Annotated in this window: 47 protein-coding genes, 1 tRNA gene and 2 pseudogenes (1 of these 50 running past the window's edge); 30 read left to right on the top strand and 20 right to left on the bottom strand. The window is 66.4% G+C overall.

What is annotated here, in order from left to right; genetic code table 11:
- Positions 1-98 precede the first annotated feature (98 nt).
- Entirely contained in the window at positions 99-410 is a 312-nt protein-coding gene (locus ACLMAL_RS23750) for a hypothetical protein (RefSeq protein ID WP_328410228.1), read from the top strand.
- Positions 411-416: 6 nt separating this feature from the next.
- On the opposite strand, the gene ACLMAL_RS23745 is transcribed toward ACLMAL_RS23750, so the two are convergent.
- Entirely contained in the window at positions 417-881 is a 465-nt protein-coding gene (locus tag ACLMAL_RS23745; RefSeq protein ID WP_412001088.1) for a MarR family winged helix-turn-helix transcriptional regulator, read from the bottom strand.
- Between the two features lie 59 nt (positions 882-940).
- Here ACLMAL_RS23745 and ACLMAL_RS23740 point away from each other — a divergent pair, with 59 nt between their 5' ends.
- Together ACLMAL_RS23740 and ACLMAL_RS23735 are read left to right on the top strand one after the other, a co-directional pair.
- Complete coding sequence (locus ACLMAL_RS23740; protein ID WP_412001087.1) at positions 941-1,918, top strand: pirin family protein; 978 nt, start codon at positions 941-943, stop codon at positions 1,916-1,918.
- Positions 1,919-2,044: 126 nt separating this feature from the next.
- Positions 2,045-2,338, top strand: a complete 294-nt coding sequence (locus ACLMAL_RS23735) for an excalibur calcium-binding domain-containing protein (protein ID WP_328410226.1) — start codon at positions 2,045-2,047, stop codon at positions 2,336-2,338.
- 57 nt (positions 2,339-2,395) lie between these two features.
- On the opposite strand, the gene ACLMAL_RS23730 is transcribed toward ACLMAL_RS23735, so the two are convergent.
- Complete coding sequence (locus ACLMAL_RS23730; RefSeq protein ID WP_328410224.1) at positions 2,396-2,617, bottom strand: DUF3618 domain-containing protein; 222 nt, start codon at positions 2,615-2,617, stop codon at positions 2,396-2,398.
- A gap of 79 nt (positions 2,618-2,696) precedes the next feature.
- Here ACLMAL_RS23730 and bcp point away from each other — a divergent pair, with 79 nt between their 5' ends.
- A complete protein-coding gene (gene bcp / locus ACLMAL_RS23725) occupies positions 2,697-3,176 on the top strand; it encodes a thioredoxin-dependent thiol peroxidase (RefSeq protein ID WP_412001086.1) in 480 nt (159 codons plus the stop codon).
- A gap of 276 nt (positions 3,177-3,452) precedes the next feature.
- Here the strand turns inward: bcp and ACLMAL_RS23720 are convergent, their stop codons facing one another.
- From ACLMAL_RS23720 to ACLMAL_RS23710, 3 genes are all read right to left on the bottom strand, one after another.
- Positions 3,453-4,394, bottom strand: coding sequence for a helix-turn-helix transcriptional regulator (locus tag ACLMAL_RS23720; RefSeq protein ID WP_412001085.1), 942 nt, complete (start codon positions 4,392-4,394; stop codon positions 3,453-3,455).
- Between the two features lie 96 nt (positions 4,395-4,490).
- The gene (locus tag ACLMAL_RS23715; RefSeq protein ID WP_412001084.1) at positions 4,491-5,696 is read right to left on the bottom strand and encodes a cytochrome P450 family protein; all 1,206 of its coding nucleotides are present in this window, start codon (positions 5,694-5,696) and stop codon (positions 4,491-4,493) included.
- Between the two features lie 305 nt (positions 5,697-6,001).
- Positions 6,002-7,186 (bottom strand): hypothetical protein, encoded by a 1,185-nt coding sequence (locus tag ACLMAL_RS23710; protein WP_412001083.1) that lies wholly within the window; start codon positions 7,184-7,186, stop codon positions 6,002-6,004.
- Positions 7,187-7,580: 394 nt separating this feature from the next.
- Between ACLMAL_RS23710 and ACLMAL_RS23705 the strand changes: the two genes are divergently transcribed.
- Positions 7,581-8,201 (top strand): TetR/AcrR family transcriptional regulator, encoded by a 621-nt coding sequence (locus ACLMAL_RS23705; RefSeq protein WP_328412790.1) that lies wholly within the window; start codon positions 7,581-7,583, stop codon positions 8,199-8,201.
- 18 nt (positions 8,202-8,219) lie between these two features.
- Here ACLMAL_RS23705 and ACLMAL_RS23700 read toward each other — a convergent pair whose 3' ends face one another.
- Together ACLMAL_RS23700 and ACLMAL_RS23695 are read right to left on the bottom strand one after the other, a co-directional pair.
- Entirely contained in the window at positions 8,220-8,657 is a 438-nt protein-coding gene (locus ACLMAL_RS23700; protein WP_412001082.1) for a holo-ACP synthase, read from the bottom strand.
- A gap of 11 nt (positions 8,658-8,668) precedes the next feature.
- A complete protein-coding gene (locus ACLMAL_RS23695) occupies positions 8,669-18,025 on the bottom strand; it encodes a fatty acid synthase subunit beta domain-containing protein (RefSeq protein ID WP_412001081.1) in 9,357 nt (3,118 codons plus the stop codon).
- 388 nt (positions 18,026-18,413) lie between these two features.
- On the opposite strand from ACLMAL_RS23695, the gene ACLMAL_RS23690 reads away from it, so the two are divergent.
- From ACLMAL_RS23690 to ACLMAL_RS23660, 7 genes are all read left to right on the top strand, one after another.
- Positions 18,414-18,498, top strand: a tRNA-Leu gene (locus tag ACLMAL_RS23690).
- Positions 18,499-19,535: 1,037 nt separating this feature from the next.
- On the top strand, positions 19,536-19,994 hold the full coding sequence (locus tag ACLMAL_RS23685; protein WP_412001080.1) for a hypothetical protein: 459 nt from the start codon (positions 19,536-19,538) through the stop codon (positions 19,992-19,994).
- Positions 19,991-21,571 (top strand): hypothetical protein, encoded by a 1,581-nt coding sequence (locus ACLMAL_RS23680; protein ID WP_412001079.1) that lies wholly within the window; start codon positions 19,991-19,993, stop codon positions 21,569-21,571. The genes ACLMAL_RS23685 and ACLMAL_RS23680 overlap by 4 nt, the downstream gene beginning before the upstream one ends.
- The gene (locus tag ACLMAL_RS23675; RefSeq protein WP_412001078.1) at positions 21,568-22,002 is read left to right on the top strand and encodes a hypothetical protein; all 435 of its coding nucleotides are present in this window, start codon (positions 21,568-21,570) and stop codon (positions 22,000-22,002) included. Before ACLMAL_RS23680 ends, ACLMAL_RS23675 begins: the two co-directional genes overlap by 4 nt.
- 612 nt (positions 22,003-22,614) lie before the next feature.
- Positions 22,615-23,073 carry a DoxX family protein gene (locus ACLMAL_RS23670; protein ID WP_412001077.1) on the top strand — a complete coding sequence of 153 codons (459 nt, stop codon included), beginning with the start codon at positions 22,615-22,617 and terminating at the stop codon, positions 23,071-23,073.
- 287 nt (positions 23,074-23,360) lie between these two features.
- A complete protein-coding gene (locus tag ACLMAL_RS23665; RefSeq protein ID WP_412001076.1) occupies positions 23,361-25,559 on the top strand; it encodes a hypothetical protein in 2,199 nt (732 codons plus the stop codon).
- A 298-nt stretch (positions 25,560-25,857) separates the two neighbouring features.
- Positions 25,858-27,216, top strand: a complete 1,359-nt coding sequence (locus ACLMAL_RS23660) for a DUF5933 domain-containing protein (RefSeq protein ID WP_412001075.1) — start codon at positions 25,858-25,860, stop codon at positions 27,214-27,216.
- A gap of 338 nt (positions 27,217-27,554) precedes the next feature.
- On the opposite strand, the gene ACLMAL_RS23655 is transcribed toward ACLMAL_RS23660, so the two are convergent.
- Positions 27,555-28,202, bottom strand: a complete 648-nt coding sequence (locus ACLMAL_RS23655) for a sigma-70 family RNA polymerase sigma factor (protein ID WP_412001074.1) — start codon at positions 28,200-28,202, stop codon at positions 27,555-27,557.
- 224 nt (positions 28,203-28,426) lie between these two features.
- Between ACLMAL_RS23655 and bla the strand changes: the two genes are divergently transcribed.
- Entirely contained in the window at positions 28,427-29,347 is a 921-nt protein-coding gene (gene bla, locus ACLMAL_RS23650; protein ID WP_412001073.1) for a class A beta-lactamase, read from the top strand.
- 373 nt (positions 29,348-29,720) lie between these two features.
- Here the strand turns inward: bla and ACLMAL_RS23645 are convergent, their stop codons facing one another.
- Positions 29,721-30,086: a MerR family transcriptional regulator gene (locus ACLMAL_RS23645; protein WP_412001072.1), complete on the bottom strand. Its 366-nt coding sequence runs from the start codon at positions 30,084-30,086 to the stop codon at positions 29,721-29,723.
- Between the two features lie 234 nt (positions 30,087-30,320).
- On the opposite strand from ACLMAL_RS23645, the gene ACLMAL_RS23640 reads away from it, so the two are divergent.
- Together ACLMAL_RS23640 and ACLMAL_RS23635 are read left to right on the top strand one after the other, a co-directional pair.
- A complete protein-coding gene (locus ACLMAL_RS23640) occupies positions 30,321-31,025 on the top strand; it encodes a flavodoxin family protein (RefSeq protein ID WP_412001071.1) in 705 nt (234 codons plus the stop codon).
- Between the two features lie 129 nt (positions 31,026-31,154).
- Positions 31,155-31,610: a lytic transglycosylase domain-containing protein gene (locus tag ACLMAL_RS23635; RefSeq protein WP_412001070.1), complete on the top strand. Its 456-nt coding sequence runs from the start codon at positions 31,155-31,157 to the stop codon at positions 31,608-31,610.
- A 104-nt stretch (positions 31,611-31,714) separates the two neighbouring features.
- Here ACLMAL_RS23635 and ACLMAL_RS23630 read toward each other — a convergent pair whose 3' ends face one another.
- Positions 31,715-32,041 carry a TetR/AcrR family transcriptional regulator C-terminal domain-containing protein gene (locus ACLMAL_RS23630; RefSeq protein WP_412001069.1) on the bottom strand — a complete coding sequence of 109 codons (327 nt, stop codon included), beginning with the start codon at positions 32,039-32,041 and terminating at the stop codon, positions 31,715-31,717.
- Complete coding sequence (locus ACLMAL_RS23625) at positions 32,020-32,283, bottom strand: hypothetical protein (RefSeq protein WP_412001068.1); 264 nt, start codon at positions 32,281-32,283, stop codon at positions 32,020-32,022. The genes ACLMAL_RS23630 and ACLMAL_RS23625 overlap by 22 nt, the downstream gene beginning before the upstream one ends.
- Between ACLMAL_RS23625 and ACLMAL_RS23620 the strand changes: the two genes are divergently transcribed.
- On the top strand, positions 32,266-33,573 hold the full coding sequence (locus tag ACLMAL_RS23620; protein ID WP_412001067.1) for an FAD-dependent monooxygenase: 1,308 nt from the start codon (positions 32,266-32,268) through the stop codon (positions 33,571-33,573). The two genes, ACLMAL_RS23625 and ACLMAL_RS23620, sit on opposite strands and share 18 nt — an antisense overlap.
- A gap of 74 nt (positions 33,574-33,647) precedes the next feature.
- On the opposite strand, the gene ACLMAL_RS23615 is transcribed toward ACLMAL_RS23620, so the two are convergent.
- The gene (locus ACLMAL_RS23615) at positions 33,648-34,157 is read right to left on the bottom strand and encodes a mycothiol transferase (RefSeq protein ID WP_412001066.1); all 510 of its coding nucleotides are present in this window, start codon (positions 34,155-34,157) and stop codon (positions 33,648-33,650) included.
- A gap of 25 nt (positions 34,158-34,182) precedes the next feature.
- On the opposite strand from ACLMAL_RS23615, the gene ACLMAL_RS23610 reads away from it, so the two are divergent.
- The 5 genes and pseudogenes from ACLMAL_RS23610 (at position 34,183) to ACLMAL_RS23590 (ending at position 37,722) form a co-directional block, all read left to right on the top strand.
- Complete coding sequence (locus tag ACLMAL_RS23610) at positions 34,183-34,629, top strand: hypothetical protein (protein WP_412001065.1); 447 nt, start codon at positions 34,183-34,185, stop codon at positions 34,627-34,629.
- Between the two features lie 193 nt (positions 34,630-34,822).
- A pseudogene (locus tag ACLMAL_RS23605) lies at positions 34,823-35,999 on the top strand (lipid-transfer protein).
- Positions 36,000-36,002: 3 nt separating this feature from the next.
- A complete protein-coding gene (locus ACLMAL_RS23600; RefSeq protein ID WP_412001064.1) occupies positions 36,003-36,461 on the top strand; it encodes a MaoC family dehydratase N-terminal domain-containing protein in 459 nt (152 codons plus the stop codon).
- Positions 36,458-36,868: a MaoC family dehydratase gene (locus ACLMAL_RS23595; protein ID WP_412001063.1), complete on the top strand. Its 411-nt coding sequence runs from the start codon at positions 36,458-36,460 to the stop codon at positions 36,866-36,868. The genes ACLMAL_RS23600 and ACLMAL_RS23595 overlap by 4 nt, the downstream gene beginning before the upstream one ends.
- A 23-nt stretch (positions 36,869-36,891) precedes the next feature.
- A complete protein-coding gene (locus tag ACLMAL_RS23590; protein WP_412001062.1) occupies positions 36,892-37,722 on the top strand; it encodes an SDR family NAD(P)-dependent oxidoreductase in 831 nt (276 codons plus the stop codon).
- Positions 37,723-37,998: 276 nt separating this feature from the next.
- Here the strand turns inward: ACLMAL_RS23590 and ACLMAL_RS23585 are convergent, their stop codons facing one another.
- Positions 37,999-39,381, bottom strand: coding sequence for a serine hydrolase domain-containing protein (locus ACLMAL_RS23585; protein ID WP_412001061.1), 1,383 nt, complete (start codon positions 39,379-39,381; stop codon positions 37,999-38,001).
- Between the two features lie 271 nt (positions 39,382-39,652).
- On the opposite strand from ACLMAL_RS23585, the gene ACLMAL_RS23580 reads away from it, so the two are divergent.
- The 4 genes from ACLMAL_RS23580 to ACLMAL_RS23565 all read left to right on the top strand — a co-directional run bounded on the left by ACLMAL_RS23580 (position 39,653) and on the right by ACLMAL_RS23565 (position 42,424).
- A complete protein-coding gene (locus tag ACLMAL_RS23580; protein ID WP_412001060.1) occupies positions 39,653-40,846 on the top strand; it encodes a TetR/AcrR family transcriptional regulator in 1,194 nt (397 codons plus the stop codon).
- A gap of 78 nt (positions 40,847-40,924) precedes the next feature.
- Positions 40,925-41,329 carry a hypothetical protein gene (locus ACLMAL_RS23575; RefSeq protein ID WP_412001059.1) on the top strand — a complete coding sequence of 135 codons (405 nt, stop codon included), beginning with the start codon at positions 40,925-40,927 and terminating at the stop codon, positions 41,327-41,329.
- A gap of 94 nt (positions 41,330-41,423) precedes the next feature.
- Positions 41,424-41,555, top strand: a complete 132-nt coding sequence (locus ACLMAL_RS23570) for a hypothetical protein (protein ID WP_406236854.1) — start codon at positions 41,424-41,426, stop codon at positions 41,553-41,555.
- A 14-nt stretch (positions 41,556-41,569) separates the two neighbouring features.
- Positions 41,570-42,424 carry a class II glutamine amidotransferase gene (locus ACLMAL_RS23565; RefSeq protein WP_412001058.1) on the top strand — a complete coding sequence of 285 codons (855 nt, stop codon included), beginning with the start codon at positions 41,570-41,572 and terminating at the stop codon, positions 42,422-42,424.
- Between the two features lie 207 nt (positions 42,425-42,631).
- Here the strand turns inward: ACLMAL_RS23565 and ACLMAL_RS23560 are convergent, their stop codons facing one another.
- From ACLMAL_RS23560 to ACLMAL_RS23550, 3 genes are all read right to left on the bottom strand, one after another.
- Positions 42,632-43,615, bottom strand: coding sequence for an aldo/keto reductase (locus ACLMAL_RS23560; protein WP_412001057.1), 984 nt, complete (start codon positions 43,613-43,615; stop codon positions 42,632-42,634).
- 259 nt (positions 43,616-43,874) lie between these two features.
- A complete protein-coding gene (locus ACLMAL_RS23555; RefSeq protein WP_412001056.1) occupies positions 43,875-44,453 on the bottom strand; it encodes a flavodoxin family protein in 579 nt (192 codons plus the stop codon).
- 76 nt (positions 44,454-44,529) lie between these two features.
- Positions 44,530-44,994 carry a MarR family winged helix-turn-helix transcriptional regulator gene (locus ACLMAL_RS23550; RefSeq protein ID WP_412001055.1) on the bottom strand — a complete coding sequence of 155 codons (465 nt, stop codon included), beginning with the start codon at positions 44,992-44,994 and terminating at the stop codon, positions 44,530-44,532.
- A gap of 124 nt (positions 44,995-45,118) precedes the next feature.
- Between ACLMAL_RS23550 and ACLMAL_RS23545 the strand changes: the two genes are divergently transcribed.
- From ACLMAL_RS23545 to ACLMAL_RS23535, 3 genes are all read left to right on the top strand, one after another.
- Positions 45,119-46,579: an MFS transporter gene (locus ACLMAL_RS23545; RefSeq protein WP_412001054.1), complete on the top strand. Its 1,461-nt coding sequence runs from the start codon at positions 45,119-45,121 to the stop codon at positions 46,577-46,579.
- 79 nt (positions 46,580-46,658) lie between these two features.
- Positions 46,659-47,510 (top strand): alpha/beta fold hydrolase, encoded by an 852-nt coding sequence (locus ACLMAL_RS23540; RefSeq protein WP_412001053.1) that lies wholly within the window; start codon positions 46,659-46,661, stop codon positions 47,508-47,510.
- A complete protein-coding gene (locus ACLMAL_RS23535) occupies positions 47,503-48,066 on the top strand; it encodes a TetR/AcrR family transcriptional regulator (protein WP_412001052.1) in 564 nt (187 codons plus the stop codon). The genes ACLMAL_RS23540 and ACLMAL_RS23535 overlap by 8 nt, the downstream gene beginning before the upstream one ends.
- Positions 48,067-48,177: 111 nt before the next feature.
- Here the strand turns inward: ACLMAL_RS23535 and ACLMAL_RS23530 are convergent.
- Together ACLMAL_RS23530 and ACLMAL_RS23525 are read right to left on the bottom strand one after the other, a co-directional pair.
- Positions 48,178-48,681 (bottom strand): annotated as a pseudogene (locus ACLMAL_RS23530) (alpha/beta hydrolase family esterase); the annotation flags it as partial.
- Positions 48,682-48,729: 48 nt separating this feature from the next.
- Positions 48,730-49,086, bottom strand: coding sequence for a hypothetical protein (locus tag ACLMAL_RS23525; protein ID WP_412001051.1), 357 nt, complete (start codon positions 49,084-49,086; stop codon positions 48,730-48,732).
- A gap of 507 nt (positions 49,087-49,593) precedes the next feature.
- Between ACLMAL_RS23525 and ACLMAL_RS23520 the strand changes: the two genes are divergently transcribed.
- A complete protein-coding gene (locus ACLMAL_RS23520; RefSeq protein ID WP_412001050.1) occupies positions 49,594-55,776 on the top strand; it encodes an amino acid adenylation domain-containing protein in 6,183 nt (2,060 codons plus the stop codon).
- A gap of 96 nt (positions 55,777-55,872) precedes the next feature.
- On the opposite strand, the gene ACLMAL_RS23515 is transcribed toward ACLMAL_RS23520, so the two are convergent.
- Positions 55,873-56,754, bottom strand: a complete 882-nt coding sequence (locus ACLMAL_RS23515; protein ID WP_412001049.1) for an Lrp/AsnC family transcriptional regulator — start codon at positions 56,752-56,754, stop codon at positions 55,873-55,875.
- A 29-nt stretch (positions 56,755-56,783) separates the two neighbouring features.
- On the opposite strand from ACLMAL_RS23515, the gene ACLMAL_RS23510 reads away from it, so the two are divergent.
- Positions 56,784-57,470: an isopenicillin N synthase family dioxygenase gene (locus ACLMAL_RS23510; protein WP_412001048.1), complete on the top strand. Its 687-nt coding sequence runs from the start codon at positions 56,784-56,786 to the stop codon at positions 57,468-57,470.
- 108 nt (positions 57,471-57,578) lie between these two features.
- On the opposite strand, the gene ACLMAL_RS23505 is transcribed toward ACLMAL_RS23510, so the two are convergent.
- On the bottom strand, positions 57,579-57,671 hold the 3' end of the coding sequence (locus ACLMAL_RS23505; RefSeq protein WP_412001123.1) for an NAD-dependent succinate-semialdehyde dehydrogenase. It continues 1,362 nt past the right edge of the window; only the last 93 of its 1,455 coding nucleotides appear in the window; its start codon lies off the right edge, out of view — the gene reads right to left on this strand; it ends in the stop codon at positions 57,579-57,581.

Raw genomic sequence — 57,671 nt, 5'->3', positions numbered from 1 at the left:
ACAGCACGCAAGAACAACGCCTCCCCGGCGATCGCCGGGGAGGCGTTGTCGTCCGCTAGGGTCGACCGGGACCAACCACCACCGATGCGGAATGCGCCATGACCGATTACGCCCACTCCGACTCCGCGTCGAAGAGTCGCGCCGAGAAGGCGCGACGGCTCGCGGGCTACATCTGGGATCGCGGAATCACCGGAGCCGAACTGCTGGCCATGCCTGCGGCGCTGCGGCGCAAGCTCGCGCGTGCCGCGGCAACGAATCCGCCGAGCACCGACGAGACCTGGGCGGCCGTCGCCCGACTCCTCGACGACAAGGACGCCTGGGCCGGGCACCATCCGAATCATGCTGCGGCACAGCGCAACCACACCGACGAGAAGCTGATGTGGGTGAAACCGCCGATCACACCGTGGTGACGGCGCTCAGAGGTTGAGGCCGGTGCTGCACTCCGCCTCGGCCACCACCTTGTCCGCGAGCGCCCGCAGCGCCCTCGCCTCCGCGGGCGTCAGCACGTCGATGAACAGGCGACGGACCAGATCGACATGGTTCGGTGCGGCGCGTTCGAGCGCTTCCCGCCCGGCCGCGGTGAGTTCCACCAGGATGCCGCGGGCGTCTTCCTGCGCGGGGCGGCGTTCGACGAGCCCGCGGGCGGCCATGCGAGCCAGATGCTTGGAGAGCCTGCTCTTCTCCCAGCAGATCTCCGCGCCGAGCTCCTTGGCGCGTAGGCAGCCGTCCGGCGCGGCCGACAGCGGCACCAAGATTTCGTAGTCGGCCGGCGACAAGCCGTCCTGGGCGAAGCCCGCGGCCAGCGCCGCGTCCATTCGCTGGCGCAGCCGGATGAAGGCTTGCCAGGTCGTTTGCTCGTCATCGCTCAACCATCGGACCACGGGAATTATCCTAGCCAGCCTTTGGTTGACATGGACACCAAGCCTGCCAGGAGGTGCCCGTGCCCGCCATCACCGTCCCCGACATCATGGTTCTGCCCCGCCTGCCCAGGCCGACCGAGCCGACGCGCGAGCGTCCAGTGCGCAGCATCAGCACCGCGCAAAAGCAGCGCGAAGGCGCGGGCTTCGAAGTCCGGCGGCCGTTCCCGAGCATGGATCTGCGCTCGGCCGACCCGTTCATCCTGCTCGACCAGATGGGTCCGGTTGCTTATGAGCCGCACGAGGCCAAAGGCGCGCCGTGGCATCCACACCGCGGCTTCGAGACCGTCACCTACATGCTCGACGGCACCATGGTGCACCACGACTCCAACGGCGGAGGCGGCGTCATCAGCGAGGGCGACACCCAGTGGATGACCGCGGGTTCCGGCATCCTGCACGACGAGGTGCCGCCGGAAGAGCTGGTCGCCTCCGGCGGCTGGTTCCACGGCGTCCAACTGTGGGTGAACCTGCCACGTCCGCTGAAGATGGCCGCACCGCGCTACCAGGATCTGCGCGGTTCCGAGCTGACATTGGTGAGCTCCCACGACGGCGGCGCGCTCGTACGACTGATCGCCGGCGAGATCGGCGGATTCGCGGGCCCCGGCTCGACCTACACCCCCATCGCGTACGCGCACGCCTCCATCAGCGCCGGCGGGCAGCTGGAAACACGATGGCCACAACAATTTACGGCGATGGCATACGTGTTGTCCGGCAGCGGCACCGTCGGCGCGGAACGCAGGCCGATCGGCGAGGGCCAGCTCGCGGTCTTCGGTCGCGGCGACTCGATCACTGTCTCGGCCGATGCCCGACAGCACGATCGGACCGGCGATCTCGAGGTGTTGCTACTCGGCGGCCGGCCCATCAATGAGCCCGTCGTCCAATACGGCCCCTTCGTGATGAACAGCCGCGCCGAAATCATCCGAGCCGTCGAGGATTTCCAAGCCGGACGAATGGGAAATATCCCGGCCGAACACGTGGCGGGAAAGCACCTCGGCGCGTAATTGCGGCATTGCGCGCACAACATTCGCATGCAGCCCGGTTGACAACCGAGCGGCCCGTCACAACAGTGGATGCGGCGCCTCCCTCCTTTGGCGCCAATCCACCGCAGCAAACACACAGAGGAATACATGAACGTTCGCCGGCTCACCGTCAGCGCTGCCGTCGCGGGTCTGACCTTCCTTGCGGCGCCCGCCGCCATGGCCGCTCCCACCGGTTCCGCAGGAACAGGATCGTCCGCCATCGACACCGGCTCGGCCGCGACCGGCTCGGCAGGCATGTCGCAGACCGGCTCGGCGGGTGGCGCCTTCGCCAACTGCGACGCGGCCCGTGCGGCCGGCCGGGCGCCGATCTTCCGTGGCGAACCCGGTTATGGCCCGCATCTGGACCCCGACGGCGATGGATTCGCCTGCCCGACGGTCTAAAGCCCGAAACAACGAAACACCCGGTGTGGCAGTGCACACCGGGTGTTTCGTTTTCCGTCAGCGAAAGATCTTGAGCAGCACCAGCCCGACGACGACAACGCCCGCACCGATCAGGCTGTACTTCACCTTCGGCTCGTTCAGCTTGGCAAGCACGATGTGCTTGGTCTCGTCTGCGATCCGCTGCGGATCCGCCCGCACGGCAAGTTCGTCGAGCGTGCTCGCGAGCTGTGTTCGCGCGGCCTCGATCTCCCGCTCGATCTGCTCGGTATCCCTAGCCACGTATCTCCTCCTGTGTCTGATTGCCACGAGTCTAGCCATCATCTACGCACTGTCATGGCCTTCGGTTACCGTGCAAGGCGTGACCGACAACCAACGACTCTCCCCCGGTGATACCGCCCCCGACTTCACACTCCCCGATGCCGACGGCAAAGACGTGGCGCTGTCGGATTACCGCGGCCGCAAGGTGATCGTCTACTTCTACCCCGCCGCGAGCACACCCGGCTGCACCAAGCAGGCCTGCGATTTCCGCGACAACCTCGCCGAACTGGCGGGTGCTGGCATCGAGGTCATCGGCATCTCACCGGACAAGCCCGCGAAGCTGGTCAAGTTCCGCGACGCCGAAAAGCTCACCTTCCCGTTGCTTTCGGATCCCGACCGCACCGTGCTCACCGCTTGGGGCGCGTTCGGCGAGAAGATGATGTACGGCAAGACGGTGACCGGGGTCATCCGCTCCACCTTCCTGGTGGACGAGGCGGGCAAGATCGAGGTCGCCCAGTACAACGTCAAGGCTGCACATACGACATCAAAGATCGAAAGAATCTTGGGAAAACGAAAGTAGTGGCCTCGGCGACCACGACGGAGCGCTCCACATCCATGCTGACCTGCGACTTCCGGTATCTCCCGCACGACAGGTGGCTCAGAAACGAATCAGGCCCCGCACCTCACCTTGGGGTCACACGGTCGCCGCGACCCCTCACATCGAGAGTGTTGCGACGACCGCGTGAACCCGAGATCCAAGCACCAGCTGCGGGGCTTTTTCTTGGTGGGTCCTCAGTTGCCGTGTCATCGTCGGCATCGACGAAGTCGCGAACGGTGTCGGCCACGGCACGACGGATCAGGAACCGGGTGGTGTCACGGCAAGTTGATCGGACCTGCGGCGGCGCCGAAAATCTCTCGGCGTTTCGCCGTATTCGGATTTGAACGCCGTCGAGAATCCGGCGCTGGTGAATCCGGAGCGTGCGGCCACCTCCCCGATGGAAAGCGGGCCAGAGCACGCCAGCAGATCGCGTGCGGTGCGCAGTGCTTCGGTCCGCCGGAGCTCCCGATAGGTGATGCCGGTCTGGTGCAATACCGACCGCAGTTGGCGGGGTGACCAGCCGAGCGCACGAGCCACCGCGGGCAGCCGCACGTCACCAGACCCGATGTTCGCACGCACGAATGCTCTGATGGCATCGACGGTTTCGGCCACATGGGCCTGCTGTGGCCCGACGTCGCCGATGAACATCAGGCACAACAGTTCGGTGATGCGGTCACAGACGGCGTCGAATTCCAGCGTCGTCAGGTTCGATTGCCCGGCATGTGTGGTGGCGAGCATGCTCGCCACGACCCGGCCGAGACCCGATGACATATCGAGCACCGTCTGCGATACGTCGCGGGTGGGCAGCCGTTGATTGAACTGCGCGCGGGGGAGCCGTAGTGCGTAGGCCGTCGATCCGGGTAGCAGCACTCGGCAGATTCGGTCCAGCTCGAGGACGAACCCACGATGTGGCGGTACCTTGGTGAGCCGGTCCGGCTCCTGGATGACGTATTCGCCCCGTTTCGGGAACACGATCCAGCAGTGATCGGTCGGACCACGCCGGATATGTGAGCGGCTGCGGTTCATCAGGTGGTCGCCACGTTGCTGTGTGCGCAGCAGGGTGTAGCCCGAGGATTCCTGAGCCGTGATCCGGGCCCACCAGTTAGCCGGATCACGGTAGCGGTGGTCCGCTGTCAGGAAATGGTCGGTGACCTCGGTCCACACCGCTGCGCTAGCGACGGTCAGCTCGGAATACTGCATGACGGTTGCTCTGTCGGTCTGATGCTCATCTCCACTATTCACTCGGTGGGGTTCCGGCATAAGTCTGACAGCTTCCCGCCCGGAGGGCGTGCCCGATCAGTCGAGGGTTTGGAGCTGCACCGGCACAGAGAGTGGGCCGTTGGTCATGAACTGCGGCGCGTAAGGGATCTCGGCCGGATCACATGCGAGCCGCAACTGCGGGAACCGGCCGAACAGGGTGGCCAGTGCGATGCGAGATTCCAGCCGGGCCAGATGCGCGCCGAGGCAGAAGTGCGGACCGCGACCGAATGCCAGCTGATCAGAATGATCACGGTCGATATCGAAGACGTCAGCATCCGTATGCTTCCGCGGATCGCGTCCGACGCCCGCGTACCAGCCCACGATCGCACCCGCGGGGATATCGACGCCGGCGATCTGGACATCACTCAAGGCGTACCGGTTGAACATGGCGCAGGCCGCGTTCCGGTAGCGCAAGGTCTCCTCGACGACGTCGGCCCACCGGTCCCCGTCCTTGGCCGCTGCGAGCTGGTCGGGATTGGCGGACAGAGCCACCACCGCATTGCCGAGCAGATGCATCGTGGTCTCGTGTCCGGCCACGATGATGATCCACAGCAGTTCGACCAGCTCGGCGTCGGCGAGTCCGTGTTCGGTCTGGGCTCGCACCAGGTCCGAGGTCAGGTCGTCACCGGGATTGGCGTGCTTGTCGCTGACCAGCCCTGTCAGGTAGCCGGCCATTTCCTGCATGGCGGCCTGGGTCTGCTCACCGGTGCTGGTGTGCGATACCAGCGTGGCGGTCCATCCGCGGAACTTCGACTGATCACCCGCCGGTACGCCGAACAACTCGCAGATCACCCCGACGGGCAGCGGCATTGTGAAGTGCTCGACGAGATCGACCTCCGGCAGGTCGGCGAATCTGTCGATCAGGTCGTCGGTGAGCCGCTGGATGCGCGGTTGGAGTTGGGCCACCCGGACAGGGGTGAATGCGCGGGCGATGGCCCGCCGCATCCGCATGTGGTCGGCGCCATCCTTGTTGAGCAGGTGATCGGCGTCGGTCAGGACACGTAACGGCCAGTCTGCCGGGACGGTCCCGTCGTGCATCACGGGGCAGTTCTTCGCGTTCTTGCTGAAAAGCGTGCCGTCACCGGCAAGGACCTCGCCGACCGCCTGATGGCTGACCGCCATCCAGGCCCGAACTCCGCCCGGCAGCTCGTAGGGAACGATGGGCCCGGTCCGGATCATCCGGTCGAAGGTGTCGATAACAGATTCTCCAGCGGTGGGCAGCTGAATGAGTGACTCGGTCATGCAGGTCTCCGATGGCGTAATCGGCCTCTGACGGCGCGTTTCGATGCGTGCTCGACGATTGTGCGGCCGGACAGGTGACCGCATCGACTCGAGCGGAATTCTCTGCCTCGCAGCGAAATTCGCTGGCGCTGATCCAAAATGTCAGCGCACCCTTGGGCGCGAACCTGACTAGAAGGCATCGCGCCGGCCGGGTTCATTGCGGCAGGCGTCTTGTTCCGGCCGCCGCACCGCGGACTGAACAAGCGAAAGGTCCGACGCTGGCAGCGCCGGACCTTTCGTGGTTTCCGCTTGTGGTGCAGTGCCGCCTAGGTGGACAGCAGCCGCTGCGACGCCCACTGCAGCATCAAACGGAAGTGGTTGTCCCACCAGTGATAGGACTCGGGTGTGAACGCCGCGGGCGGCGGACTCTCACCCGGGAACAACATCGTGGCGTCCGGTGCGCTGAGCTTCGTGGTGGAGGCCGGAATGCCCGTCCCGGGCAACAACTGCGTCGCGGACTCGGTCTCGGCGACCGGCCCCGACGGTGTGAGCGACAGCGGACGATCCTGCTGACCGCTGCCCCAACGCTGTGCCGAGTACTGCACTGTCGCGGTCGGCTCCGAGCCGCGGTCGCCGGTCATGGATCCCCGGCCTCTGCCCACCGAATCACGAAAGTCGTACACGCCGGGCGCTACCGACGAGCCCGCAGTCGATCCACTCGTCGATCCGGTCTCGCCGCCGACCACACGCGCATCCGCGGCTACCCGCGCATCCGCGACGACAGCGCCGGTGGCCGACCGCGAGAAACCGCCCGCCGTGTAGACGCCGCCGACGGCCAGTCCACCCACAAGCACACTGGCCGCCGCGAACAGCGCCATGCTGGCACGGCCCTTGCGCACCCGCTCGACCGTTGTGCCGGACTCCTCCACGTCGACTACCGCGGACAGTGCCGCACCCACCGCGGACGCGGATGTCGCGATCTTGCACGGAATCACCGGCGCACCGAATCCGTCCGCCGCGGCGACGACCGCCGCCGCACGCGCACCCGATCCGATCAGCACCACCGCATCCGGTTGTATCTCGGCCGCTTCGAATTGATCCCAGGCCGCTGTCACAGCCGCGCCCATCGACTCGGCTGTCGCAGAGCCTCCGGTTTGGCTGTTGGCCGCAAGGACCCTGGTGCGCTTGCGATCGATCAGCGTGAACGCCTGATGGCCGGGAACTACATCGCAGATCAGCAGATCGTCGAATTCGTTCAGCCACGTCATGGCGCCTGCCACGTTGAGGTGCGCGGCCTTCGCCGACACCAACGAGGCCGAGTGCCACTGCCCGGACGCCAGCCTGGTGACGATGGCCCGGCGTTCGGCGGCATCGCGGTAAGTGACAGCCGCACCGCCGATCTCCTGCTCCGGGCCGAGTTCGGCGGCCAGTACATCCATTGCTATCTCGACGGCGTCGGCCAATTCCGCCTTGCTGTCGCCGCCTGTCTTTACCACCCGATGAAGCAGCACGCGCTCAGGTAGTCTCTCGCTGGAATCGGCAAGAGCTACCGCGTGAACAGCGCCGCGTTCGGTGGAAACGCCTAGGGTTACCACAGATCGAGCTACCACAGACCACGCCTTCCCATTGTTTTGCCGAGCTCACGAACGGGTCCTTCCCCGCCTGCGCGGGGGACGCACTGCGCAGTAACGCGGTGAAGATGCACGCAGGCTCGCTTATGTGTTCGCGGCCACATCCGGCTTTGGATGGGTGGTGAAATGTGACAGTCCTCAACACACAGACGCCGTGCGCGTGTCGCGCGTGTGTCCCTACCGCTAGCCTGGATACGTGGATGTACGCACGGAGGCCAGGTCTAAGCGACGTCTGGACCCTGCGCTGGACCTGCAGGACGACCCACAGGAGCTCATGCCGCGGCGTCGACCGACGCAGGAACGCAGCAAACGCAAGTTCGACGCGCTGTTGCAGGCGTCTCGTGAACTGCTCGTCGAGGTCGGGTTCGAGTCGTTCACCTGTGAAGAGGTGGCGGCGCGGGCAGAGGTGCCGATCGGCACGCTGTATCAGTTCTTCGCCAACAAATATGTCATCGTCTGCGAGCTGAATCGCCAAGACCTCGTTGCCGTTTCCCAGGAACTAGCCGATTTCCACGGCGAGATTCCGTCGCTGGACTGGTTGCGGCACATGAACCAGTTCGTCGACCATTTGGCCAACCTGTGGATGACCGACCCGTCGCGGCGCGAGGTCTGGCTCGCCATGCAGTCGACACCGTCGACGCGGGCCACCGGTGCGATTCACGAGAAGGAATTCGCCGAAGTCATCTCCCGGATGCTGCGGCCATTGACCCCGCGCACCCCGCGGTCGCGGCGTTCCATGATGGCCGAGGTGCTCGTGCACGTCGTGTACTCGATGCTGAACTTCTCCGTTCAGGACGAGCAAAGCCATGCCGAGGCCGTCTCCGAGCTCAAGCGGCTGATGGTCGCCTACCTGCTCGTCGCCGAAAAAGAATCCCGCTCCGCCAGCGAACGCTAGCGGAGCGGGTTATCGCGACTAGCCGCTCGCTTCGCGGCCATCGATGAGATCGGCCAGTTCACCCGGGTCTTCCAGGACGACCATGGCGGCGGCGGTGTCGCCGTCGTGGGTCAACGACAGGTGAACCCTTACCCGGGGCAGGAATTCGGCGGCGAGGCCGTGCAGCTTGATGCTCGGCCTGCCCCACGCGTCGTTGACCACTTCGATCAGGGGGTACGGGTTGTCCCCGATCTGCGGGCGGCGGGCGAACCGAGACGATGCCCATGCCTTGAGCACCGCCTCTTTCGCCGCCCACCGTGCTGCGTAACTGCGAGCGGGGTCGGTTCCCTTGCTCTGGCAGTAGCGCCGCTCACCCGTGGTGAAACTCTCCCGGAGCATGGTGGTTCCGGACTTTTGCAGCTGTTCGGAGAACTCGGAGATGGTTACCAAGTCCAGGCCGATACCGAGGATCGTCACAGGGGCGAAGCCTACGACTCCGCGCGCCCGGCCGCGCGCGAATCATCCGCGCTCCGGCCGGTATTGCAGCCCCAGCCGTCGGCACGGTACGTGCCGTCGGCCGCGAGGCGTGCCTCCGCGGACAGCAGCACATCGGCCTCCAGCTGCCGAATCTGCTTGGCGGGCGTGCCATCTGCGCCGAGGCGCCGATCGGCGGGCCGCTCGTACAGCGCGGCGCCACCGCACATGGCCTCGGTGATCCGCTGCCGTCCCGCGAGCTGCCGCTCCTGCGCCCGACGCTGGTACTCCGCACGCTGTTTCGGCTCGATCGCCTGGACGAAGGCCTCGGGATGCACCACCGCGAGCAGACCCGACACATGCCCGAAGCCGAGCGAGGTGACCAGACCGGCCTTGAGCGGGTACCGGTCGCCGAAGCGCAGCGGTTCGCGCGCCCACACCAGGTGCGGGTAAGCCTGCATCTTGTCGTCGACGCAGTCCAGGCTGCGGTTCGGCGGAATGACACCCTGCTCGAGCACCTGGCACAGGCCGATGAGCTGGAAGGCCGCCGCGCCACCCTTGGCGTGCCCGGTCAGGCTCTTCTGCGAGACGACGAACAGCGGTGCGCCCGCCGAACGACCGATCGCATCGGCAAGCCGCTCGTGCAACTCGGACTCGTTGGGATCGTTGGCCGCGGTCGAGGTGTCGTGCTTGGAGATCACCGCGATGTCGTCCGGACCGACGCCGAGCTTGCGCAGCTCGGTGGCGAACCGGGATTCCCGGCCACCGCGGCCCGCGCCGAGCGCGCCGAGGCCAGGTGCCGGAATCGAGGTGTGCACACCGTCGCCGAAGGACTGTGCCCAGGCCACCACGCCGAGGACCGGAAGGCCCATTTCCACCGCCACGTCACCGCGGGCGAGCAGCACGGTGCCACCACCCTGCGATTCCACGAACCCGCCGCGACGGCGGTCGTTGGCGCGGGAGAAGTACCGGTCGCTGATGCCCTTGGCGCTCATGGCCGCCGAGTCGGCGGTCGCGGACATGTCACCGAAGCCCTTGATGCCCTCGATGCCGAGATCGTCGAACCCGCCGGCCACCACCAGTTCGGCCTTCCCGAGCCGGATCTTGTCGACGCCTTCCTCGACCGACACCGCGGCGGTCGCGCAGGCCGCCACCGGGTGCACCATCGCGCCGTAGCTGCCGACGTAGGACTGAACCACGTGTGCCAGCGCCACATTCGGCAGGGCTTCCTGCAGGATGTCGTTCGGCGTCGGCTCCCCGAGCAGCGAGTCGATGTACAGCGAGCGCATCGCGGACATGCCACCCATACCGGTGCCCTGGGTGTTGGCCACCATCGACGGGTGCACCCAGCGCATCAGTTCGACCGGGCTGAACCCCGAGCTGATGAACGCATCGACGGTGGTGACGATGTTCCACAGCGCCACCCGGTCCACCGAGCTCGCCATATCGGCCGAGATGCCCCAGATGGTCGGGTCCCAGCCGGTGGGGATCTGACCGCCGACGGTCCGCGAGATCTTCGCCCGGCGCGGCACCCGGATCTCGGTGCCTGCCTTGCGGGTAACCGTCCAGTCGCCGGATTCCGGCGCCGGCACGATCACGGTGTGCTCGGGGTCCGCGGCATGGAAGGAGCGGGCCTCGGCCTCGCTGCCGACGGTGAACGACAGGTCCTGGTCGAGGAACACCGATGTCATCAACGGCGAGGTGTTGTCGATCATGGCGCCGTCGTCGCCGTAGCGGCGCACGCCGCAGCGCGCGACCACCGCGTCGTGATACTTCTCGGCCAGCTCGGATTCGGGCACGTAGTCACCGGATTCGGCGTCGTACCAGCCGGGCTTGGGATCGTTCTCCCAGCTGACCATGCCGGTGGTCCAGGCCAGCTCCAGCACGCCCGCGGCCGAGAGCTCGTCTTCGACCTCCATCTCGAACCGGGTGCGCGAAGACCCGTACGGGCCGAGCTCACCGGCGCCGACGATGACCACCATGTCGGCGAGATCGGCGGTGACAGTTCCCCATTCGGGCACCGGCAAGGCCGAGGTTATAGTCGGCGGCGCAGGCAAGGCGGCGATGGAAGTCGAATGTGGTTGTTCAGTTTCGGGGGAAGATTCGGTTTGTGCCTGCTTGGCCAGCGCGGGCAGGTCGAGCTTCGCCCGCGCGAGTCCGCCGGTCAGGTCGATCTGCTGGGGGCCGGTAGCAGTCACCTGACGAGCCCGCGAGGTGCACCACTTGAGCAGTTCGTCGGCCATCTCCGCGGTGGACCAGGTTTGCACGCCGGCCTTTTCGACCGCCTCGACCATCGGATCGTTGTGGCCCATCAGCCCGGTGCCGCGCACCCAGCCGATCAGCGCATGCACCAGGGTGACCCGCGCCGACCAGGACTTCTCGGCCCGCCACTTGGCGACAACCGCGTCGAGCGCCGCCTTGGACTCGCCGTAGGCGCCGTCGCCGCCGAACATGCCGCGGTTGGGCGAACCCGGAAGCACCACATGCAGTTTCGCGTCGACGTCGTGGTCGGCGCCGAGCTTGGACAGCCCGCCGATGAGCTTCTCTACCGACCAGAGCAGGACACGCATTTCCAGTTCGGCGCGGGCGCCCGCGTCGGCGAGGTCACCGGCCACCCGCGGCGCCGCGAACGGCAGCAGCAGGGTCGGCGTCATGGCGTCCTTGGTCTTGATCTTCGCGCCGCCCGCGTTGTCGACCTGCTCGGTGCCGACCCAGTCGATCAGTGCGTCGATGTCCTGGTAGGAGGCCATGTTCGCCGGGACGACCCACAGAGCTGCGCCGTGCCTGGCGTTCTCGCGGTAGAGCTTCCGGTAGAAGCCGAGCCGCTCGTCGTTCAGGCCGGAGGTGGTGACGACGACGGTCGCGCCGCCACCGAGCAGCCGTCCCGCGACCGAGGCCGCGATGGATCCCTTGCTCGCACCGGTGATCACGGCGATGTCCGACGACCACAGGCCGGCCTCTTCGGTGCTCAGCGCGGCCTCGGCGATGCGCTCGTAGAGCCGGGCGAGCACCGAGCGCGCCTCGTGCTTGGCCCGCTCACGCCACCAGTTCGCCTGTGCGGCAACAGCTTCGCCCGCGCCGAGGAATCCGACGACCGGACCCTCGCCCGAGCCGGCGTCATCGAGCAGCCACAGCTTCGCCAGGTCCTCGCGTGCGGTGGCCCAGCGGTCGTCGATCAGCACCGCCTTGCGCGCGTCGAAGGCCGGGGCGACCAGTCGCGGCCAGTCCGAACCGAGTTCTGCCGAGACCAGGTCGACCAGCGAATCGTCGCTCGCCTCCGGTGCCGAGACCTGCTCGGTCAGGCCGAGCTGCTCGAGCACCACCCGAGCGGCCGTCGCCAGCACGCCGTCGCGCCCGGTGATCTGCTCGGTGAACTCGCCGAGTGCGGCCGCGTCGACCGTGGCACCGCCACCGCCGCCCGCGCTGGGCAGCGACACCGCGACACCGCGCCGGGCCGCGACGGCCTGGACCGCGGAGTCGATCGCCGCGTCGACCGACGCCGCGTCGCTCAGCGCGCCGGACACCAGCCCGCCGAGCTCACCGCCGCGCACGCTGGCACCCTCACGGGTGCCGAGCGACACCTCGGCGGTCACATGGCTGGCCCAGCCGTCGCCGAGCTCCCAGACCTTCTTGACGCGCTCGGCGATCGCGGCGGGCCGCTTGCCGGACGGGCCGAACACCTTGCGCAGGTGGTCGCCGATGGAATCCGACAGCACCGAGCCGAACGGCTTGTAGGTGCGGGCCAGGCGCTCGACGGTCGCAGACAGCGCACCCATATCGGCGTCCGCCGCGCCGTCGATGGCGCCGAGCGACAGCTCCGAGCCGAGGTCGACGAGCAGCTGGTTACGCCGGGAGGAGACACCATCGCACAGACCCTCGATAGTGTCGACCGGGCCGATCTGGTCCAGCCGCAGCTTCGTCCACAGCGCGATGAGCACCCGAGTCGCGTCGGCCGCGCTGAAGGCGATGTCGTCCGGACGCGGGCCACCCGAGCTCGGCGTGGGCGCGGCGACCGGCGCGGCGGCGGCAGCAGTGGCCACCGACGCGGATGCGGTCGGCTCTTCGGCGGGTTCGTCGACGGGCGCGGGATCGGTGTCGGTCGAGTAGACGACGCCGGCCTCGCGCTCGATGTTGAGCACCTCCACCGTCGCGGTGGCGAAGGCGGGCAGCTTCAGTGTCTGACTGGCCAGGTTCGCCACCGTCGGGGTGGCGCCGAGGCCGATCTCGACGAAGCGCTGCACACCGAGACCACCGTGTGCGGCGTCGGTGAACAGCAGGTCCTGGGTTTCGATCCAGCGGACCGGGCTGGCGAACTGCCACGCGAGCAGCTCGACCAGCACCACTCGGCAGAGCTCGGTCGGCCGCGCAGCCCAGCTGTCGAAGTCGGCGAGCACCGCGGCGAGCGGCTCGGAGGGCACCAGATCCGCGATCTCCTGGATGAAGGCCTGCTCCAGCGAGAAGGGCTTGGGCACCAGGTTCGGAATGTAGCGCCCGAGCAGGATTTCCGGGTGCAGATCCTCCGGCAGCAGCTGCTCGAGCTTCTGCCGGAACTCGGGAACGCCCTCGCGCAGCACGGTGGAGTGGAACGGCACATCGATGCCGGGCACCAGGATGAACGCGCGCTTTCCACCGAATTCCGCACGGCGCCGGTCGATCTCGGTCTCGAGGGCTTCGAGACCTGCGACGGTGCCCGCGATCGCGTACTGCGAGCCGCGCAGATTCAGGTTGACGACCTCGAGGAACTCACCGGTCTGTGCACCGATGCCGGAGACGAAACCGACGACCTCGTCGTCGGGCAGCCCGATCTGCGAGGGCCGGATGGCGGCCATCCGGTAGTCGCTGCGGCCCTGCGCATCACGCGGCACCAGTTCGTGCATGGCGGAACCGCGCTGGAAGACAACCTCCAGCACGGCCTCCAGCGGCAGCACGCCCGCGACCGCCGCGAGGGCGTTGTACTCGCCGACCGAATGTCCGGCCAGCATGGCGCCTTCGACGTAGGCCCCCGCCTCGCGCAGCTCGGCGACCTGGGCGACACCGAGCACCGCCATCGCGACCTGCGTGAACTGGGTCAGGTGCAGCACACCGTCCGGGTGGCGGTGTTCGACACCGCGCGCCTTGAGGTAGGTCGGGTTGTCGCGCACGACCGCGAGGATCGAGAAGCCGAGCGCCGCACGGGTGTGCTTGTCGGCGCGCTCCCAGATGTCCTTGGCGGCCTTGGAGCGGGCGCGGGCATCCAGGCCCATGCCCTTGCGCTGAATGCCCTGGCCCGGGAAGGCATAGACGGTCTTGGGCGCCACGGTGCGACCGGTCGCGGTCATCACCAGGTCGCCGTCGGTCCGGCAGGACACCTCGACGATCTCGCTGCCCGCGTCGACCGCGATCCGCTCGACCCGCACGTCGATCTCCGCACCGGGACGCACCATGCCGAGGAACCGGGTGGTCCACGCCGTCAGCGTCCTGGCAGGCACGGTGGCCGACGGGTCGAGCGCCGACACCGCGTGCTGCGCGGCAGCCGAGAGCCACATGCCGTGCACGATCGGGCTGCCGAGGCCGGCGAGCTTGGCGGCGGCGACGCTGGTGTGGATGGGGTTGTGGTCGCCGGAGACCGCCGCGAAGGCGTGCATGGCGCGCGGCGCGACCATCGTGACGTCGCGGCGGCGCCTGCGCGGAGTGTCGGTGGCCGCGTCGGACAACGTGCCCGCGGCGCGCGGCGGGTCGGTCAGCTCGCCCGCACCGTTGCGGCCGCGGATGGCGAAGCGTTCGGTGAGCGTCGCGAGGGTCGGCATGGACATCCCGGTTTCGGGCTTGTCGAGCATGCCGGTGATCTTCACGTGCACCTCGACCACGCGGCCGAGGTCGGTGTCGATGGTCTCGCCCGCCTCGGCGCGGACCACGAGAACGCTGGTTTCGGTGGGCAATTCACCGATCAGCGCGACCTGATGGTCGAGATGGACTAGGTCGAGCATGCCCTCGATAACGCTGTCGCCGGACGCGCTGCGCGCCGCGCCGAGCACCGCGAACACGGCGGGCCAGCAGGCGCCGACGAGGACGTCGGGAACGGTACGGCCGAGCGTGCTCAGCGTTGCGGGTAGGCCGGAGCCGGTGACACCCGCATGATCGGCGATGAGGTCGGGGGTCCACGCCACATTCAGGTGTGCAACCTTGCTCTTCACCTCCGGCAGCGACTGCCCCGCAGCGACCGCGAGCAACGCGGACATGGCGGCGTCGGCGTCGGCCTCGGTGACGACAGGAGCGCCGCCGTTGAAGGTGGTGACCGGCACGGTGATCCGGATGCGCACAGCGTCACGCCCCAGCAGCGGCACGCTGAGCTCCAGGTAGGAGTCCTCGACATCCGGCCCTGTCGTCTCGACGAGGGTCGCGCCGGTCGGCGGGTGCAGCGCGCCCTGGCCGTCGACGGTCCACTCGGCGATATCGCCGAGCCGGTGCACCGGGTTGATGGTGGTGCGGCCGGACCATTCGACATCCGGAGCCGCGAGCACCGTGTCGATGGCCCCGGAGGTCACGCCTGCGGTACGGCGGCCGTCGATCGCGACCGGCACCACACCCGCACGGACGAGCGAGTAGGCGGCGTCCTTCTCGAATCGGTCGAGCAGCTCGCCGACCGGCTCATCGACCCGGGTAATACCCGCGACGGCCACCGTGCCGGGGATGACGCAGACCTGGTCGGCCGAGTAGCGCGGATCATGCGCCTGCCACAGCGAATCCGAGCGCCACCAGCGACGCACGTCGCCGTCGACGACCGGGACGAAGTTGACCGGCTTGCCCGGCGTCTTGCACAGCGAGATGAAGAACGGCACATCGGCCGGGTGCAGCAGGGTCTGCTCGGCGGCGGGGTAGCGCTGCTTCAGCGTGCACAGCGCCTCGACCGGGCTCTCGAAGGCGTCGTCGCCGGCGAACAGCGTCTCGATCTCGCCGCGATCTGCCGGGTTGAGCCGAGATTCGGTGCGGCGCACCATGTCCGCGAACCGATCACGCCAGGTGATATCCAGCCACACCGAGCGGGTGGCCTCGAGGAAGGCGTCACCGAGGTCGCTGCCGCAGTCGAAGTCCTTGCGCCGGTCGAGGCCGACGGCGAGCTCTACGTAGCGCTCGAGCCATTCGAGGTAGGTCATCGTGGTCAGGTCGCCGAAGTACGGCTTGGCCGTCGCGTTCAGTGCCGCGATGATCTCGTCGCGGCGCTCGGCGACCGCGTCGGCATCGCCCGCGACCTCGTCGAGCAGGCGGCCGGTGCGCGAGGCCGCATTGTCGATCTCGTGGATGTCGGCACCCAGTTGGCTACGGCCCGAGGCCATGCCACCGTTGGCGGTGCCCGCACCGACCCAGTCCGGGGTGCCGGGGGTGTCGACCAGCAGCTGCTTCACCTCGGGCGCGGTGGTGGCCTCCAGTGTTGCCATCGCCGCGGTGCCGACGAGCACGCCGTCCAGCGGCATCACCGGATAGCCGTGCGGCACCGCCCATTCGCCGGTGAGGTACTCGGTGGCGCGCTCCGGCGTACCGATGCCGCCGCCGACACAGATCACCACATTGTCGCGGTTGCGCAGCTCGGCGTAGGTGGCGAGCAGCAGGTCGTCCAGGTCTTCCCAGGAGTGGTGTCCGCCGGCGCGGCCACCCTCGATGTGCATGATCACCGGGTAGTTCGGCACCTCGTCGGCGATGCGGAGGACGGCGCGGATCTGGGCCACCGTGCCCGGCTTGAAGGCCACGTGGGAGATGCCGACCTCGGTCAGCTCCTCGATGAGCGCGACGGCTTCCTCGAGCTCGGGGATGCCTGCGGTGACGATGACGCCGTCGAAGGGCGCACCCGCCACGCGGGCCTTCTGCACCAGGCGCTTGCCACCCAGCTGCAGCTTCCACAGGTACGGGTCGAGGAACAGCGAGTTGAACTGCACCGACCGCCCCGGGTGCAGCAGCGTCTTCAGCTCGGCCACCCGGTCGGCGAAGATCTGCTCGGTCACCTGGCCGCCACCGGCGAGCTCCGCCCAGTGGCCTGCATTCGCCGCCGCCGCAACGATTTTGGCGTCGACCGTGGTCGGTGTCATGCCGGCAAGCAGGATCGGCGAGCGGCCGGTCAGCTTGGTGAACGCGGTCTCGACGACGATGCGCCCGTTGGGCAGTCGCACCGGCCGTGGTGCGAACGACGCCCACGGCGCGGCCACCTCGGGTGCGGCGCCGGGCGTCAGCAGTTCACGCTGACCCGCGCGCGTCGCGGCCGCGACGGTGCCGACACCGGTGCCCTTGAGCGAGCCGCCGGTGAGCCTGCTGAGCAGATCGCCGGGGCCGAGGTCCAGAATCCATTGCGCGCCCGCGGCTACCACGCCGTCCACGGTCTCGACCCAATCGATCGGGTCGACCAGGATCTGCTGTGCCAGTGCACCGGCAAGTTCCGCGTCGATGCCGCACTGGGTTGCCCAGCCTGCCACCAGATCCACCGTGTCGGCGAGCGCCGGGTGATGGAACGCAACGTCGACGGCGATATCCTCGAAGACCGGCGCGAACACCGCGCCACCGCGTGTCTTCGCGTCACGCTCGCGGGACTGTTCATCGTGGATCTGCGCGCAACGCTGCCGCACCCGCTCCAGTTGGGTCGGGGTACCGGACAGCACCGCCCTGCGCCGTCCGTTGCGGATCGAAACCACCGCTGCCGCAGCAGGATCCACGCCTTCGGACACCTCGGCAACCACGGCGCGCAGCTGCTCGGGGTCCACATTCGACACCGCGACCATGGGTGAGCGCTCACCTACCGGCATCAGCCCACGCCGCCGTGCGACCAAACCTGCTGCGGCGCCGATCAATTGCGCCATCGCCAGCAGTTCGGCGTCGCGCTGCCCGCCGGTCTCCACCGCCGTCGCGGCGAGGCGACCCTGCGAATGGCCGATGACCGCCACCGGAGCATTCTCGACCGGATCGAGCCCCTGGAGGCGCAGCGCCCGCATCGCCGCGAGCTGCGTCAGCAACACGCCCGGCATCGACACCACGGCCGAGCGCAACACCTGTTCGGAGGGCGCTGCGGAGGCCTCTCCCTCGTCACCGTCGGCGAGTTCCTCCTCGAGCATCCAGCCGACCGGATCGAAACCGACCGGTCGCACCACGAGCAGTTGTGCCGCAACCGGTTCCAGCAGCGCGGCCGCCTCGTTGACCAACGCGGTCAGCTCCGGCTCCAGCGCGCTGTCGCGCCCGATCTCCTCCAGCTCACGCAGCCACTGTGCGCCCTGGCCGCCGAAGGCCAAAGCGTAGGGGGTGCCGCCGAGCAAACGATCCAGCAGCGGGGACCGCGCCCCACCCGCCTTGGTCGGGGCGGCCACCTTCGCGCTCCGTGCAGTCCCGGCTTCGGTGCTCTCGTTGATCGTCAAGGCGCTTCGACTTCCTTCTCCTGGCGACATGCCCTAGGCGGACACGCCGCTCCCTCCGGTGCGCAGGTGTTCCTCAACCAATGGGCTTGATATGGGCGAGCTTGGCACAAAATCATGAGGAAATCCTCACGTTTGCTGCGCGCGCCCTCCTGTACCACCGAGTATTTATGCACTCCCGTACCAGAATGCTCAGGAACATGACCCACCCTCATGTTTGAACCCGCTGGTCCACTCGGTTACTAACGCGTAGGAAACATGAGCGCTCCTCATGTTGTCCGTTACTTAATCGTTATAATCCCAGGTGGGGTTACCGACGAGTACGCCACGCCCGGGCAGAGCTTCGCGATCGCGGTCAAGCCCGGTAGTCTTTGGACGGTCGTACCATCACGCGCGAGTGGCGAAATTGGCAGACGCGCCAGATTTAGGTTCTGGTGTCCACGGACGTAGGGGTTCAAGTCCCCTCTCGCGCACCACCCACCGCCCCGGTGTCCACACGGACATCGGGGTACATCCCTCGGCGAGACCGCTCATCTAGGCGTGACGCACGCTAGAGCAATCCCGCACCCCGCACCCTGCGTTCGCCGAAATGCGTTCCGACACTCCGTGCGAATCCGCCGGATCCCGATTCCGGCCGTGTTGCGCCGGCCGCGCTTCTCGCGGCCCGCATGTGCGCCACGAGGTGGAGCCGGCCCACCACGGTCGGCTACAGGCCGACGCGGGCGTGCAGCCCAAATCGGGCGCGACCCGATCAGCGGCTTCCGGTTGTGCACACGACCCGGCGCAGGACAGTGGGCAGACGCGATCCGCCCGGTCGGGATGCCTGCTCACCCAGGCCGCGATCCGGCTGCGGTTGGCAGAGCCGTGCTTGTTCAGGATGTGTCGCACGGACTCGACCAGCCGCCGCCAGCACCGAGGGTCGTGGCCGCCGCCCGTCTGCTGATGTCCCAGATGGGATCTCCCCCGCCGACCTCGTCGACGCCGGCCCGGCAGTACCCACCTTCGAAATGATGGCGCCGAAGGTCCGAGCCCGGTCCGCCCCGGGCACGCGGCGCTACCGCCTCGGCAAACAATCACCCCATGTCGCTTACTGCATCTGGACAAGGGAAGCGCTGCCCTGGTTCGCCGACCAGGGCATCAGCGTGCACTGGCCGCGCCACACCACCCCATCTGGGTGGTGTGGCGATACGACCAACGTCTCCGGCTACTGCGTGAAACGTGGCAATGATCGATAACCAATAGTAATCGTTTCATCACTATTCGATGCGTGACGACGAGCGATAACTATTAGTAATCATGCCCATCGCTATTCGATGCCATTCTTTCCGGTAAATCGATTGCGCTGTAGTATGATTTCGATACCGGCGGCCCTCTGCCTGCCGATACGCCCCGTCCGCTTTGCGGGAGATGGAATAGGAGAAGGCGCTTTGGGCAACCCTGTCGAACTCGTGCGACTTGACCGGCGGCAGTTGACCGCTGATGCCGATCTGGACCAGGGCTGAGGAGTTCGATCGTGGTAGTACCGGATCCAGCTAGCGATGCTGCTTCCTCTGGGCTATATCTTGACCCCGAAACTTTTCCTGCTTCGGTCGCGGGCGTAGCTCGCGCTCACAACCGTGCTGCCGCCGCGCTATCGCAGCTGATCAAATCGGTACCTGGCAATTCGGACATGTTCGGCGACGCAGGTGTCCAGTCCACGTGCTCGACATTCCACGATGCCTGGCAGGGTGAGACCGATGTGGCGGCTGCGGCACTCGCCGAAGCCGCATGGCTGCTCACCACTGCCGTTCGAGATCTGGTGAACGCCGATATCCAGGGTGGTGCCGATATCGCTAAAACCCTCCCCCTCGATTTGCCGCCAATCGTGCCGCCCCAAGACAACCCGCCGAGCAACAAAAAGGAAGAGACCCTCGACGACCCACCGAGCCAAAAAAAGGAAGAGACCCACGACAAGAAGCCAGCTTACCGATGAGCGCGGTAAAAGCCCTACAAGAAGCCATGGACATCATGGATAACGAAGCCGCCACTCTCGCGCAGGTGCCGTCGCTATTGGTGCAAGCCATAGATGCCGCACTGAAACCGCCGGCCATTGGCGGATCTCCTGATCGAATCAAAGCCCACGCCGAAGCTTACAAACAATCAACAGGCGCATGGTCGCAGGCCTGGAATGATTTGCACGGCGTAGTGGGCAGAGATCTACCCACAGCATGGCGAGGCGCTGCGGCCGAAAGCGCGAGACAAGCCGTGTACGCCCTGGGCCAGGAGTCGGTGACAGCTACCGATGCGTTCGCAGCGGGAACCAAAACTCTACAGGCTTGGGCCGAGACGTTGAAATATGCGCGAGATAGCGATGATCAGGGATGCACGCAGCTGAAAACCGCCAGAAACCGGCTGTGGAGGGCCATGTTGGCGTCAGACACAACGTCCATATCGCCGATGACGATGGTCCCGATTCTCGAAATGGCGGGCACCGGCTGCCATGACCGCCTGATCGCCGCAAAGAATTTTGACGCCGGTGCCACAGAAACGGCCAGCTGTCTGAGGCAATGGGCCGAGCGGGCCCGCGCGCGGCGAGTCAACGCATCCGGCGTCAGCGCACTGACCAAGGTCGTGCTGGCCGCCACACCACGCGAGGTACTGACTCCGACCGCGCTACAACGGGCATCCCAGCGACTCCACAGCATGTCAGCTGCGGACCGCGACGCGTTCGAGAAACTACTGGCGGATTCCAAATCCCCGCTCGAGGCTGCCTTCCTGTGGAAGGCATTGGCGGCAGGGAACTCGAGCGCCGAAATCAAGGACTTCTACGACAAAATACATCCGCACGGAGACGACGAGAAATGGCTCACCGACCACTTGCAGCCCGATATCGCCAATCGCAACTCGGGCACTGGTAAAGACGGTCAGCACGTGCTCCGCTATCGCGGTGAACGGTCGGTCCCGAACGCTGATGGCAATCCGATATCTGTCTACGGTCAGGATGCGGATAACTGCGTCGCTTCCTCTACCGTCGCCGCACGCGCGAATGCCGATCCGGCATTCATGCTCGGCCTGACAACCGGACAAGGACCCGCCGCCGTCGTCGGCGCGAAAGCGGGCGATGACAGCCTTGACGCGTTCCGAAAGCGGCTCGTGGAGTCCTATCATTCCACCGACGCAGCGGATCCCTCGGTACGCTATCACGAGGACAACCGCACTCGATTGTTCGACAGAATGTTTTCACCATCGACGGGTACGGACTACCAGGATCAACCCTTGACCGACGCGGAGTCACGGGCGGCGGCCCTACCTCGGATCGAGGCGGCAGTGGAATCCGGCAAACCGGTTTCACTCATTACGGACGACTCGAACCACGGAGCAGGGGACACACACCAAATGATAATCATCGGGGCCGAGGACGGCAAACTCGAGATCTATAATCCGTGGGGATTCACCGAATGGGTGACCAAAGAAGAATTTATCGACGGACGCATTGGTGCGCTGACAGACGGCGAGGGGTCGCCCACCGGTGGATGGCCCATTCCGATCGAAGTTCAGCTGCCAAAATGAGCACCACACCCCGACGGCGAGACCAGGACCTGAGCGGCGTCGACATCGAGCAAGCCCTCACCAGCGGCATGGCCGAATCCGGTCCAGCACGCAGAGCACTGTTCACCGAAGCCGCCATCGCCGCATCAATGCAGGCCGAGAAGCTGGCCGTCGAACCCTATTCCCTCACCTTTCTGGCCCACTGCGTCCGCTCGCTCGGCCTCGATGACGCCCTACGACTACCGGAGCCGCTGATCGGACCCGCGCCAACGCTGCTGGCGCGTAACTGGATGTCGGCCGCGTATACCGGAGCCGTGGTGGACGTGGCCCGCGACGACCTGTTCGCGCAGTGGCTGGACATGGTCGCGATGTTGCTCGCCTCGCGTAAAGAGGCCGCCGCCGAGAGTAAACCGGAACACAACGACCCGCCCGACACGACCGATCCTTCCTAGCAGTCGCCCAGGGCCGAAGAGTTGAGGACCTGGCGCGAAAGACACCGCGAACTCGTTCAGTCGTCGGAGGCCACTATCAGTCGAACCTTCTGAGCCGTTCGGTCGATGACGACGATCTCATGGAACTCGGTGTGGATCTCCGTAGTCGTTGATCGCAGACATATCAAGATCCCGCAGAACACAGTTGCTAGCCGATCCCGCGACAGCGTCGAACACCTGGCGCTGGATCGCGTGCTCGAGCTCGCGAGGCATGGTGCTGCATGGTGCGACCCACCGTCGCACGATCTCGGCAACGGCCTGTCCGGTTACCCACTCATACGCATCCGGGGAGATGCGATCCAGCCAATACGGACCGCATGACGCCGTTTCTCGATATGCCATAACCAGCCTCCACGATCTGGATGGTCGACTGCTGATCAGGCGCGACTGCATGCACCCATCAGCGGGTCGACGGTATTTCGATCAACCCCGGCTGCCACCGCTGGTAGGTGCGGCACGCGTGGTCGGGGTAGTGGGCCCGACACTCGACTGAACGATTCACCGCCGCCGACCGTAGTGACAAGTACGGGTGATTTTCCCGATCATCCGATGTCACGTAGTCGAGGTTGTGTCATGCATCTGTTAACCACCGATGCGAACACCGGACCCGCGGCCGGCAGTCCCGGCTCGATCGTTCTCGGCCTGTTTCGCATCCTCGTCGGCCTCTCGTTCGCCATCCACGGCATGTCCACCCTCTTCGCAAAGCCGGTAGCGCCGCACGGCGGCCAGGTCGCCGCCTTCGCCAGCTGGCCGAACTGGTGGGCCGGTGTGATCGAACTCGTCGCGGGCGGGCTCGTCACACTCGGACTCGGCACCAGAATCGCCGCGCTGCTGTGCTCGGGCTCGATGGCCTACGCATTCCTTTTCGTACATTTGAAGCACGGCATACTGCCGATCGAGAACGGCGGCGAAACCGCCGTCTTGTTCTGCTGGTCGTTCTTCCTCATCGCGGTAATCGGCCCCGGCGCGTTCACCGTCCACACGTTGATACCCCGTGCCAGGCACCCGCACAGCACAGCCGCGCGGCGGTGACGACCACGCGCAGCCTGCCGACTCCCAGGCCGGGCCGAAGAGGCTGGAGCTCAACTACTTTCCGACCAGCGTGACGCTTGCCCCGCTTCCGCCGAGCAACGATCCTCGACAGGAAACAGGACGCGTCGTCCGCACTCGGGCGGCCCTAGCTCACTCCCCACACCCGGCTATCTTTTCGACTTGCTCCGTTAACTCGATTCGAATACGGTCCGGCAATCGTGAGAGCTGGTGCGGTAATCGAATCGCGAAGAGAGTTATACCGGTGGGGCGCGGTTACCGTAGTCGGAGTGATCGCCGGGTATGCGGCGGTCCTGCTGGCCAACGTTCGGCACTTCTACACCGACGACACCGAAGCCCAATACGGCCCGATGTGGGTCATGCTCGGCACCCAACTGCGTGCGGGTCACTTCCCGCTGCTGGCGCCTTGGGAGTGGATGGCGGGCAACTACGCCCTGGAAGAGGCGGGGCTGTACAACCCGCCCCAGTTGCTGGTCTATCTACTCGCGCCGTCGATGGACAACCTCGCCGTGTTCGCCACGGTGGTGAAGCTTGTTTTCTCGATCATCGCCGCGCTGGGGGTATTTCGGATCTGCCTGGTCTATGGCGCCCGGACGCCGTGGGCGGCGGTCGCGGGTGTCGCGTTCCCGTTGAGCGGCTGGTTCCTGTTCTTCGACGAGGCCAGCTGGGTGACCTCACACACCGCCACGGCGTGGCTTGTGCATGCCTGGGCATCGGCGGTGCACTACACGCGCGGCCGCAGTGGGCCGATCCCGGTTTTCGCCTTCCTCTACCTGGCGCTGACGGTCCAATATGCTTTCCCCGCAGTCGAATCCGGGTTGATGATCGTCACGATCGCCGCCGGTGAGGTCGTCTATCAGCGGCGCTGGGCCCCATCTATGCGGCTGCTCGCGGCGGCCGGATGTGCTGCGCTGGCGGCAGCGGTGGCCAACCTGCCCGGGATCCTGTCCTCACAGGTGACCTGGCGCGGCAGCGCCGAGATCCACAACGATCCGTTCCTGACGGTGCCGTGGTCTGAGTCGTTCAACGCGAGCCTGCCGAGCACGACGCCGGCATTCACTGCCTGGTGGGGGTATGTCCAGCCCTTGCCGATGGTCTACATAGCGTGGTTCCTGATTCCGGCGCTGGCGTTCGTCGGCTGGCATGCGGCGCGGCAGTCGGTGCGGGAATTCAGTGGGATCGCGTTCTTCGCGACGGCGGTGCTCATGTGGACCGCGGGCCCCGGCGCGATCGGTCCGCTGCGCTGGCCGGCCCGCGTGTTACCGATGGTCGCCTTGACACTGCTTGTGCTGGTGTGCGTATTACTCAGCCGCTATGGCACTTTCGCGTCGTCGCGCCGGCGCGCGATCGCCGCCGCTGTCCTGATCGGACTGCTGCTCGCGCGTTCCTTCTCAGCCGCTCCGCAACTCATCGTGCGGCATCTCGTCGCAGTCGCGGTGGTGGCCGCGATCGGCACGGCGGTGGTGTGGCTCGCCCGCACCCGGGGACCGGCGCCCGCGTGTGCGTTGACCATCGTAGCCATGTTCCCGATTGCCTACGCTCAGGTGCAGGGCGCGCCCCCGACCCCGATGTCCTACAACTTCCCGGAGCGACGTTCGGCGATGATCGCCGCCTTCCCCGATTTCGACGGTGTCACACTGCAACTCGCCGACCGCGTGCTGGTGGGGCCGGAGGACAAGAACCTCGCGGGCGCCTACGGCTCACTGGCTATCGGCAGCTACGCAAAGGACCTCGGGCTCCACTATGTCAACGGCTATACCCCCATCGGTCACGGGGCGTTCAGCGACCTGGTGTGCATGGCCTGGGACGGCAGCACCTGTGATGACGCGTTCCGCCGCGCCTTCACCATCGAACCGTCCACCGGCAGAACGATTGTCGACCTGATGAAGGTCGACCGGGTGGTGCTGCAACGCGCTCAATATCCCGACGCCCGCGACCACGCCGCGCCGTCCGGCTGGAAGTGGGTCGACTATCCCGGCCACGAACGCTACATCTGGGTACTGGAACGGGAAAGCGGCCGCATCTCCACCGTGAACGGCGTGATCGCCGATACCCGCGACGTGACAGCCACGTCGATCTCGCAGGGCAGTTTCCGCAGCGATGCCCGTGTCACCTCGCCCGGCGGCGGTCGTGTGGTGTTTGCGCGGCTCGCCTGGCCCGGCCACCGAATCACCTTGAACGGCAAGGAGATCCCGGCGACAACGGTGGCGCGCACCTTCCTCGCCGCCGATATACCGGCAGGCACCGACAACGCCGAGCTGACACTCACCTGGGCCCCGCCGGGCTGGCAGGTCAGCGTCGCGACCGCGGTGGCCGGAATCGGCGGAATCGGTCTGCTGCAGTGGGCGTACCGGCGAACGCGCCGCCGCCTGCTACTCCCGCCGGAGGATTGTCCGCCCGAGAATTGTCCGCCCGAGGATTGTCCGCCGGAGGAACCGGCGCGTGAGCTGATCAGCGCTGACGTGTAGCGCACGCGATTCGCGTCACCCCGTGCGCACCCGACGGCAGCGCCGGACGCAGGCCACTGCCGACGGATACTTCCGCAGGCAGTGGCATCGGCCGTAGGCACCGTGTCGCGCCTGGTGCATCGGAGCGATCCGGTCCCGATCGTGATCCGGGTCACCGAGACAACGGCCGCGCGGTCGCCGGTAGGCTCGGGGGTGACCGGCTTCGGCAGGCAGCCACGGGTTTTCGCGATCGCGGGTGAGATCGGACTCCGTTAACCGGCCCGCATGGTCGTGTTCACATCATGTTTACGATGACCGAATGCTTATTCACGACGCGCAGGGCCGTTCGACCTCACCTCCCGAGCGGGTGGGTCTTGCGCGGTTCCAGCAGCGTCGAGCGGCGGCCGTCTGGTGCGGGATCATCGCTGCGATATCGGTGCTCGTTGCAGGCCAGATCGTAGCCGCCCATATCCACGCTCTCGGCCCGCTGACCAGCCTTTTCCGCGACTACGCCGGGACACCCAAGTCCGCGACGACACCGTGGGCGGGCTTCCTGCTCGCACTGGTCGGCGTGACCACCCGGGTCCGTGTGACCGCACTCGCCGCCGCGGTCGGCCTCGACCTGGTCTTCGTGACCATCCGGACGCTGGAGGGTCGACCGTTCACCGTCGGCAATGGCCCGACCATCGTGCTCACGCTACTGGCGGTCATCGCAGCACTGCGGTGGACCGGCACCCGGCGTCGAACGGCACTACACACCGTCGCCCTCGGCGCGCTGCTCATTCTCGCGACGAAGGTCGGCGAGATCTGGCTGGACATCACCGCATGGACGTCCCCACAAGTCCTCGATCCCTATGTGCAACTGGCCGATCGTGCACTCGGCAGTCCGTCGTGGCTCGTCGGCCACGCCCTCGAGGTGGCGGGACCGGTGCCGTTGGGCCTGGTGCGCTGGGTGTATTTCGAGCTTCCTGTCGCCGCTATCGTGGTGGCCATCTGGCAGCTGCGCGGTGTCACCACAGGTTTGTGGCCGCGGCACCACCTGGTGCGCACGTTCCTGACACTCGGCCTCATCGGCCCGGTCTTCTACGTGGTCTTCCCTGTCGTCGGGCCGATCCTCGCATTCGGGTCGTGGGGCCACGGTATGGAACTGGCGAACGTGTGGCCCAATAGCGTTCCGCTGGTGCCGGCTTCGGTCGAATCCATGCCGTTCGACGATTTCACGCCGCGTAATTGCATGCCCTCGCTGCACACTGCGTGGGCACTGTCGCTGTTCATCCACTCCCGGCGCGGACCGCTGTGGCTGCGCTGGGGCGGCGCATTCTGGCTGGTGTGCACCCTCGTCGCGACGCTCGGGCTCGGCGCGCACTACGGCATCGACCTCGTCGTCGGCGCCGCGCTGTGCCTGACCGTCGAGTCCGCATTGCGCGACCCGGACCGGGGCTGGGATCGCGCGCGGATCCGGCTGGTGACCTTCGGTATCGCTGTGTTCGCGGGGGTGCTGCTGTGCATCCGCTACCTTGCCCTTCCGATGGCGAACTACCCGGTCCCCTTCGGCATCGCGATCCTCGGCACTTTCGGCGCACTGGCAATCACCTTCTACACAACCTGGTTCGCCCCGACACGCGGCGAGGACGTCCGCTCGCCCGCAGCCGAACACGCCGACCTCGAGCACCGCTGAACGCGCAGTCTCGGGCCTGCGGCCTCGCCGAGCCCGCACCGGGGATCCGCGTCGGCAGGGCCGTCGGTCCTTTCGGTCATCGGATGGTCGTGAGCTTGTCCAGGTTGGTCACCGAGTAGATGCCGCGGACGGTGTCGTCCGGAGAGACGTCGAGGACGACGACGGCGAGCGGCGCGTTGCCATCGAAGACGACTGCGCAGGGATCGCCGCTGACGGCCCCGGTAAGTGATCTGGTAGTCCGCGGGCGACCGCGAGGAAGACCTCGATCACCTCTGCCAGTCCGTGTACCGGCCGCAGGCTGGTCGCAGGACCCTTCGCCCCGCTGTCGGTCCACAGCGTCACATCCGGCGCGAGCACGGCGAGTAGCTCCTCGAGATCGCCGCCCATCGCGGCGGCGACCAAACGCTCGTGACCGCCCTGCGCACCCGTGGGTCGGCCTGCTGCCGCGGCCGCCGGGCGTGCACACGCCGGCGGGCCCGGTAGGCGAGCTGACGGACCGCGGTCGGACTGCGATCGATCATCTCCGCGATCGCGCTGTGCGTGTAGCCGAAGACTTCGTTCAGCACGAATACCGCTCGTTCGATCGGGCTCAGCGTTTCGAGCACCACCAGCAGCGCCATGGAGAACGATTCGGTGCGGATCAGCGCGTCCGCAGCATCGTCTTCGTCGGGCACGGTGACCACCGGTTCCGGAAGCCATTGTCCGACATAGTCTTCCCGGCGCCGGTTCATCGCTGTCCGCTTGCCGAGCGCGTGATTCACTGCGACCCGCACCAGATACGCCCGTGGATTGTCGATCTGCCCGGCGATCGCACTGCGCCGCGGCGCCCACGACAGCCAGGTCTCCTGCAGCACATCCTCGGTGTCGGCGACGCTGCCGAGGATGTTGTAGACGACCGAGAACAGCAGTTCCCGATGCCGCACGAACTCTGCTGTCGCGCTGTCGGTCTCCGCGGTGGGCACGTGGTTTCGGTTCGGGTCGGTCATCGTCGGCTCCCTTGCTGTCGCGTATCGATCATGGGTGGCCACCAGGGAGCCCGACACATTCGCGAAGCGGCGCCATGCATACCGGATCACCGGCCGACGCCGTTGCCGCCCGAAACAACGAAGCCGCGACGACCCGTCCGACGTGCAACGATATCGACGCGAATATCGGTTCTCGCACCTTTTGGTCTTGGACAGCCGTACCAGTTCTGTGATGTGGTGCCCCCATGAGACAGCTCAACAGGAGTGCACTGGTCCGCTCGCGGATTGCCGTGCTGGCGTTGGCGCTACTGCCGGTGCTCGGCGCATGCGAGTCCGCCACGCAGAGCCCGGCTCCCGCATCCACCGTCCAGCCCTCCGATACCCGGCTGGCAGGCATCGAGCAGCTGCACCAGGCCCGGCTCGGGATGTTCGCGATCGAGACCCGCTCGGGTAAGACCGTGGGGTACCGCAAGGACGAACGGTTTGCGATGTTGTCGACCTTCAAAACACTCGCCTGCGCCGCGCTGCTGCGCGAACATCCGCTCAACACCGGATACTTCGATCAGATCATCCATTTCACCGAAGCAGAGGTCGCGGCCGCCGGCGGTTCGGCGGTCACCGGCCCTCGTGTCGAAAGCGGCATGTCGGTGTCGGAGTTGTGCGACGCCGCAATCACCAAGAGCGACAACGCCGCAGGCAACCAGTTGCTGAAATTGCTCGGCGGCCCGCAGGCCCTCACCCAGTTCCTCCGAACCCTCGGCGACCAGGTCAGCCATCTCGACCGCTGGGAACCGGACCTCAACACCGCCATACCCAACGATGAGCGCGACACCACGACCCCCGCCGCACTCGCCGCCGATTATCGGGCGCTGACGGTCGGCGATGCGCTCGCAGAGCCGGAGCGACGACAGCTGACGACCTGGCTGCTCGCCAGTACCACCGGCGCAACCCGCATTCGCGCCGGCCTGCCCGCCGAGTGGAAGACCGGCGACAAAACCGGCACCGGCGATTACGGATCGGCCAACGACGTCGCCGTCACCTGGCCGGTCGGCAGTACGGCGCCGATCGTAATAGCGGTGCTGACAACACATTCCGATCCCACGGCGCAAGCGGACAGTGGTTTGGTCGCCGAGACCACCCGACAGGTCATCGACATGCTGAAGTGATCGCCGATGCCGGACGATTGCGGCCCGCCCGGCGCGCCGACCCGCCGCAGTCGTCCAGCGGATCGCCCCCGAGCGTTCGCAAGCCGCTTGCTGTCGGTGCCGCTGCTTATCATCCGCACCATCGCACATGACTTTCAGATCACCGAGGGTGATTGGAAACCACCCAGCCTCGAACCAGTGACCTGATCGCGGTGCCACATCGGCGAATCCGTCGCGCACCGATCCAGTGCGGCGGATTCGGCGAGGTCCGAGGCCAACCCACCACAGCATGGGAACGGCCACGACCTGGATCAGCGGGGCGCCAACAGCACTGCTGCGTCGCGCTCCGACTGCGCGCATACCCGATTTGACGGCAAGTGCACCGTCGATCAGTTCAGCACCGATCGCGCAGTGCGGTGGTCGCATTCAGGTAGCAGGACAGGATGTCCCGCGTTTCGGCAAGGCAGTCCATCTTGGCCTCGAGGGCGTCGAGTTCCCTGCGCAGCAATGCGAGCATGTCGGGATGCGGTTCCAGCTGCGGTGCGGACCCGTGCGCGCAGGGCAGTATGTCGCGAATCACCTCGGTCGACAACCCGGCCGCCAACAACGCACGGATCTGTCGCACCACCACGGGCACATCTGCACCGTAGTTGCGGTATCCATTGCTTTCTCTGTCGGCCGAAATCAGGCCCTGCTCTTCGTAATAGCGCAACAGGCGCGGGCTGGCTCCGGTCTGCGTGGACAGTTCTCCGATTCGCATGCGATCACCTCACAACAGGTTGACCCTGACATCCGTGTGAAACCCTAGTGTGACGGTATGACACCTTCGACTGACCGCCGCGTAGGTCCATGACGAGATGGTGACGGTGCCACTCGAGCGGCTGCCGAGTGGCGCGAAGCGGGATATCGTTCGATTCTCAGGTCGATGCCCTGCCGACCTGTGGCTATCCGGATCCGGCTGATTCCGCATGTCGTGGTACCCGAGGAGACCACTATGACCAGCTATGACGATCTACGGGCATTGTTCATCAACTGCACTCTAAAGCGGTCGCCCGAACCGAGCAACACCCGGGGACTCATCGACGTGAGCGCCCGAATCATGGAGAAGAACGGGGTTCAGGTTTCCCATATTCGCGCCGTCGACCATGACATCGCGACCGGGGTCTGGCCGGACATGACCGAGCACGGGTGGGCCACCGACGAGTGGCCGCAATTGCAGCGGCAGGTGATGGACGCCGACATCCTGGTGCTGGCCGGACCGATCTGGTTGGGCGACAACAGTTCCGTCACCAAACAGGTGATCGAGCGGCTGTACGGCAATTCCTCGATACTCAACGAGCGCGGCCAGTACGCCTACTACGGCCGGGTCGGCGGGTGCCTGATCACCGGTAACGAGGACGGCGTCAAGCACTGCGCGATGAATATCCTCTACAGCCTCCAACATCTCGGCTACACCATTCCACCGCAGGCCGACGCGGGCTGGATCGGCGAAGCGGGACCGGGGCCGTCCTATCTGGATCCTGCTTCAGGCGGTCCCGACAATGACTTCACCAACCGCAATACCACCTTCATGACCTGGAATCTGCTGCACCTTGCCCGCATGCTGAAGGACAACGGCGGCATTCCCGCGCACGGCAATCAGCGCTCCGAGTGGGACGCGGGATGCCGGTTCGACTTCGAGAACCCCGACTACCGCTAGCCCACTTCCGCGAACGTCTCCTTGGCCGACACTCCGGGCGGTATGCCGCACGGTGGGGCTGACCAGTGATTTGCTGAATGTGGCGTTACCAGCTTCGAGCTTCACTCACCGGACGCGAAGGAGCAAGTCGTGCCGCACGTCAAAGCTGCCCTCGCAGCGGCCAGCTGCGCGCTCGCCATCGGGGTCGCTCCCGCCACTGCCGCACCCGCACAGTTCGATGCCACCGTCCCCCATGCGGATTCCACGTTGCCCTCCGGCTCCGCGGAAACGCGGGTCGGCTCCAGTTTGTCGCCGGTCCGTGCGGCCACCAGACTCATGGCAATGTCGATCGTGCCGCTCTACGATTTCTGGGCCTTCGACAATGTCGTCATGCGCGAAAGCAGTTGGGACTTCTTGGCCGTCAACCCAGCCAGCGGCGCGTACGGGCTCGGCCAGGCCCTGCCGCCGCAAAAGATGGCCACCCACGGCGCCGACTGGCTGTTCAATCCAGTGACCCAAATCCGCTGGACATATGACTACATGAAAAAGGCGTATGGCAGCCCCGCAGGCGCATGGGCATTCTGGCAGGAACATCACTGGTACTGACATCGCAGCCCAGCACAGCACATTGTTGAGCAACCCGTCAGCACAGCCGATAGCGAACCGGTCAGCCGAGTTTTCCAGATCACCATTTCAGTGACCGCATCTCGTTACGAGCGCTCGGGAACCGTTCGGGTAGCGAGGATTCCGGCGAGGATGATGCGGAGACCGTAATCGAACTCCGCATCGACATCGCCGGCGAAGAGGTCTGCCACCAACTGAGCGGCGCGCGGGTAGCGAACGGGGTCGACGACTTGTTCGAGGCGGTCGGGGTCGTAGGGGTTGGCGTCGGCGTATTCGATGCTGGTGCGGGACTGCTCTTCGATGACGAAGCCGACGGTGTAGTGCAGCATGATCGGGAAGACGCGGCCGCCATCGGTCTTGGAGAAACCCGCGTCCTCGAGCATGCGCAGGGTCAATTCCACCGTGCGCCACATGGCTTCGTCGCTGATGTAGGTGCCTGCCAGGACTTTGCGCCGTCCCGATAGCGCAGCATCGACCCGCGCAACCGCCCGGCCAGCGCGATCAGCCAGTCCTGCCAGCTCTGGCCCTGCCGCGGCGCCTCGACCCCGGTGACGGCATCGACGAAGACGGCCTGCGCCATCGCATCCAGCAATTCCCGCTTGTTCTTGACATGCCAATACAGCGCGGGCGCTTGCACATGGAGTGCCGCGGCCACCTTACGCATGGTCAACCCATCCAGGCCGGACACTTCGGCGGACTACCCCTGGACTTCAGCGACTTCAATACCCGCTACCCCTACACCCTCGCCGTGCTGCAATCGGTGATCGAGCGCGAACTCGATCGGCGCGCAACAGAATTGGGCGCGTTGATGCAGTGGGGATCGCCGGTCGTCGGATTCCACCAGGACGCGACGGGTGTGGAGGTCGAGGTCGGCGGACCGGCGGGGCCCCGCCGGATTCGCGCCGCCTACCTCGTCGGCTGCGACGGTGGCCGCAGCGCGGTCCGCAAGCTCGCAGGCATCGACTTCGCAGGCACCGACGCGACCGTGACCGGCATGATCGCCGACGTCGAACTCGCCGATCCGCCCGCGCATCCCTTCTTCGGTCAGCGCGGCGGTGCGGGCGATTTCTCGGCGGTGCAATTCGAGCCCGGCTGGTACCGGCTGGTCGTGCAACGGCACGACTGTGTCCTCGAGCGCGGCGCCGAGCTGACCTTCGAGGACTTCCGCAACAACTTCATCGAGCTCGCGGGCACCGACTTCGGTATGCACAGCCCGCGCTGGGTGACGCACTACGGCGACGCCGCGCGACAGGCCGATCGCTACCGCGTCGGCCGGGTGTTCCTGGCGGGCGACGCCGCCCACATCCACTACCCGGCCGGCGGCCAGGGCCAGAATCTGGGCGTGCAGGATGCGGTGAACCTCGGCTGGAAGCTCGCTGCGACCCTGCGCGGCAACGCATCCGACGAACTGCTCGACACCTACGAGACCGAGCGCCACCCCATCGCCGCCCGCGTCCTGCACAACACGAGGGCCCAGACGGCACTATCACGCTCCGGCCCGCATACCGACGCGCTGCGCGACATCATGAGCGACCTGATCGACATGGACCAGGTGCGCCACCGCCTCGGCCTCATGATCACCGCCCTCGATATCCGCTACGACACCAAAGTCGACCATCCACTGGCCGGACGCCGCGTGCCGGACACCGACCTCACGACAAAGGGCGGCGATACCCGAGTCCACACTCTGTTGCGCTGCGGTCGGCCGGTGCTCTTGGTACTCGACGGAAACGACGTTCCGGCCATACCGCAATGGCACGACCGGGTCGATATCGTCACCGCCGAAAGCCGTACCGATCGCTGGATCATCCCCGGCGTCGGCGACATTGCGGCCCCGGCCGCGGCACTGCTGCGTCCCGACGGCTACGTCGCCTGGGCCGCCGACGAACCCACCACCGCCGGATTGACCGAAGCCCTCACCACCTGGGTCGGCGCACCGGCCTGATGCCCTCGGTTCGGCAGGAAAGCCACGGTGGGGCGGTCTGATTTTTCAGCGCGTGATAGTGCGCACCGGACGCTCTACTTCGTCCGCTCGATCACTCCGCGAATGTAGGCGGCCTGGCCCGCGTGCTGCAGATCATCGGAGATCACGCTGATCAGACGGATGCTGAGGGTGACCGGCGGGTCCCATCTGGTGTCGACGATCCGGCCGAGGTCCTCATCGGTGATACCTCGGACGAACCGCAGGGTCTGCTCATGGACCGCGTCGTAGTAACCGAGGAGCAGGTCGGCAGGGGCTTGGATGGCGGCGACATTCTCGGGACGGTCGCCGTATCCGACGGTGCGCGTGTCGATCGGCAGGCCGAACCGGTCGTACCAGCCCTGCGCGGTCCACACCTGCTCCACGCCTGCCACGTCGGCGACGTGATCGTCCTGCACCCGTGTCAGGTGCCAGATAAGCCAGGCGATCGAGTTCGCGCCCGGGTCGATCCGATAGGCCAGGTGGTCTTCGGTCAGGCCGTCCACCGCCTCGTGCACCACCTCTTGAATACGCCCGTAAGCATCGGCAAGTACGTCGGCACTCGTCATCTTGTCGGCTCCGTCCGTCGATGTCGTGGTTTCGACCGTACTCACACCGGGCGCGGGCCGCCGCGTAGGCCCGGTCCTGATCAGCGAAACCCGCATGCTCGCAATGTCTTCCCGGCATCCACTGGCTGCACGCACCTCGATCTCACTGGAGGACCTGGCCACCGTCGGCTTGCTGAGAATGCCAGGTTCACTGCCTGCCGCGATGGTCGATGATCGCGCACCCCGGCAGACACCGAGCGGGCGGCCGATCGCGCGGGCCGGAGTGGGATACAGCGGCCAGGAGATCCTGGCCCGCGTCGGAGCCGGTGAAGCCGCCTTCGTCGTCGGAGCCCACATGACCTGCTACCACATGCGCCCCGACGTCGCCTACGTCCCCATCGACGACGCACCGCCATCGAACGCGGCTTCGCATGGCAATCCTGCCGGGAAACCGAACGGGTCAGGGCCTTCAACGCCGCAGCGATGGCCATGAGCGAAACCCTGGTGGCCGCCGAACGGCCGAACCCGTGAACAGATACGCCGTGTCACCGACTCGAGGTCGGCGACACGGCGTATCTGTGTGCTGGGCGTGAGTCAGTGACGGCTCGGCCATTGCGCAACCAAACCCGCCTGGTGTTCACTAAGTGAATATCAACTAGCTCGAGCGATGAGCGTGAGGGATGGCGATGAGCAGACGAGCCGTGGTTGCAGGGGTCGGGATGATTCCCTTCACCACACCAAGCAAATCCGAGACTTACGACGTGATGGGCACGAAGGCGGCGCGAGCGGCGCTGCAGGATGCCGGGGTCGAGTACTCGGCGATTCAGCAGGCCTATGCCGGGTATGTGTACGGCGATTCGACCTGCGGTCAGGCAGTTGTCTACGGTCTCGGCCAGACCGGGATTCCGGTGGTCAACGTCAACAACAACTGTTCGACGGGTTCGACCGCGTTGTTCCTGGCCAGGCAAGCGGTCGAATCCGGCGCGGCCGACATCGTGCTGGCCGTCGGGTTCGAGCAGATGCAGCGTGGCGCGCTCGCCATGGGCTACACCGATCGGCCCACGCCGTTCGCTCGCTTCAACGCGGTGATGGATCGTATTCAGGAGCGCGACGAATCCCCCTTCGCCGCGCAGATGTTCGGCGGGGCCGGGCGTCAGTACGCGGAGAAGTACGGCACCGCACCCGAGACGTTCGCGAAGATCTCGGTGAAGTCGCGCAAGCATGCCGCCAACAATCCGTTCGCGGTGTTCAAGGACGCGGTCACCGTGGAAGAAGTACTGGCCGCGCCCCATATCTACGGCCCGCTGACCCGCCTGCAGCGCTGCCCGCCCACCTGCGGTGCGGCCGCCGCCGTCATCGTCAGCGACGAGTACGCGCGCAAGAATGGTCTCGACGGCTCCGTTGTGATCAAGGCACAGGCGATGGCCACCGACTTCGCGTCGACATTCACCGAGCAGGACATGACGAAGATCGTCGGCTACGACATGTCGAAGGCCGCCGCCCAACAGGTCTACGAAGCATCCGGCGTGTCCCCCACCGACATTCGCGTCGTCGAGCTGCACCACTGCTTCACCGCCAACGAACTGCTCACCTATGAGGCCATCGGCCTCACCCCGGAGGGCACCGCGGAGAAGTTCATCAACGACGGCGACAACACCTACGGCGGCCGGGTCGTCACCAACCCGTCCGGCGGCCTGCCACCCGCTCGGCGCGACCGGGCTGGCCCAGTGCACCGAGTTGGTATGGCAGCTGCGCGGACAGGCCGCGGCCCGACAGGTCGACGGCGATCCGAAAGTCGCTCTGCAGCACAACATCGGACTCGGCGGCGCGGCGGTCGTCACCCTGTACGAGAAGGTGAGCTGACCGATGCCGGTGGACCCCAGCGTGATCGGCAAGCAACTCCCGCCGACCACCTCGACCATCGATGCGGGACGGCTGCGCTTCTTCGCCGAGGCGATCGGTGAAACCAACCCGGTCTTCACCGACCTCGAGGCGGCGCGCGCCGCGGGCCACGCGGATCTGCCGGTGCCCCCGACCTTCCTGTTCGGCATCGAACTGGAAAACCCCGACTCCTTCGCCTGGCTCGCCGATCTGGGCGTCGACCTGCGCCGGGTACTGCACGGCGAGCAGTCCTTCACCTACCACTCGACCGCGGTCGCGGGCGACGTGCTCACCGCGACCCCGACCATCGGCAACGTCTACAGCAAGAAGGGCGGCGCGCTCGAATTCATCGAGAAGACATCCAAGGTCACCAGGGCAAACGGTGAACTCGTCGCCGAGCTGAAAAGCATGATCGTCGTGCGGAATCCGGAGGCAGGCAAGTGACGATCACCGAAGCCGTCGAGGTCGGCGACGAACTGCCGCCCTTGTCGATCGGCCCGATCTCCCGTACCACGTTGGCGCTGTTCGCCGGCGCGTCCGGCGATCACAACCCGATGCACATCGACATCGATGTGGCCAAGTCCGCCGGACTCGACGACGTATTCGCCCACGGCATGCTGTCGATGGCCTACCTCGGCCGATTGCTCACCGATTGGGTCGACCCGCAGGCGATTCGCTCCTACCGGGTGCGCTTCGCCGCGATCACGCCGGTGCACGCAAAGCCCACCGTCACCGGCAAAGTCACCTCGATCGACCGGGTCGACGGCGAATGCCGTGCCACCCTCGAACTGGCCGTCACACTCGCCGACGGCACCGTTACGTTGACCGGCGACGCTGTCGTCGCCGTCTGATCACCCGAAAGGACATACAGCACATGGGAACTCTGGATGGCAAGGTCGCCATTGTCTCCGGCTCCGGCCGTGGCATCGGCCGTGAGATCGCGCTGAAGCTCGCCGCCGAAGGCGCGCAGGTCGTGGTCAACGATCTCGATGCCGAACCGGCGAAGGAAACGGTCGCCGCGATCGAAGCTGCAGGCGGACAGGCTGTTTCCTGCATCGGCAGCGTCACCGACGCCGACTTCGGCGAGCGCTTCGTGCAGACCGCGGTCGAGAACTACGGCGGCCTGGACATCATTATCAATAATGCGGGCTACACCTGGGATTCGGTCATCCAGAAGATGACCGACGAGCAGTGGGACGCCATCCTCGACGTGCACCTCAAGGCGCCCTTCCGGATTCTGCGCGCCGCGCAGCCGGTGATCGCCGCGGCCGCCAAGAAGGCCAAGGAGGCCGGCGAGCCGATCCCCTGCCGCAAGGTCGTCAATATCTCGTCGATTGCCGGCACGGGAGGTAATGCGGGACAGGCCAATTACTCCTCGGCCAAGGCTGGCATCACCGGCCTGACCAGGACTCTTGCCAAGGAGTGGGGTCGCTACAACGTCACCGTGAACACCGTCGCGTTCGGCTTCATCAAGACTCGGCTCACCGAAGCGTCGGCCGACGGCGACAGCACGATCGACGTGCAGGGCAAGGAAATCAAGGTCGGAGTCAACCCCGACCTGCTCGCCGCCATGGAACAGATGATCCCGCTGGGCCGTGCAGGCACGCCCAAGGAAGCGGCCGGCGCCGTCTACCTCTTCTGCACCCCCGAATCCGACTACGTCAGTGCCCAGACCCTGATCTGCGGCGGCGGCTTCAACATCTAGGAGCGAGGATCTCCCCGGGGCGGGCAGCCGACGATCCTGCCCGGCGTTGGCCTCGGCCTGCGACCGCAGTCAACTGATCGCAAGGGTCCTGTTCTGCCACAATGGATATGCCGGGGCCGGAAGGCGGTCGAGCCGTCTGTGTCGTACCGCCATCGCCGAATCGCTCGCCCCATCCTGACCGAAGAACGATCGACGAGACCTGGTGTCAGCACCCGAAACGTCCGCCACCAGGTCCCGTTGGTCTTGTGCCGGCGGGTGGGATCGCCCCTGTTTCGCCTACTGGGCGGCGTCGGGCGCACGGGTGAACAGCCGACCTGCGAGGTCGGCCCCGACGATCGCGCCGTGTTCGTCGCGGGTGAAGTAGCCGCGCTGGCCCTGGAGTCCGCCGCCGGTGACGACGTACTCGTCGTCGGGCAGCAGTCCGAGGCCGGCCGCGGGCAGGTCCGGGGGGAGCTCGGTGTCGGATGCCGCGCGGATCTCCGGCTTGATGCCGACCGCGACCGTCAGCCCCTCGCCATCGGCATCGATGGTGAGCCGCATGACATCGATGTCGTAGTCGCCCACCACTTCTCGTGCCCGCACCTCGTCGTGGGGCAACGGCACCGGCTGCCGATCGATCACTCCCAGGTAGTGCTTCAGTGCCCAGCGCACGACCGCCTGGTTGAACAGGATGCCGTCGTCCGGTCCCGAGTTGGACATGACGGTGATGGCGAAGGCGTGTTCGGGAACCATGAGCAGCTCGGCGAACTGGCCGTTGCCCGACCCGCCGTGCCCGACGGTGCGCACACCGTCCACCGCACGCAGGAACCAGCAGATGCCGAACGCGTCGCCGAGCGTGCTGCCCTTCAACGCGACCGTCGGTTCCCGCATCCGCACCAGCGCATCGGAGGGCAGCACATCGAAGCCGCTTTCCGCCCGGCCGTCACCGAGCTGGAAACGCGCCCAACGGAGTTGGTCCGACACCGACGACGCGAGACCGCCACCGGGGTTGTTGCCGCGGGTGTCCTTCCACTGCCGCGCGACGGCGAGGGTGCCGTCCGCGCCGAGGTTGTGACCGACCGCGAACCGCCGAACCATGACATCGGCAGGCGCGTAGACAGTGTTCGACAGCCCAACGGGCTCGAGGACGAGCGACGCGACCGCCGCTTCGAAGGTGAGACCGGTGACCTTCTCGATAATCCGCCCGAGCAGGTTGTATCCCGCCTGGCTGTAGGAGGCCCGCGCGCCGACCGGCGCGATCTGATCCAGCTCGCGCATGCGCGCCACATACCCGGCCAGCGCGTCGTCACCGTCACCGGTTTCGACGATGAGCCGCACACCAAGTCCCGCAGTGTGATTGAGCAGATTGAACACCGTCATTTCCGCCGCAGCCTGCTCGTCGACGAGCTCCAGCTCGGGGACATAGTGCCGCACCGGCGCGTCCAGGTCGATCCGCCCCTCCGCGGCCAACCGCATGAGCGCGGTCGCGGTGAAGGTCTTCGACACCGAGCCCAGCAGAAACACGGTGTCCGCGTCGACGGGCAGCGGATTGTCGCGGCTGGTCACTCCATGAGAAGCGAACACCTCCTTACCGCCGACCCACACTCCGACCGCGACACCGGGGATGTCCAGCTCGGTCGCCGTGGCCTCGACGAATTCGGACAATGCGGTATCAGACATTTCAATCCCTTTCGATCGGCTCTTCGCCACGACGCCGAGTCCCTGCCATTCGGTACCTCATGCGTCCGGCATGCAGGGAACGTTGCCCGCCTCCGCTGACACGGCGCTGACACGCGGCGTCAGGGTCTGCGCGGCTTGCCTTTCGATAGTTGCCCGGTCGCCGTCAGGTCCCGCCGACAACGAGTGCCCCGCAGCGTCGGCGGCCGCACGCAATGGGCCGAGGCGGTAACATCACACGCTCGCTGTATGGCGATGATCGGAGGCAAAGGGCATGGTGCGCGGGTCGGAGGAGCGCACGCTCAGCGACCCCGTCCGCGGCACCAGGCCCGCGAATCGGCGTCAGCTGATTCTGCGTGCGGCGGCGAATCTCTTCTACGAGAAGAGCTACGCCAAGGTCGGTATGGGCGATGTGGCGGAGGCGGTGGCCATCGGCCCTTCGGCGCTGTACCGGCATTTCCGTGGCAAGCAGGATCTGCTGGCCACCGTCGTCGGCGAAGCGCTGAACACCCTGGACGGTGTGCTGGTGACAGCCACCGCCGACAACCTCATCGCAACGGTGGTGACAGCGATGCTGGAGAACAGGCGGGTCGGGGTGTTGGTGCGCCGCGAATCGCGCCAGTTGTCCGTCGATGATCGCGCGGCGCTACGCGCGGTGACCAAACGCATCGGCGCGCGATTCGCCGAGCTGATCAGCGAACGCAGGCCCGAGCTGGATGCGGCGGCGTCCGATCTGCTGGCCTGGTGCGCGCTCGCGACCGGCAACAGCCTTTCCTTCCATAGTCTTTCGCTTCCGGAGCCCGGGTTCAGCGCCCTGATCGAGGAACTCGTCACGACCATCGTCGACGCGCCGATCGCCTTGTCCGATCGGTCCGCCGCGCGCACGGAGCACCTCGGGTCTTTGACCCGGCAATCGCGGCGCGAGGCCATCCTGGCCGAGGCAACACGACTCTTCGCAGGCAACGGATTCGCCGGCGTGAGCATGGAGGATATCGGTGCCGGCGTCGGCATCTCCGGCCCCAGCGTCTACAACCATTTCCCGACCAAATCCGACATCCTGGTCGCCGCGATGTCGCGTGGTGACGAATGGATGCAGATGGAGATGAACCGCACGTTCGCACAGGCCGCGGACGCCCGCGACGGCATGTTCCGACTGCTGCGCAGCTACCGCGCGTTCGCCTTCGAGGACCCCGACCTGGTCCAGTTGCTCGTCTCGGAATCCATGCACCTACCCGACGCCGACCGACACCGAGCCAGAGCGGCTCAGCACTCCTACATCGCGGAGTGGGTGCACTTGGCAACTCAGGTGCACCCCGACTGGGATCCGATCAATGCCCGAATCCGGGTGCAAGCCGTGCAGACCATGATGAACGACATCGCGCTGATGCCCCACCTGCGATCCCGCCCCGGTGTCGATGCGGCACTGCTGGCGATCGGCGCTCGGCTGCTGGCGATCTCCGACGACTGACCGGCTCGCCCATCCACGAGCTCTACCGCCCCGTATAGACCGAACGTCCTCGGATTCCCCGCGGAGGAGACTGAGGGCGTGACGAAGGACGAAGTTCCGCTGATCGTGGTGGACGCTGCCAATGTCGTCGGCTCGCGGCCCGATGGCTGGTGGCGCGACCGTGCGGGCGCGGCCCGGCGATTACTCACGCAGCTGACCTCGCTGAAAGAACACTTGGAGCAACCGACCGATGTGGTCGTCGTGCTCGAGGGGGCGGCGAAAAGCGCAGTCGCCGAGGAAACAGACCCGGACGACCTGCGCGTGGTGTCAGCGGACGGATCGGGAGATGACGCGATCGTCGGTGTGGTGGCGGCAGCCGCTGCGCAGGACAGCGGCCGGTCGATCACCGTCGTGACGGCGGATCGCGGACTGCGTGATCGAGTCGAGGCGCTCGGGGCCGTGACGGTCGGTCCGCGCTGGCTCCTGGATCGCATCGGGCCGTAGCCGAACCAGCGAAGTCGGCCATCTGTACCTACCCAGGAAGATCGGTCGAGCGTGTCGATCGAGGCAATGCGGTTTCCAGCGCAACACTGAGCGAATGGCCGAACGACACTCTTGCGCCGCCGAGGTGCTCGACCTGACCGCGCAATGGGCCGAACTGTTAGTGCCCGGCGGGCTGTCGGACCGTTATGGGCACGCCGCTACGAAACCGGCCACAGCGCTCGGATAACGGAGGAGACCGGCATGTGCCGACTTTTCGGAATGACGGCGTCCCCACAGCGAGTCAAGGCGACCTTCTGGCTCCTCGATGCCGAAGACAGCCTGGACCACCAGAGCGAGACGAACCCCGACGGCACCGGCCTCGGCACCTTCGACACACACGGCAGGCCGTTGGTCGAGAAGCAGCCGTTGGCCGCCTACGCGGACCGCCAGTTCGCCACCGAAGCCAAACACCGCGAGTCGGCGACCTTCCTCGCCCACGTCCGCCACGCATCGACTGGTGCCCGCACCGTGAACAACACCCATCCGTTCACCCAGAATGGACGCATCTTCGCGCACAACGGCGTCATCGAAGATCTCCCACGACTCGACGAGCAGCTGGGCCCTTACCGTGCGCTGGTGCAGGGCGACACCGACTCGGAACGATTCTTCGCGCTGATCACCAAACACATCGATGCGCACGGCGGTGACATCACCGCCGGGATCACCGACGCCACCCTATGGGTCGCCGACCAGCTGCCGATCTTCGCGATCAACCTGATCCTGACCACCGCCACCGAGCTGTGGGCCTTGCGCTACCCCGATACCCACGAGCTCTACATGCTGAAACGCGAAGCAGGAGAACAACTCCGGCATGCGGGCAGCAAGGGAACCATCCGCGTCCACTCAGCCGATTCGGCCGAAACCCCGACCGTGGTCATCGCCAGCGAGCCGATGGACACCGACCCCGGCTGGCGTCGCATGTCCCCCGGCGAGCTACTGCACATCCACCCCGATCTGCACGCGGACAGCAGCCCGATACTCGATCGCCCACCGGCCCACCTGCTGTCACTGTCGGACCTCAGCGCCGAAGCCGCCGCCTCGCAACTCACCCGCTGACCGCACCGCTTCACTCACCGAAACGCGCCCTGTCCCCGGCCGGAGCCGAAGATCGGGCGCATGGCAGCCATGCCTACGAGCTGGTACAGACACTCCTCTCGAGGTAGATCAGATCTACGTAATTCGATCTACGTTTAGTCCAAGGACCCTTGGCACGGAGCTGTTTTCGTATTATGCCCCAAGCCTTGTTCGGGGTAAGCGGTCGGGTCAGCGGCCGACGACTCGGGCAAGGCGCTCCGGATAGCGCGCGCCCGCGAAAGCCCCTGAGGGGGCGGCGGTGTCGATGCGGGCGAGATCGTCTGCGGTCAGGGTGATGTCGGCGGCTGCGACGTTTTCCTCGAGGTACGTGCGGCGCTTGGTGCCCGGGATGGGGACTACGTCCTCGCCCTGGCTCATGACCCAGGCTAGGGCCAATTGGCCTGCGGTGATGTCCTTTTCGGCGGCCAGCTCGCGCAGGGCGGCGACGATGGCGAGGTTGCGGTCGAGGTTGTCGTCGGCGAAACGCGGTAGTTGGCGGCGCATGTCGTCGGCGGGGAGTTCGGTGGTGGAGGTGATGGCGCCGGTGAGGAAGCCGCGGCCGAGCGGGGAGAACGGCACGATGCCGATACCCAGCTCGCGGCAGGTCGGCAGCACCTCGGCCTCGATGTCCCGTGTCCACAGCGACCATTCGCTCTGCAGCGCGGTGATCGGGTGCACGGCATGCGCGGCGCGGATGGTTGCGGCCGAGGCTTCGGAGATGCCGAGGTAGCGCACCTTGCCCGCGGCGACCAGTTCCGAAAGTGCGCCCCAGGTCTCCTCGATCGGGACGTTCGGATCCACCCGATGCTGGTAGTAGAGGTCGATGTGGTCGACACCGAGGCGGGCCAGCGACTCGTCGCAACTCTGCTTGACATAGGCGGCGTCACCGCGCGCGCCCAAGGTGCCGCCCTCGCCCCACACGATGCCGAACTTCGTCGCGAGCACCACCCGATCACGGCGATCGGCGATAGCGCGCCCGACCAGCCGCTCATTGGTTTCGGGCCCATACACATTGGCGGTGTCGAGCATGGTCACGCCCAGATCGAGCGCGCGATGAATGGTCGCGATGGACTCGTCGTCGTTATCGCGCAGGCCATAGGCCTGGCTCATCCCCATGCAGCCGAGCCCCTGCGCACCTACGGTCAGTTCGCCGAGTTTCCTGGTCGGGATCATTGCGGGATCTCCTCCTTCAGTACGCCGGATGCGATGTCCAGCGGCAGGTCTGGGTCGTGATTACCGAGATCCGACGCTACGACCTGGAGTGCACTCCAGGTCAAGTACGGGCCCGCCCGCGCTGGCGGAACATACAGACAGCCGGCCACATCATCGAGACTCCTCGACGGCGTGGCCGATGTGGATCGGTGTCGCGATGACCGGGGACTCGACCTCGGACACCCGGTCGCCGAAACAACCGAGCCGCCCGAGTGTGACTTCAGATCCGATGCAACGTTCTGGCGAAGTTCACACCGAAGAGTTTCGCGGTCTCGAGATCTCCCTTGTCGAAGGAATCCACGGGAGCTTTGTGATGTATTTGCGCCATTGCGCCGGTCCATGATCCGAGTCGATCGACAGCTGGGTCCGTAGTCGCGCCGACATTGTTTTCGAAGTTCGGCGGATTGCCGACCCACAACATCCCGTGCTGCATCGAGAAAACCACCATGGACATCAGGGTTGATTGTTTATCGCCCGATGGATACGACGAAACCGTGAAGCCGGAGGCAAGTTTTCCGCGCAACTCCTGAGTGCGAAAAAGGGGCGATGTCGAATCCATGAACGATTTGAAGGGCCCGGAGACGCCTCCGAAATAGGTGGGAGAACCCCAGATGATGCCATCATAGGTGGCCAACCGAGCAGGCGAGGCGACGAGCTGGTCAGCCTTCAGCAGACTAATCTCTGCACCTGCCACATTCCTTGCGCCTGCGACGACATGCTTTGCGAAGCATTCCGTACGCCCATGGCCGCTGTGATAAACCACGGCTATTTGTTTCACTGCTGATGTTTCTTCATTCACGGCGCCAAGGATGTTCTCCGGCCAGACCGGCCGGCAACTATCGTTGCCGTTTCCGGAACGAGCCCGAATCGAACGCTTATCGGTCCAGCGCCGACGGTGTGAGACGCGGCCACGGTCTGCCGTGATAGCGCTCGATGTCGGTATTGAACCGCTCGAGGTAGGCGGCGAAGGTGGCGACGTCTTCGGGTGACCAGCTCGCCATGATGTCGTCCAGGGCGCGCACGCTGTCGGCACGATCGCTGTCGAGTCGCTGCTCCCCCTCCGGGGTCACCCGAAATCTGCGGGCCATGCCGCCGTCGGGGGCGGGGATCCGTTCGATGAGTCCGTCACGCATCATCGCGGCGGTCTGCCGACGGAGCGTGGACGCCTCCAGACCCAGGGCGTCGCTGAGCTGGCCGATGGACATCGGGCCTTCCCCGCGTAGTCGACACAGCAGCGTGTACGCACTGCGATCCAGGCGAAGCAGGCCACGCCGAGAGGCGAGGCTGTACCGCCCGAGCAGCATGGTCTCGAACTCGATCAGCTGCGTGGGCTTGTCCATCCTGACCCCTTCTGTCGGTGCGGCGGTTCAACAGCAGGTATATCACGCACGGCGTGCATGACACACGCAGTGTGTATATTACACGCGACATGTATCGTACACGTCGACCGATCTTCCCGATGAGATGGAGAAATACGTGGACAGGCACTCGCCAACCACACGACCGGGCGGCATCCTCAGCGTGCTGGCCGCCGCAGGCATCGTCGCGGCCCTGATGCAGACGATCGTGGTCCCCCTGATCGGGGACCTGCCGAAACTGTTGAACACCAGCGCCTCCAACGCTTCCTGGGTGATCACGGCAACCCTGCTTTCCGCCGCGGTGACCACCCCGATCGCGGGCAGGCTCGGCGATATGTACGGCAAACGCCGAATGCTGCTGATCTCGTGCCTCCCGCTCATCGCGGGATCAGCAGTCTGCGCCATGGCCGCCTCGGTGGCTCCGATGGTCATCGGGCGCGGGATACAAGGAATGGGGGTGGGCATCGTGCCGCTGGGTATCAGCGCGCTGCGCGACCTGCTGCCGCCCGAGCGCCTCGGTTCGTCGATCGCGTTGATGAGCTCGTCGCTGGGCATCGGCGGCGCACTCGGACTGCCGATTTCCGCCGCCGTCGCCGAGAACACGAGCTGGCAGGTGCTCTTCTGGGCGGCCGCGATCCTCGGTTCCCTTGTCGCCGTGCTGATCTGGTTGTACGTGCCGGGCACTTCGGCCGCGGAATCGGCCGGCCGTTTCGACTTCCTCGGCGCGCTCGGCCTCGGCGCCGGACTGGTGTGCCTGCTCGTCGCGGTATCCAAGGGCGCAACCTGGGGCTGGGCCAGCGGCACCATCCTCGGATTGTTCGCCGCCGCGGTCATCGTGTTCGCGACCTGGGGATGGTGGGAGCTGCGCACCCGCGATCCACTGGTTGATCTGCGCGTCACGGCGCGGCCACAGGTGCTGCTGACCAATGCGGCATCTGTCGTGGTCGGCTTCGCGATGTACGCGCAGGCGCTGATCCTGCCGCAGCTGCTGCAGTTGCCGGAGGCCACCGGCTACGGCCTCGGCCAATCAATGCTGGCCATGGGCCTGTGGATGGCACCGGCCGGGCTGATGATGATGGTCGTCTCGCCGCTGGGCGCCACGCTGTCGGCGGCTCGTGGACCCAAGGTCACCCTGCTCACCGGATGCCTTGTCATCGCACTCGGTTACGCGTCATCCATCGTGCTGCTCGGCTCCACCTGGGGCCTACTGGTGGTGACCCTCGTCTGCAATGCGGGTGTCGGCCTCGGCTACGGCGCGATACCCGCCCTCATCATGAGTGCGGTGCCGCAGTCGGAGACCGCCGCCGCCAATAGCTTCAACACCCTGATGCGCTCCATCGGCACCTCGTTCGCCGCCGCGGTGGTCGGTGTCGTCCTGTCCCAGATGAGCATTCGGTTCGGCGGCCACACCCTGCCCTCGGAGCAAGGCTTCCGCACCGGCCTGTTGATCGGCTGCGGTGTCGCCCTCGTCGCCGCGGCCATCACCGCAACGATTCCGTACCGCCGGACCACCCCCACTCCCCTCTCCCCCGTCGACACCGCGCCGAAGGTCGCATCCAGGGCCTGAAGCCAGTGTTGACACGGTTGGCTAATTGTATTAGCTTTATGGCTATCAACATTAGCTACCAGCGCAACGGGAGTTCGACATGACCGAGTACCTGACCATCGACGGTGGACAGATCGCCTACGACGTGACCGGCGATGGCCCACTGGTCGTGCTGTCGCACGGCATCGGCGACCGGCGCCAGGCTTTTCGGTTGCTCGCGCCGAAGCTGATCGCCGCCGGCTACCGGGTCGCGGCGGCGGACCTGCGCGGACACGGAGAGTCCAGCATGAACTGGAAGTCCCACGACGGCAGTGACGCGATCTCGCGGACCGATGTCGCGGGCGACCTGCTGGCTCTGATCCGCCACCTCGGCGGTCCAGCGGTCATCATCGGACACTCCATCTCCGGCGGGGCCGCCACCATCGCTGCGGCACAAGCGCCCGAACTTGTCAGCGCCATCATCGAACTCAACCCGTTCACCAAGACCCAAAAGCTCGCCGCAGGCGCGCTGTTCACTGTCCCGCGCTACCGCAAGGGGCTGGTGCCGCTGATGAACACCATGATCTTCAAGAGCCTCGGACAGTGGATGCGCTACCTGAACGTCGCCTACCCGATCAAGCCTGCCGACTACGACCAGTACATGGCCGAATTGTCGGCGAAGCTGCAGGAACCGGGCCGGTTCGCGGAATTCATGAAGACCGGCAAGTCGACTCCCGCCGATGCCGAGGCGCAGCTGCCGAACATCAGTAGCCCCGCGCTGATCATCATGGGCACCGAGGACCCCGACTTCCCGAACCCCGAAGCCGAAGGCGACGCCATCGTCGCTCTCATGCCTGCGGGTCTCGGCACCGTCGCGGTGGCGGAGGGATCCGGGCACTACCCGCACGCGGACGCGCCGGACCGGGTGGCCGAACTCGCGCTGCGGTTCCTCGCGGAGCAGGCTCGTGCCTAGGGTCGGGCTGACCACAGCCGACGTCGTCCGTGCGGGTGCCCAACTCGCCGACGACGTCGGCTATGACAACCTGGCCATGGGTCTGCTTGCCGAAAAGCTCGGCGTCCGAACACCTTCCCTGTACAAGCACGTGGCCAACCTGGCCGATGTGCAACACGGCATCGCCGTGCTCGCGATGACCGAACTCGACCGCGCCGTTCGCGACGCGATGCACGGCCGCTCCGGCACCGAAGCATTGGCAGCCTTCGCCCGCGCATTCCGCTCATATGTCGTCGCGCACCCTGGCCGCTACGCCGCCACCGTCGGAGCCGAGTTCACCAGCCCCGACGATCCCCTGCTGGAATCCAGTCGTCGCGTGCTCGATTCGATGGTGGCAGTGCTGCGCGGTTACGACATTCCCAACGTCGAGATGGATCACGCCCTGCGCACCTTGCGCTCGATGTTCCACGGATTCGCGTCCCTACAGGCATCCGGCGGCTTCCAGTGGACCGGCGATCCGGAAGTCAGCTTCGACTGGATGATTCGGTTCATCGACCGTGGACTACGTGGGCTGTGAAGAACGGATGGGGAGGCGCCGCATGGTCGACCCCGCACGGCCGGGCCGACCATCCCCGCCGCCCAGTCCCCATCACCCCCGCGGAGCAGGTCGCGTCCAGGGCCTGAAGCCTCATCGACCGTGGATTGTGTGGGCTTCGAAGAAGTCCCAAGCGAGGTCGGTCGCGTTCACCCCGGCCTGCGCATCGGAAAGTTCGCCCTGCGCGGCGCCCTGCCACGAGTGCCCCATCTCGGGAAGCCGGTAGATCTCGACCGTGCTGCCGTCGGCGCAGGTGGCCGTCGCGACGGTGATGCCATTGGCCAGGTCGGCCTGCGCTCCCCCTGGAGCGCAGGCGAGTCGCTCCTGCCACTGCGTGATCCCGGTGTCGAATCGACCGAAGTTGCGATCCTTGCCACCAAGGAAGGTGATAACCGAAACCGGTGTCGTCGGCTTGTAGGACGGCTCCGCCGCGGTAGAACCGAAGAACCCCCCGCTGACCGCGGCGATGGCGGCGAAGGTGCCGGGTAGTTCCACCGCGAGCTTGAAGGACATATCGCCGCCGTTCGAGATGCCTGCGGCATAGACGCGCTTCGAGTCGGCTTTCCAGGCGCTGGTCATTCGGGCGAGGACAGTCTTGACGAAGCCGACATCGTCTTCCGAACCACAGCAGAGGAAGGCGTTGTATCAGGAAGCGTGCCCCTCCGGATAGACGACGAGGAAGTTTTCCTTGTCCGCCTTGGCATTCAAGCCGCTGGTGGTGGCGATCCGCGCCGCGTCACCGGGATAGAAGTGCAGGGCGACCACGAGTGGCAGGGCGGTGCTGCCCTCGTAGCTCGGCGGCGCATGCACCACATAGGAGCGGATCTTGCCACCGAATTCGATGGTGATCCGCTGGTCACCCGAGCCGGGCTTGTCGTCCTGTGCAGGGGCGGCGGGGCCGCTCGGCGATGTCGGTGGCGCGATGGAGCTCTGGCAGGCCGTGACCCACAGGGCACAACAGGCGATGGCGATGGCGATGGCGACACTACGAAGCCAGACCACGGTCTCACTATGGCACGAAATCGATGCGCCGTTGTCAAGACTGGAAATATTCGAGAATGGTTGAGTAGCAATAGATATCGCAGATGTGGACCGCGATCGGGCCGGCCGGTGTCCGAGGAGGATAAGCCAGGCGACGACGAGGTGTTGGTCGAGGCGCCCGCGCTTGCGCCGGGCTTGCTGTTCATTCGCGTGCCCGAGGGCAAGGTGTGAAGAACCGTCTGCACTTCGATTGGATGCCCACCGAGCGGACGCGTGACGACGAGGTCGAGCGCATCATCGGCATGGGAGCGACATTGCACGAGGACCACCACCGCCGATGGGCTCGGCTGGGTCACGCTGCTCGATCCCGAGGGAAACGAGTTCTGCATCGAGCGAAGCAAGGCCGAGCGCGAAGGCCGATAGCCAGGGCAGGCGGTAGCTGGATCCTTACTTCCCACCGGTGGCGCAGCTGAGTATCGCGTTATAACATCGGGCCCGTTTGTTCACATCGCGCGGCAGGACGAGAACTTGACCAGTGGTACCCGGCAGGCTTCCTCGTCTTCGCGCCGTGGACGTTCACGTCGGGCTTCCGGGTCGAGCGCGCCCACGCTGGCGACGCTGCTCGCCGCGGCCGTCGAGCACAATCCCGACGGCGCGGCCGTCGTCTGCGACGACGCCACATTGACTTATCGTGCCCTCGACGTGCGCTCATCGCAGATGGCCAGAGTTTTGCTGGCGATGGGGATCGGCCCGGAAACCACCGTCGCGGTGGCCCTGCCCCGATCGATCGACTCGGTGCTCACGGTCTGGGCGGTCGCCAAGACCGGCGCGGCGTTCGTACCCATCGATCCAGGCTTCCCCTCGGCACGCATCGAATTCCAGGTCGCCGACTGCGGTGCGCAGTTCGGGCTTACCAGGCAGCAGTACGCCGCGGTACTGCCGGGTGAGGTTCGGTGGCTCGCGCTGGACGCTCCCGACTTCGAGGCACAGGTGACGGCGCAGTCGCCGACACCGATCTCCTACCTCGACCGCCGGACGCCGATGCGCGACACCAACCCGGCCTACCTGATCTACACCTCCGGCTCGACCGGCCTGCCCAAGGGCGTCACGGTCACCCACGCCGGCCTGGCCGGGCTCTGCGCCGAACTCACCACGCGGCACACGATTTCCCGCGACGCGCGGATCCTGCACTTCGCCTCACCCAGCTTCGACGCTTCGATATTGGAACTGCTACTTGCCATCGGCGCGGCCGCAACCATGGTGATCGCCCCGCCGACGATCTACGGCGGTAGTGAGCTGGCGCAGCTCATCACGCACCATCGGGTCACCCACGCCTTCCTCACTCCGTCGGCGCTGGCCTCGGTCGAGCCGACCGGACTGGACTTCCTGCAGGGCATCATCGTCGGCGGCGAGCCGTGTCCCCCCGCGTTGGTCGGCCGTTGGGCGGTGGCAGGACGACGATTCTGGAACGCCTACGGGCCCACCGAATCCACCATCGTCGCGACCATCAGCGCGCCGCTGTCGCCCGAGACGCCGGTGACCATCGGATCGGCCGTGCGCGGCATGCGCCTGCGCGTGCTCGACCGGCAACTGCGCCCGGTCGGCGTCGGCGTCGCGGGCGAGCTGTATATCTCCGGTCTCGCCATTGCCCGCGGCTATCACCGTCGCGCCGGGCTGACCGCGCAGTGTTTTCCCGCAGACCCGCACGGCGCGCCCGGCACTCGGATGTACCGGACCGGCGACCTCGTCCGCTGGACCACCGGCGGTGATCTCGACTACCTCGGCCGCACCGACGACCAGGTCAAGGTCCGCGGTTTCCGGATCGAGCTCGGCGAGATCGACGCGATCCTCACGACGCATCCCGAGGTGCGCGCGGCCGTCACCGTCGACCGAAGGACCGCCGCGAGCGAAACCACGCTGGCGGCCTATGTCGTGCCGGTACCGGGGCGATCGCCCGACCCGGCCGCCCTTGCCGACACCTTGGCGCAGCGGCTGCCGCGGTACATGCTGCCGACCTCGATCACCATCGTGGACCGAATCCCGCTGACCCCCAACGGCAAAACCGATCGTGCCGCGCTACGTGCCCGATCCGAGGACCGCCTCGTCCATCGACCGCTGTCGGGTCTCGGCGAGGAATTGATCGCCGCGGTGTTCGCCAGGGTGCTCGGGCACGAGCAGTTCGGGCCGGACTCCGACTTCTTCACTTCGGGCGGCAATTCGCTGCTCGCCACCCAGGTCGCCGCTCGGCTCAGCGAGACATGGCAGGCCCAGATCCCGACCAGGCTGGTCTTTGACCACCCAACGGTGGCCCTGCTGGCGAAGTCACTCCAGACGCAGCGACTGGCCACGGCCCGACCGGCCTTGGTCGCTCGTCCGAGACCCGAGCGGATTCCCTTGTCCCCCGCCCAGCTTCGGTTCTGGCTGCGCAACCAGTTCGACACCACGACCTCAGTGGACAACGTGGGGTTCGCACTCGGCATGTCGGGTGACCTCGATGTCGAGGCGCTGCGTGCCGCGTTCGCCGACACCGTCGAGCGGCACGAGACGCTGCGCACGATGTACCCGGCGGACGCCATCGGACCGCACCAGCTGATACTCGAAACATCAAGTGCTGTTGCCGATTTCGTGCCCGAAGACACGCACCCCGACGCGGTGGACGAGCGGGTGCGCGAGACGTTGTGGCGCGGTTTCGACGTGTCAGCGGAAGTGCCGTTGCGCGCTCGGCTGCTCCGGGTGAACGGCAGCTACGTGCTGGCCTGCGCGACACACCACATCTGCGCCGACGGCTCCTCCCTGGCCCCCTTGGCGCGTGATGTCGCCATCGCCTACGCCGCGCGGCTCGCGGACGACGCACCGACCTGGCTGCCACTGGAGGTGCAGTACGCCGACTACGCACTGTGGCAACAGGACGTGCTCGGTTCGCGCGACGACCCGGATTCGCCGTTGTCCCGGCAGCTCGCCTACTGGACACAGGAACTGGCAGAGCTGCCCGACGACCTCGACCTGCCGACCGACCGCCCGCGACCGGCGGTGGCCTCGCTGCGCGGCGACGGCGAGCAGCGCACGGTGTCCGCCGCGCTGCATCGCGACCTGCTCGCCGTCGCGCGGACCCATCGGGCCACGTTGTTCATGGTGATGCGGACAGCCTTGGCCGTCCTGCTGGCCCGCCTGTCCGGCGGCACCGACATTGCCATCGGCGTGCCGATGACCAATCGCGCCGAGGCCGCCCTCGAGGATGTCGTCGGCATGTTCGTCAACACCACGGTATCGCGAACCAGGATCGACCCCGCTGAGAGCTTCGCGGATCTGCTGACCCGGACCCGCGATCGGGACATGGTGAATTTCGCGCACTCGGAGGTGCCGTTCGAACTGGTCGTGGATGCCGTCAACCCGGTGCGGTCCCCTGGACGGCATCCGCTGTATCAGGTCGGTTTCGCGTTCCAGAACTTCGCCGAGGCCAATGTCGAACTGTCGGGCCTCACGTTCTCGTCTTACGACGCGGACATCAGGACCGCGAAGACAGACCTGCACATCGCGGTGGTCGACACCCACGACGAGGACGGCGCCCCGGGCCCGATCGACATCCGATTCGGCTATGCCACAGACCTTTTCGATGAAACGACAGTGCGTAGATTCCTCGCCAGCTATCTGCGCATCCTGCACGAAGTGGCCGCCGATCCGATCGGCGCGGTCGGTGATATCGACATCATGGAACCGCTCGAGCGGCGGCGGATCCGGTTCTGGTCGGCCGGACCGGACCTCCCGGTCGCGCCGGAGACCCTGACCACCGCGCTGTGGCGGCATGCGCTCGCGACACCGGACGCCGTCGCAGTGGTCTGCGGAGCGCAGGCACTGACCTACGCGCAACTGCAAGACCGGTGTAATCGGTTGGCCCGGTGGCTGATTCGACAAGGCGTCGGACCCGACACGGTAGTGGCGGTGGCCATGCGGCGGTCCATCGATCAGGTCGTCGCATTGACCGCGATCGTCGAGGCAGGCGGGGCCTGGGTGCCGATCGATCCGGATCATCCGGACGAGCGGATCCGGTCGGTACTCGATTCCGCCGCACCGCGGTGCGTCGTGACCACCAGCGGTGACGCGTTCACCGTCGCTCCCGCGCACACCGTCGACACCCTCGATCTCTCGCAACTGAGTCCCGAACCGGTACTCGATGCCGAGCGCGGCGCCGCACTGCGCGGCGACCATCCCGCCTACGTGATCTACACCTCCGGCTCCACCGGTCGACCGAAAGGCGTTGTGGTCAGCCACGACGCGATCGTCAACCAGCTCGTCTGGATGCAGCAGCAGTACCGTGTCAGCGGTGCCGACAGGTACCTGCAGAAAACTCCCGCGACGTTCGATGTCTCGCTGTGGGGATATTTCCTGCCGCTGCGTGCCGGCGCCCGGCTGGTGCTTGCCGGACCGAGCGAGCACCGCGACCCCGCAGCATTGGGCAGGCTCATCGCCGCGCACCGCGTTACGCTCACCGATTTCGTGCCCGCCATGCTCGCGATGTTTGCCGCGCACGCCACCGCCGCCGAATTGAACTCACTGCGTGCGGTTTTCGCTATCGGCGAGGCGCTGCCACTGGAGACCGCACGGGCGTTCGCCGCCGTCTGCGACGCCGAACTGCACAATCTGTACGGTCCAACCGAAGCCGCGGTGAGCATCACCCATCACCGGGTCGAGGCCACCGACCTGACCTCGGTACGCGTGCCGATCGGTGCACCGGAAGGGAACTCCCAGAGCTTCGTCCTCGACACCCGGTTGCGACCGGTGCCGGTCGGCGCGGTGGGTGAACTCTATTTGGCCGGAGTCCAACTCGCCCGCGGCTATCACGGCGCGCACGCTCTGACGGCGGGCCGGTTCGTCGCGAATCCGCTCGGCGGCCCCGGCGATCGGATGTATCGGACCGGCGATCTGGTGCGGTGGACGCCGCGCGGTGCACTGGACTACATCGGGCGCAGCGACTTTCAGGTGAAGGTGCGTGGTCACCGCATCGAGCTCGGCGAGATCGAAGCCGCGTTGCTCGCCGACCCCACCGTCGGTCAAGCGGCTGCCGCGGTCAAACCGGCGCAGGACGGGGACCAGCTCGTCGGCTATGTCGTCGCAGCGCCCGGTGCGGCAGTCGACCCCGATGGCTTGCGGCGCTCGGTATCTCGGGTGTTGCCCTCGTACATGGTGCCCGCGGCGGTGTTGCCCCTGGATGCGCTGCCGGTCAACGCCAGCGGCAAACTCGACCGTCCGGCGCTGCCACTGCCGGTGTTCACCGCACGGGCCGGTGTCGCGCCGTCGACCGCGCTCGAACACGCGATCGCCGAGGTGTTCGCCGAGGTCCTCGCGGTGTCACCGATCGGGGTCGAGGATGATTTCTTCGAACTCGGCGGGTCCTCGTTGATGGCTTTCACACTCCACCAACGACTTTCGTCCCGCCTGGACCGCGAGGTGCCGATGTCGGTGCTGCTCGCCACACCCACGGTGGGCGGCCTCGCCGCGCACCTCGCCGAGGCCACGGGGGCGACGCGAACGGACACGCCGGCGCCGGCCGAGGACGCCGTGCTCGACGCCGCAATCGCTGTCGACGGGATCGCCGCCGCTCATACCGGACCGCCGCGTGAGCTGCTGCTGACCGGTGCGACCGGGTTCCTCGGCGCCCACCTGCTGCGGGAACTGCTGCACCGCACCGACGCCAGAGTGTGGTGCCTGATCCGGGCGAACACCGAGGTCGAGGGCGCCAACCGGATTCGGTTGGCGCTGCACCGCTACCGGTTGTGGGACGATGCCGTCGCCGATCGGATCATCGCGGTCCCCGGCGATCTCGCCGCGCCGCGCCTGGGCCTTTCCGATGCCGACTACGACCGCCTCGCCGACACCATCGACGTCATCTACCACAACGGCGCTCGCGTCAATCACGTCGATCCCTATGCTCGACTACGCGCCGCCAATGTCGAAGGCACCAGGGATGTGCTGCGCCTGGCGACGACGCGGCGGGCCAAGCCTGTCCATTTCGTCTCCACTATCGGCGCCGCCGTCTCGACCAGGCCGGAATCCGGCGTCGTCGAAGAGGACACTCGGCTGCGGGCCGACCAGGTCTCCGACAACGGCTACCTCACCTCCAAGTGGGTCGCCGAAGAACTGGTTCGGCAGGCGGGCGAGCGCGGGGTTCCGGTCGCCGTCTATCGGCCCAGCACGATCAGCGGCGACACCCGAATCGGTGTGAACAGCGCCGACGATTCGATCTGGAACATGATCCGCGCCGCCGCAATCCTCGGGATCGCACCCGATGTCGGCGACGCGACGGTGTCACTGGTTCCGGTGGACTACGTGGCGGGCGCGCTCGTCGAGATCTCGGCCCACCCAGCGTCGGAGATCGTGTATCACCTGGTCAACCGCACTCCGGTGGCGGTGCGTGACATCTTCGACTCGCTGCGCGACCACGGCCTCCCGGTCGCGACCGCCCCGCTGGAGACCGTCCGCGCCGAGCTGGACCGCGAGTCCCGCCTGCGCAACGACGCGGGCGACGATTCGCTCGTCCGCGCGGCGCTGCTCAGCGCGAACTTCGCCGGGCTCGCCGGACATCTCGACTGGGACGACGCCCACAGCCGTACCGCCTTGGCGGACACCGGCATCGAGTGCCCGCCCCTCACTCGCCCGATACTCGACACCTACATCAGGGAGTTCATCGCATCAGGGTTCCTGCCGTCGCGATAACGCACAAGCGCATCGGCTGGTGCGCCACCGAAGCAGCAAACGAGACGCCAAAGCTATGCACAGCATCCGACAGCCGCAGTCCTCGGGAAGGTCATCTCATTGAGAGGGGTGAGGCGACCGGGGCCGGTGTGCCCGGGCGGCCATAGGTTTCGGGTGCGCGAGAATGTTGCCTGTCATGAGGGCGCCAGCTTGCTTGAGGCGGTGAAGTACCGGTGAGAGTTCGAAACTGTGGATGCCCTCGAGCGCGGCCATGGTGGTGGTCAGATACCGGTAGAGGTCGCCGGCGCTGTCAGCGGTCAGCACAGCGAAGATGTTGAATGGTCCGGTGATAGCGGCGGCGTAGCTGGTTTCTTCGTGCTCGGCGACCGCGAGGCCGATGGTTTCGAGGTGGGCGGGTGATACTCGCAACCATAGGAATGCGGCGGTGCGGGTGGGCGTGGCGGCGGGTGCGATGTCGAGGTCGAAGTAGAGGATGCCGCCGGCTTGCAGTGCGGCGATACGGCGGGTCACCCGGCCGATGCTCATGCCGGTGGCGCGGGCCAACAGCGTGTAGCTTGTCCGGCCGTCTCGGGCCAACAGCTCCAGCAGCGCGTGGTCGGTACCGCGCAACTGGAGGTCGTCGTCGGTGTATTCGTCGGCGGTGGTACAAGTTTCGCCCTGCGCCGCGTATTGCCGTCCTCGCCAGTCGGCGACATCGCGGCGTACGAAGCGGTGCAGGATCATCGCGGCCGCGATGTCGTGCACCGGGGCGCTGCGCTGCAACCGCTGTACCAGCAGATCGTCCCGGTCTTGTTGACTGCGTGGATGCAGTGAGAAGACGACCTCGGCGCCGGCGGCGGCGACGCTGATCCATGCCGCGTCGTCGCGCCGGCCCAACGCCTCGGCTACCTGGAGCGCGCCGTCCGGACCGGCCGGGCGTATCAGGATTCCGCAGAATCGGCGGATCGGCCGCACACAGCCTGGACCAGAAAGCTCCACCCGATCTGTGTGAAATGTTCTCCGCGCATGTGACCGGAGACCTGAGCGACCAGGAACGCGCCCGTCTCGGTGACTATTGGGCATCATGGAAACTGGCCAACGTGTGGCCGCAATTCCCGGTGAATTTCGAGCAGACATGGCACGAGTACATGGCGGCCCTGACGCACCTGTCAGCAGACCTCATGCGGTTGTTCGCCCTGGCTCTCGAACTCGACGAACGTTTCTTCGACGACACATTCGACTGTCACGTCTCCTCGATCGCCGTCAACTACTACTACCCGCAACAGCGAACACCGCTGCCCGGGCAGCTACGCCGTGGCGAACACACCGATTGGGGAAGCCTTACCATCCTCTACCAAGACAGCGACCGAGGAGGTCTACAGGTTCGCCAGGGCGCGAGCCAATGGTGTGACGTCCCAACCATTCCCGGCGGGTTCGTCGTCAATATCGGTGACCTCATGGCCCTGTGGACTGCCGGCCGGTGGGCATCGACCATGCACAGGGTCGTCAACCCGCCACCGGGAGACACGTCCGCACGCTTGTCGATTCCGTTCTTCTACCTGCCCAACCATGATGCGGTCCTACACCCGATCGCCGCAGTCACCGACTCGGGCTCTTCGGATTCGATCGGCGTATCGACTGCCGGACAATGGATCTCACGCAAGATGCAGAAAACATTCGCAGCCGATCCGCAGGACTATGCGGACGCCGATTGAGTGCCGGGCAGGTCTCGGCGGAGATCAGCCGGAAACGCTCCCGCGGCCCCTCATCTTCGCCGCGGGTGCGGGCTGACTCCGCCGGCACCGTCTGGCGTGCGGTGATCGCTACTGCAACGCGATGTATTTGGTCTCGAGGTATTCCTCGATGCCCTCACTGCCCGCCTCGCGGCCGAGGCCGGATTGCTTCACACCACCGAA

The sequence above is a fragment of the Nocardia sp. CWNU-33 genome (assembly GCF_046764895.1).
In the GTDB taxonomy this organism is placed as follows: Bacteria; Actinomycetota; Actinomycetes; order Mycobacteriales; family Mycobacteriaceae; genus Nocardia.
Note: the sequence above shows the minus strand (reverse complement) of the source record. Positions and strands in the feature narration are given on the sequence as shown.

Coding starts and splice junctions, on each gene's coding strand:
- ACLMAL_RS23705 (WP_328412790.1), top strand. CDS start 7,581: ATGCCGCGGCGTCGACCGACGCAGGAACGCAGCAAACGCAAGTTCGAC.
- ACLMAL_RS23630 (WP_412001069.1), bottom strand. CDS start 32,041: ATGTGGCGCACGGTGGAATTGACCCTGCGCATGCTCGAGGACGCGGGT.
- ACLMAL_RS23560 (WP_412001057.1), bottom strand. CDS start 43,615: ATGATCCCGACCAGGAAACTCGGCGAACTGACCGTAGGTGCGCAGGGG.
- ACLMAL_RS23585 (WP_412001061.1), bottom strand. CDS start 39,381: ATGTCTGATACCGCATTGTCCGAATTCGTCGAGGCCACGGCGACCGAG.
- ACLMAL_RS23580 (WP_412001060.1), top strand. CDS start 39,653: ATGGTGCGCGGGTCGGAGGAGCGCACGCTCAGCGACCCCGTCCGCGGC.
- ACLMAL_RS23615 (WP_412001066.1), bottom strand. CDS start 34,157: ATGACGAGTGCCGACGTACTTGCCGATGCTTACGGGCGTATTCAAGAG.
- ACLMAL_RS23675 (WP_412001078.1), top strand. CDS start 21,568: ATGAGCACCACACCCCGACGGCGAGACCAGGACCTGAGCGGCGTCGAC.
- ACLMAL_RS23550 (WP_412001055.1), bottom strand. CDS start 44,994: ATGGACAAGCCCACGCAGCTGATCGAGTTCGAGACCATGCTGCTCGGG.
- ACLMAL_RS23670 (WP_412001077.1), top strand. CDS start 22,615: ATGCATCTGTTAACCACCGATGCGAACACCGGACCCGCGGCCGGCAGT.
- ACLMAL_RS23590 (WP_412001062.1), top strand. CDS start 36,892: ATGGGAACTCTGGATGGCAAGGTCGCCATTGTCTCCGGCTCCGGCCGT.
- ACLMAL_RS23545 (WP_412001054.1), top strand. CDS start 45,119: ATGGAGAAATACGTGGACAGGCACTCGCCAACCACACGACCGGGCGGC.
- ACLMAL_RS23640 (WP_412001071.1), top strand. CDS start 30,321: ATGACCAGCTATGACGATCTACGGGCATTGTTCATCAACTGCACTCTA.
- ACLMAL_RS23660 (WP_412001075.1), top strand. CDS start 25,858: ATGCTTATTCACGACGCGCAGGGCCGTTCGACCTCACCTCCCGAGCGG.
- ACLMAL_RS23735 (WP_328410226.1), top strand. CDS start 2,045: ATGAACGTTCGCCGGCTCACCGTCAGCGCTGCCGTCGCGGGTCTGACC.
- ACLMAL_RS23655 (WP_412001074.1), bottom strand. CDS start 28,202: ATGACCGACCCGAACCGAAACCACGTGCCCACCGCGGAGACCGACAGC.
- ACLMAL_RS23620 (WP_412001067.1), top strand. CDS start 32,266: ATGGAGTGCCGCGGCCACCTTACGCATGGTCAACCCATCCAGGCCGGA.
- bla (WP_412001073.1), top strand. CDS start 28,427: ATGAGACAGCTCAACAGGAGTGCACTGGTCCGCTCGCGGATTGCCGTG.
- ACLMAL_RS23600 (WP_412001064.1), top strand. CDS start 36,003: ATGCCGGTGGACCCCAGCGTGATCGGCAAGCAACTCCCGCCGACCACC.
- ACLMAL_RS23540 (WP_412001053.1), top strand. CDS start 46,659: ATGACCGAGTACCTGACCATCGACGGTGGACAGATCGCCTACGACGTG.
- ACLMAL_RS23720 (WP_412001085.1), bottom strand. CDS start 4,394: ATGCAGTATTCCGAGCTGACCGTCGCTAGCGCAGCGGTGTGGACCGAG.
- ACLMAL_RS23565 (WP_412001058.1), top strand. CDS start 41,570: ATGTGCCGACTTTTCGGAATGACGGCGTCCCCACAGCGAGTCAAGGCG.
- ACLMAL_RS23750 (WP_328410228.1), top strand. CDS start 99: ATGACCGATTACGCCCACTCCGACTCCGCGTCGAAGAGTCGCGCCGAG.
- ACLMAL_RS23680 (WP_412001079.1), top strand. CDS start 19,991: ATGAGCGCGGTAAAAGCCCTACAAGAAGCCATGGACATCATGGATAAC.
- ACLMAL_RS23645 (WP_412001072.1), bottom strand. CDS start 30,086: ATGCGAATCGGAGAACTGTCCACGCAGACCGGAGCCAGCCCGCGCCTG.
- ACLMAL_RS23715 (WP_412001084.1), bottom strand. CDS start 5,696: ATGACCGAGTCACTCATTCAGCTGCCCACCGCTGGAGAATCTGTTATC.
- ACLMAL_RS23570 (WP_406236854.1), top strand. CDS start 41,424: ATGGCCGAACGACACTCTTGCGCCGCCGAGGTGCTCGACCTGACCGCG.